General features: G+C 62.7%; 57 protein-coding genes, 1 pseudogene and 1 riboswitch (1 of these 59 only partly in view). Of the genes and pseudogenes, 40 read left to right on the forward strand and 18 right to left on the reverse strand.

Annotated features, from left to right (window positions below):
• Nucleotides 1–4: 4 nt before the first annotated feature.
• The 4 genes from NKI99_RS01340 (at nucleotide 5) to NKI99_RS01355 (ending at nucleotide 3,846) form a co-directional block, all read left to right on the forward strand.
• The gene (locus tag NKI99_RS01340; RefSeq protein ID WP_127272279.1) at nucleotides 5–673 is read left to right on the forward strand and encodes a GntR family transcriptional regulator; all 669 of its coding nucleotides are present in this window, start codon (nucleotides 5–7) and stop codon (nucleotides 671–673) included.
• 107 nt (nucleotides 674–780) lie between these two features.
• The gene (locus NKI99_RS01345; protein WP_352609411.1) at nucleotides 781–1,374 is read left to right on the forward strand and encodes a biotin transporter BioY; all 594 of its coding nucleotides are present in this window, start codon (nucleotides 781–783) and stop codon (nucleotides 1,372–1,374) included.
• The gene (locus tag NKI99_RS01350; protein ID WP_352609413.1) at nucleotides 1,371–1,814 is read left to right on the forward strand and encodes a DUF1284 domain-containing protein; all 444 of its coding nucleotides are present in this window, start codon (nucleotides 1,371–1,373) and stop codon (nucleotides 1,812–1,814) included. The genes NKI99_RS01345 and NKI99_RS01350 overlap by 4 nt, the downstream gene beginning before the upstream one ends.
• Before the next feature lie 256 nt (nucleotides 1,815–2,070).
• Nucleotides 2,071–3,846: a tetratricopeptide repeat protein gene (locus tag NKI99_RS01355; protein WP_352609415.1), complete on the forward strand. Its 1,776-nt coding sequence runs from the start codon at nucleotides 2,071–2,073 to the stop codon at nucleotides 3,844–3,846.
• Between the two features lie 78 nt (nucleotides 3,847–3,924).
• Here NKI99_RS01355 and NKI99_RS01360 read toward each other — a convergent pair whose 3' ends face one another.
• Nucleotides 3,925–4,386, reverse strand: a complete 462-nt coding sequence (locus NKI99_RS01360) for a GNAT family N-acetyltransferase (RefSeq protein WP_023808656.1) — start codon at nucleotides 4,384–4,386, stop codon at nucleotides 3,925–3,927.
• A gap of 218 nt (nucleotides 4,387–4,604) precedes the next feature.
• Here NKI99_RS01360 and NKI99_RS01365 point away from each other — a divergent pair, with 218 nt between their 5' ends.
• Nucleotides 4,605–5,525: a glycine--tRNA ligase subunit alpha gene (locus NKI99_RS01365; RefSeq protein ID WP_056581147.1), complete on the forward strand. Its 921-nt coding sequence runs from the start codon at nucleotides 4,605–4,607 to the stop codon at nucleotides 5,523–5,525.
• A 3-nt stretch (nucleotides 5,526–5,528) separates the two neighbouring features.
• Here NKI99_RS01365 and NKI99_RS01370 read toward each other — a convergent pair whose 3' ends face one another.
• Complete coding sequence (locus tag NKI99_RS01370) at nucleotides 5,529–5,705, reverse strand: hypothetical protein (RefSeq protein ID WP_164755492.1); 177 nt, start codon at nucleotides 5,703–5,705, stop codon at nucleotides 5,529–5,531.
• A gap of 195 nt (nucleotides 5,706–5,900) precedes the next feature.
• On the opposite strand from NKI99_RS01370, the gene glyS reads away from it, so the two are divergent.
• The gene (glyS, locus tag NKI99_RS01375) at nucleotides 5,901–8,276 is read left to right on the forward strand and encodes a glycine--tRNA ligase subunit beta (RefSeq protein WP_128302475.1); all 2,376 of its coding nucleotides are present in this window, start codon (nucleotides 5,901–5,903) and stop codon (nucleotides 8,274–8,276) included.
• A 109-nt stretch (nucleotides 8,277–8,385) separates the two neighbouring features.
• Nucleotides 8,386–8,613 (forward strand): hypothetical protein, encoded by a 228-nt coding sequence (locus NKI99_RS01380; RefSeq protein ID WP_502895878.1) that lies wholly within the window; start codon nucleotides 8,386–8,388, stop codon nucleotides 8,611–8,613.
• A gap of 160 nt (nucleotides 8,614–8,773) precedes the next feature.
• On the opposite strand, the gene NKI99_RS01385 is transcribed toward NKI99_RS01380, so the two are convergent.
• Nucleotides 8,774–9,163, reverse strand: coding sequence for a hypothetical protein (locus tag NKI99_RS01385; protein ID WP_023808652.1), 390 nt, complete (start codon nucleotides 9,161–9,163; stop codon nucleotides 8,774–8,776).
• Nucleotides 9,164–9,342: 179 nt separating this feature from the next.
• Entirely contained in the window at nucleotides 9,343–9,825 is a 483-nt protein-coding gene (locus NKI99_RS01390) for a hypothetical protein (protein ID WP_352609417.1), read from the reverse strand.
• 191 nt (nucleotides 9,826–10,016) lie between these two features.
• Between NKI99_RS01390 and NKI99_RS01395 the strand changes: the two genes are divergently transcribed.
• The 3 genes from NKI99_RS01395 (at nucleotide 10,017) to NKI99_RS01405 (ending at nucleotide 13,183) form a co-directional block, all read left to right on the forward strand.
• Entirely contained in the window at nucleotides 10,017–11,003 is a 987-nt protein-coding gene (locus NKI99_RS01395) for an L-threonylcarbamoyladenylate synthase (protein WP_352609419.1), read from the forward strand.
• A complete protein-coding gene (locus NKI99_RS01400; RefSeq protein ID WP_352609422.1) occupies nucleotides 11,000–12,430 on the forward strand; it encodes an FAD-binding oxidoreductase in 1,431 nt (476 codons plus the stop codon). Before NKI99_RS01395 ends, NKI99_RS01400 begins: the two co-directional genes overlap by 4 nt.
• Nucleotides 12,431–12,616: 186 nt before the next feature.
• A complete protein-coding gene (locus NKI99_RS01405; RefSeq protein ID WP_023808648.1) occupies nucleotides 12,617–13,183 on the forward strand; it encodes a DUF6101 family protein in 567 nt (188 codons plus the stop codon).
• A 36-nt stretch (nucleotides 13,184–13,219) separates the two neighbouring features.
• Here the strand turns inward: NKI99_RS01405 and ubiA are convergent, their stop codons facing one another.
• Both ubiA and NKI99_RS01415 read right to left on the reverse strand, forming a co-directional pair.
• Complete coding sequence (ubiA, locus tag NKI99_RS01410) at nucleotides 13,220–14,203, reverse strand: 4-hydroxybenzoate octaprenyltransferase (RefSeq protein WP_023808647.1); 984 nt, start codon at nucleotides 14,201–14,203, stop codon at nucleotides 13,220–13,222.
• Between the two features lie 68 nt (nucleotides 14,204–14,271).
• Nucleotides 14,272–15,183, reverse strand: coding sequence for a LysR family transcriptional regulator (locus tag NKI99_RS01415; protein ID WP_352609424.1), 912 nt, complete (start codon nucleotides 15,181–15,183; stop codon nucleotides 14,272–14,274).
• Between the two features lie 89 nt (nucleotides 15,184–15,272).
• Between NKI99_RS01415 and NKI99_RS01420 the strand changes: the two genes are divergently transcribed.
• Together NKI99_RS01420 and purD are read left to right on the forward strand one after the other, a co-directional pair.
• Complete coding sequence (locus tag NKI99_RS01420) at nucleotides 15,273–16,088, forward strand: phytanoyl-CoA dioxygenase family protein (protein WP_352609426.1); 816 nt, start codon at nucleotides 15,273–15,275, stop codon at nucleotides 16,086–16,088.
• 281 nt (nucleotides 16,089–16,369) lie between these two features.
• The gene (gene purD / locus NKI99_RS01425) at nucleotides 16,370–17,647 is read left to right on the forward strand and encodes a phosphoribosylamine--glycine ligase (protein WP_023808644.1); all 1,278 of its coding nucleotides are present in this window, start codon (nucleotides 16,370–16,372) and stop codon (nucleotides 17,645–17,647) included.
• Between the two features lie 14 nt (nucleotides 17,648–17,661).
• Here the strand turns inward: purD and NKI99_RS01430 are convergent, their stop codons facing one another.
• From NKI99_RS01430 to NKI99_RS01445, 4 genes are all read right to left on the reverse strand, one after another.
• On the reverse strand, nucleotides 17,662–18,771 hold the full coding sequence (locus tag NKI99_RS01430) for a glycoside hydrolase family 25 protein (RefSeq protein WP_352609468.1): 1,110 nt from the start codon (nucleotides 18,769–18,771) through the stop codon (nucleotides 17,662–17,664).
• Between the two features lie 131 nt (nucleotides 18,772–18,902).
• Nucleotides 18,903–19,148 (reverse strand): hypothetical protein, encoded by a 246-nt coding sequence (locus NKI99_RS01435; RefSeq protein ID WP_352609429.1) that lies wholly within the window; start codon nucleotides 19,146–19,148, stop codon nucleotides 18,903–18,905.
• Nucleotides 19,149–19,549: 401 nt separating this feature from the next.
• Entirely contained in the window at nucleotides 19,550–20,668 is a 1,119-nt protein-coding gene (locus NKI99_RS01440) for a glycosyltransferase family 9 protein (protein ID WP_352609431.1), read from the reverse strand.
• Nucleotides 20,669–21,002: 334 nt separating this feature from the next.
• Nucleotides 21,003–21,170 (reverse strand): hypothetical protein, encoded by a 168-nt coding sequence (locus NKI99_RS01445; RefSeq protein WP_023808640.1) that lies wholly within the window; start codon nucleotides 21,168–21,170, stop codon nucleotides 21,003–21,005.
• Nucleotides 21,171–21,505: 335 nt separating this feature from the next.
• Here NKI99_RS01445 and NKI99_RS01450 point away from each other — a divergent pair, with 335 nt between their 5' ends.
• A complete protein-coding gene (locus tag NKI99_RS01450; protein WP_352609433.1) occupies nucleotides 21,506–23,275 on the forward strand; it encodes an acyl-CoA dehydrogenase family protein in 1,770 nt (589 codons plus the stop codon).
• Between the two features lie 20 nt (nucleotides 23,276–23,295).
• Nucleotides 23,296–24,048 (forward strand): crotonase/enoyl-CoA hydratase family protein, encoded by a 753-nt coding sequence (locus NKI99_RS01455; protein ID WP_023808638.1) that lies wholly within the window; start codon nucleotides 23,296–23,298, stop codon nucleotides 24,046–24,048.
• A gap of 3 nt (nucleotides 24,049–24,051) precedes the next feature.
• Here NKI99_RS01455 and pdxH read toward each other — a convergent pair whose 3' ends face one another.
• Entirely contained in the window at nucleotides 24,052–24,669 is a 618-nt protein-coding gene (gene pdxH, locus NKI99_RS01460) for a pyridoxamine 5'-phosphate oxidase (RefSeq protein WP_023808637.1), read from the reverse strand.
• A gap of 77 nt (nucleotides 24,670–24,746) precedes the next feature.
• On the opposite strand from pdxH, the gene NKI99_RS01465 reads away from it, so the two are divergent.
• From NKI99_RS01465 to NKI99_RS01480, 4 genes are all read left to right on the forward strand, one after another.
• Nucleotides 24,747–25,208, forward strand: coding sequence for an RT0821/Lpp0805 family surface protein (locus NKI99_RS01465; RefSeq protein WP_023808636.1), 462 nt, complete (start codon nucleotides 24,747–24,749; stop codon nucleotides 25,206–25,208).
• Between the two features lie 132 nt (nucleotides 25,209–25,340).
• Nucleotides 25,341–26,270 carry a DnaJ C-terminal domain-containing protein gene (locus NKI99_RS01470; RefSeq protein WP_127290894.1) on the forward strand — a complete coding sequence of 310 codons (930 nt, stop codon included), beginning with the start codon at nucleotides 25,341–25,343 and terminating at the stop codon, nucleotides 26,268–26,270.
• A 106-nt stretch (nucleotides 26,271–26,376) separates the two neighbouring features.
• Nucleotides 26,377–27,195, forward strand: a complete 819-nt coding sequence (gene fabI, locus NKI99_RS01475; RefSeq protein WP_023808634.1) for an enoyl-ACP reductase FabI — start codon at nucleotides 26,377–26,379, stop codon at nucleotides 27,193–27,195.
• A 46-nt stretch (nucleotides 27,196–27,241) separates the two neighbouring features.
• Nucleotides 27,242–27,829: a histidine phosphatase family protein gene (locus NKI99_RS01480; RefSeq protein WP_352439986.1), complete on the forward strand. Its 588-nt coding sequence runs from the start codon at nucleotides 27,242–27,244 to the stop codon at nucleotides 27,827–27,829.
• Between the two features lie 66 nt (nucleotides 27,830–27,895).
• On the opposite strand, the gene NKI99_RS01485 is transcribed toward NKI99_RS01480, so the two are convergent.
• The gene (locus tag NKI99_RS01485; protein WP_027035965.1) at nucleotides 27,896–28,156 is read right to left on the reverse strand and encodes a DUF1344 domain-containing protein; all 261 of its coding nucleotides are present in this window, start codon (nucleotides 28,154–28,156) and stop codon (nucleotides 27,896–27,898) included.
• 280 nt (nucleotides 28,157–28,436) lie between these two features.
• Here NKI99_RS01485 and aroC point away from each other — a divergent pair, with 280 nt between their 5' ends.
• Nucleotides 28,437–29,546 carry a chorismate synthase gene (gene aroC, locus NKI99_RS01490; protein ID WP_352439985.1) on the forward strand — a complete coding sequence of 370 codons (1,110 nt, stop codon included), beginning with the start codon at nucleotides 28,437–28,439 and terminating at the stop codon, nucleotides 29,544–29,546.
• 111 nt (nucleotides 29,547–29,657) lie between these two features.
• On the forward strand, nucleotides 29,658–30,758 hold the full coding sequence (gene ribB / locus NKI99_RS01495) for a 3,4-dihydroxy-2-butanone-4-phosphate synthase (RefSeq protein ID WP_127268178.1): 1,101 nt from the start codon (nucleotides 29,658–29,660) through the stop codon (nucleotides 30,756–30,758).
• Between the two features lie 37 nt (nucleotides 30,759–30,795).
• Here ribB and NKI99_RS01500 read toward each other — a convergent pair whose 3' ends face one another.
• A complete protein-coding gene (locus tag NKI99_RS01500; RefSeq protein WP_352609436.1) occupies nucleotides 30,796–32,019 on the reverse strand; it encodes an MFS transporter in 1,224 nt (407 codons plus the stop codon).
• Between the two features lie 121 nt (nucleotides 32,020–32,140).
• Between NKI99_RS01500 and NKI99_RS01505 the strand changes: the two genes are divergently transcribed.
• A complete protein-coding gene (locus tag NKI99_RS01505; protein ID WP_027035960.1) occupies nucleotides 32,141–32,749 on the forward strand; it encodes a TetR/AcrR family transcriptional regulator in 609 nt (202 codons plus the stop codon).
• A gap of 290 nt (nucleotides 32,750–33,039) precedes the next feature.
• Nucleotides 33,040–34,023, forward strand: a complete 984-nt coding sequence (locus NKI99_RS01510; RefSeq protein WP_245486021.1) for a hypothetical protein — start codon at nucleotides 33,040–33,042, stop codon at nucleotides 34,021–34,023.
• A 122-nt stretch (nucleotides 34,024–34,145) separates the two neighbouring features.
• Here the strand turns inward: NKI99_RS01510 and bluB are convergent.
• Nucleotides 34,146–34,859, reverse strand: a pseudogene (gene bluB, locus NKI99_RS01515) (5,6-dimethylbenzimidazole synthase); the annotation flags it as partial.
• A gap of 15 nt (nucleotides 34,860–34,874) precedes the next feature.
• Nucleotides 34,875–35,054: riboswitch (cobalamin riboswitch) on the reverse strand.
• Between the two features lie 121 nt (nucleotides 35,055–35,175).
• Here bluB and NKI99_RS01520 point away from each other — a divergent pair.
• From NKI99_RS01520 to NKI99_RS01545, 6 genes are all read left to right on the forward strand, one after another.
• Complete coding sequence (locus NKI99_RS01520) at nucleotides 35,176–36,102, forward strand: histone deacetylase family protein (protein WP_127290880.1); 927 nt, start codon at nucleotides 35,176–35,178, stop codon at nucleotides 36,100–36,102.
• A gap of 3 nt (nucleotides 36,103–36,105) precedes the next feature.
• Complete coding sequence (locus NKI99_RS01525) at nucleotides 36,106–36,357, forward strand: exodeoxyribonuclease VII small subunit (protein ID WP_352609470.1); 252 nt, start codon at nucleotides 36,106–36,108, stop codon at nucleotides 36,355–36,357.
• Nucleotides 36,358–36,468: 111 nt separating this feature from the next.
• A complete protein-coding gene (locus NKI99_RS01530; RefSeq protein ID WP_027035955.1) occupies nucleotides 36,469–36,735 on the forward strand; it encodes a DUF2277 domain-containing protein in 267 nt (88 codons plus the stop codon).
• Nucleotides 36,736–36,774: 39 nt separating this feature from the next.
• Entirely contained in the window at nucleotides 36,775–37,695 is a 921-nt protein-coding gene (locus NKI99_RS01535; RefSeq protein ID WP_023808622.1) for a pirin family protein, read from the forward strand.
• A gap of 130 nt (nucleotides 37,696–37,825) precedes the next feature.
• Nucleotides 37,826–39,739, forward strand: coding sequence for a 1-deoxy-D-xylulose-5-phosphate synthase (dxs, locus tag NKI99_RS01540; protein WP_352609438.1), 1,914 nt, complete (start codon nucleotides 37,826–37,828; stop codon nucleotides 39,737–39,739).
• 136 nt (nucleotides 39,740–39,875) lie between these two features.
• The gene (locus NKI99_RS01545; RefSeq protein ID WP_352609440.1) at nucleotides 39,876–40,169 is read left to right on the forward strand and encodes a hypothetical protein; all 294 of its coding nucleotides are present in this window, start codon (nucleotides 39,876–39,878) and stop codon (nucleotides 40,167–40,169) included.
• A gap of 89 nt (nucleotides 40,170–40,258) precedes the next feature.
• Here NKI99_RS01545 and NKI99_RS01550 read toward each other — a convergent pair whose 3' ends face one another.
• Together NKI99_RS01550 and NKI99_RS01555 are read right to left on the reverse strand one after the other, a co-directional pair.
• The gene (locus tag NKI99_RS01550) at nucleotides 40,259–41,410 is read right to left on the reverse strand and encodes a GNAT family N-acetyltransferase (RefSeq protein ID WP_352609442.1); all 1,152 of its coding nucleotides are present in this window, start codon (nucleotides 41,408–41,410) and stop codon (nucleotides 40,259–40,261) included.
• The gene (locus NKI99_RS01555) at nucleotides 41,407–42,402 is read right to left on the reverse strand and encodes a sterol desaturase family protein (protein ID WP_352609445.1); all 996 of its coding nucleotides are present in this window, start codon (nucleotides 42,400–42,402) and stop codon (nucleotides 41,407–41,409) included. The genes NKI99_RS01550 and NKI99_RS01555 overlap by 4 nt, the downstream gene beginning before the upstream one ends.
• Nucleotides 42,403–42,727: 325 nt before the next feature.
• Here NKI99_RS01555 and NKI99_RS01560 point away from each other — a divergent pair, with 325 nt between their 5' ends.
• Nucleotides 42,728–43,492, forward strand: a complete 765-nt coding sequence (locus tag NKI99_RS01560) for a TlyA family RNA methyltransferase (protein ID WP_352439982.1) — start codon at nucleotides 42,728–42,730, stop codon at nucleotides 43,490–43,492.
• Nucleotides 43,489–44,730 (forward strand): class I SAM-dependent RNA methyltransferase, encoded by a 1,242-nt coding sequence (locus NKI99_RS01565; RefSeq protein ID WP_352609448.1) that lies wholly within the window; start codon nucleotides 43,489–43,491, stop codon nucleotides 44,728–44,730. The genes NKI99_RS01560 and NKI99_RS01565 overlap by 4 nt, the downstream gene beginning before the upstream one ends.
• A 197-nt stretch (nucleotides 44,731–44,927) precedes the next feature.
• Here NKI99_RS01565 and tldD read toward each other — a convergent pair whose 3' ends face one another.
• Nucleotides 44,928–46,340, reverse strand: coding sequence for a metalloprotease TldD (tldD, locus tag NKI99_RS01570; RefSeq protein WP_127811002.1), 1,413 nt, complete (start codon nucleotides 46,338–46,340; stop codon nucleotides 44,928–44,930).
• Between the two features lie 157 nt (nucleotides 46,341–46,497).
• Complete coding sequence (locus NKI99_RS01575) at nucleotides 46,498–47,052, reverse strand: invasion associated locus B family protein (protein WP_023808613.1); 555 nt, start codon at nucleotides 47,050–47,052, stop codon at nucleotides 46,498–46,500.
• 376 nt (nucleotides 47,053–47,428) lie between these two features.
• On the opposite strand from NKI99_RS01575, the gene coxB reads away from it, so the two are divergent.
• From coxB to ispH, 10 genes are all read left to right on the forward strand, one after another.
• Nucleotides 47,429–48,328 (forward strand): cytochrome c oxidase subunit II, encoded by a 900-nt coding sequence (gene coxB / locus NKI99_RS01580; protein ID WP_127257085.1) that lies wholly within the window; start codon nucleotides 47,429–47,431, stop codon nucleotides 48,326–48,328.
• 38 nt (nucleotides 48,329–48,366) lie between these two features.
• A complete protein-coding gene (gene ctaD, locus NKI99_RS01585; RefSeq protein ID WP_023808611.1) occupies nucleotides 48,367–50,019 on the forward strand; it encodes a cytochrome c oxidase subunit I in 1,653 nt (550 codons plus the stop codon).
• 75 nt (nucleotides 50,020–50,094) lie between these two features.
• Nucleotides 50,095–51,039 carry a heme o synthase gene (locus NKI99_RS01590; protein WP_023808610.1) on the forward strand — a complete coding sequence of 315 codons (945 nt, stop codon included), beginning with the start codon at nucleotides 50,095–50,097 and terminating at the stop codon, nucleotides 51,037–51,039.
• The gene (locus tag NKI99_RS01595; protein WP_024503613.1) at nucleotides 51,036–51,200 is read left to right on the forward strand and encodes a cytochrome c oxidase system small membrane protein; all 165 of its coding nucleotides are present in this window, start codon (nucleotides 51,036–51,038) and stop codon (nucleotides 51,198–51,200) included. Before NKI99_RS01590 ends, NKI99_RS01595 begins: the two co-directional genes overlap by 4 nt.
• Entirely contained in the window at nucleotides 51,200–51,832 is a 633-nt protein-coding gene (locus tag NKI99_RS01600; RefSeq protein ID WP_023808609.1) for a cytochrome c oxidase assembly protein, read from the forward strand. Before NKI99_RS01595 ends, NKI99_RS01600 begins: the two co-directional genes overlap by 1 nt.
• 1 nt (nucleotide 51,833) lies before the next feature.
• Nucleotides 51,834–52,715: a cytochrome c oxidase subunit 3 gene (locus NKI99_RS01605; RefSeq protein WP_023808608.1), complete on the forward strand. Its 882-nt coding sequence runs from the start codon at nucleotides 51,834–51,836 to the stop codon at nucleotides 52,713–52,715.
• Nucleotides 52,716–52,807: 92 nt separating this feature from the next.
• Complete coding sequence (locus tag NKI99_RS01610) at nucleotides 52,808–53,299, forward strand: L,D-transpeptidase family protein (RefSeq protein ID WP_352609450.1); 492 nt, start codon at nucleotides 52,808–52,810, stop codon at nucleotides 53,297–53,299.
• 21 nt (nucleotides 53,300–53,320) lie between these two features.
• The gene (locus NKI99_RS01615; protein ID WP_352609452.1) at nucleotides 53,321–53,707 is read left to right on the forward strand and encodes a DUF983 domain-containing protein; all 387 of its coding nucleotides are present in this window, start codon (nucleotides 53,321–53,323) and stop codon (nucleotides 53,705–53,707) included.
• Complete coding sequence (locus tag NKI99_RS01620) at nucleotides 53,704–54,459, forward strand: SURF1 family protein (RefSeq protein WP_023808605.1); 756 nt, start codon at nucleotides 53,704–53,706, stop codon at nucleotides 54,457–54,459. Before NKI99_RS01615 ends, NKI99_RS01620 begins: the two co-directional genes overlap by 4 nt.
• 71 nt (nucleotides 54,460–54,530) lie before the next feature.
• Nucleotides 54,531–55,197 carry the 5' portion of a 4-hydroxy-3-methylbut-2-enyl diphosphate reductase gene (gene ispH, locus NKI99_RS01625; RefSeq protein WP_023808604.1) on the forward strand. 344 nt of this gene lie beyond the right edge of the window, so 667 of the gene's 1,011 nt are visible here — the first part of the coding sequence; it begins with the start codon at nucleotides 54,531–54,533; its stop codon lies beyond the right edge, outside the window.

The following is a 55,197-nucleotide window of genomic DNA, read 5'->3' on the forward strand; positions in this document are numbered from 1 at the left end:
AAACATGGCAAAGGGCACAGACGACACCATCGCGGTGCGCATCAGCAAGGTTCTGGCGGACCGCATCATCTCCGGTGCGATCGAGCCAGGGGCCAGGCTTCGGCAGGATCATATCGCCGAGGAATTCCAAACCAGCCATGTTCCGGTGCGCGAGGCCTTCCGCCGTCTAGAGGCGCAGGGACTGGCCATCGGCGAGCCGCGCCGCGGCGTGCGTGTCGCGTCTTTCGATCTGGGCGAGGTCAAGGAGGTCGCCGAAATGCGGGCGGCACTCGAAGTGCTGGCGCTGCGCCACGCCGCGCCGCACCTGACATCGGCCATTCTCGATCTCGCGGAAGAGGCGACCAAGGCCGGCGACAAGTCCCGCGATGTCAGGTCGTGGGAAGAGGCCAACCGCGCCTTCCACCGCTTGATCCTGTCGCCATGCGGCATGCCGCGCCTGCTCGCGACCATCGACGACCTGCATGCGGCAAGCGCACGTTTCCTGTTCGCGGCATGGCGCTCGGAGTGGGAGACGCGCACCGATCAGGACCATCGCGCGATCCTCTCCGCCTTGCGGCAGGGAAACACCGAATCCGCGGCCGTCACACTGGGGCGGCACGTCCAATGGATTGGCCGCAAGCCGGTCAGGACGGCCTCCGGGACGACGCGCGAAGCTTTTGCCATCGTGGGTTAGACGGCCTCCGCCAAAGCCAGGGCTTGCAATCCCCAGGGAAGTGTGGATTCGATAATAGATCGAAAACAGAAATTATCTATAATTTGCAATCGATCGAAGGAATCCCAATGACAGACGTCGCATTCTCACCCGGCAAGCCGTCGTTCAGTCCGCTCCGGCTCCAGGATCGTTCTCTTGCCTGGCAGGTTGGAGCCGTCGTGCTTGGCACGCTGTTCCTGGCGCTGGCGTCCTATATCGAGGTGCCGATGGTGCCGGTCCCGGTAAACATGCAGACCTTTGCGGTGACCCTGATCGGCGCCCTCTATGGCTGGCGGCTTGGCGCGCTGACCATCGTCGCCTGGCTGGTCGAGGGGGCCATCGGCTTGCCGGTTCTGTCCGGAGGGGTAGGGGGCGCGTCGTATTTCGTCGGGCCGACGGGTGGCTATCTCTTCGCCTTCCCGCTTGTCGGCGCGCTGGTCGGCTGGCTGGCCGAACGCGGCTGGAACGGCAAAAGGGTGATGCTTGCCTTCGTCGCCATGCTGCTTGGCAACCTTGCCTGCCTTGTGCTTGGCACAGCATGGCTTGCCATCATGATTGGAGCCGAACAGGCCGTTGCCTTCGGCTTCCTGCCGTTCATCGTCGGCGGCTTGCTCAAGTCAGCGCTGGGTGCCGCGACCCTCATGGCCCTTCCCGGCGGCAAGGCGAAGCCGGCCAATCCGTGACGATCAGGCTGCGCGCCCATCACCTTCTTTGCCTGCTCACCTATGTGGGCAAGGGATACAGCCCCGCCTTCATCGCCAATTATGATCGCGTCGCGGAGCGCCTGAGCCGGGGCGAGGACATCCTCCTCGTTTCCGGCCCCGACGATGTCTGCGCTCCACTGCTCGACGAGCCGGAACCTCACTGCTTCAACGAGAGCGTCGTCGAGCGGGACCGGCTCGCCGCGCTGGATGTAGAGGAATTGCTGGCGCGGCCAATCCGTGTCGGCACCCACCTCGATCTCGACACGGGGACCTTAGCCCGGATGCGGCAGGCGTTTTCGGCTGGCCTTGTACGCAAGGCCTGCGGCGGCTGCGAATGGAACGAACTGTGCAGCACGATAGCGGCCGGTGGATATAGCGACGCGCTGGTGCAGCGGTCCGCGTCGCCAGCCGAGGGCTGATATTGGCCCCGAGCCTTAGCGGTCGAAGCCGAGCTCAAGGGTCGAAGCTGTGATATATTCGGCGCTGCGCAGGGCCATGGCCGAAATTCAAATCGGAAAACTGCCCCCTGTCGCCATGGTTTGTTAATCGGGTGCCCGGATTGTGAATTCGAGGCGGATTGAAGCGCGACCCCAAAAAGGCCATGCTTTGCCTGGAAAGATCGAGTCTACGCCGATCCCGCTGACGCGGAGATGGCGCCTGGCTGAAAGGGATACGATGCGGCAAGGATGTGCGCGCTGGCTGACAAGGCTGGCAATTGTGACAGGCATGGCGATCTCGGCTTTGCCGGCCTATGCCAAGCAGACCAGCGAACCGGTCAAGATCACGTCGTTTTCGGGCGCCTATCTGGCAGCCCGGATCGCCGAAGGCGATAACGACCTCGACAGCGCCATCGCCTACTACAAGCAAGCATTGGCCTTTGACCCGAGCGACACCGGCCTGCAGCAGAGCCTGATGCTGTCGCTGATCGCGCAAGGGCGCTTCGACGAGTCCCTGGTCTATGCCGACAAGCTCAAGGAAGTGCCTGACGTCGAGCGTTTCTCGCGGTTGGCGCTCGCCGTCGATTCCTTCCACAAGAAGGATTTCACCAAGGCGCAGTACTGGCTCAAGCTGTCGCTGGAATCCGATCTCGACCGGCTGATCTCCGGGGTGATGTCCGGCTGGGCGCAGCAAGGCGCCGGCGAGCCTGCCGATGCGATGGCGTCCATCGACAAGCTGCAGGGGCCGGATTGGTTCGGCCTGTTCAAGTCGTTCCACCGTGCCCTGATCGCTGATGCATCCGGCATGCCCGAAAAGGCCGAGGCGATCTATGCCGCGACCATGCAGGACACCGCCGCCGGTGGTGCCGCTCCCGAAACCTGGATGCGCAACGCCCAGGCTTACGCCTCGTTCCTGGCTCGCAAGGGCGACAAGACCAAGGCCCTGTCGGTGCTCGACCAGGCCGAGGCGTTTTCGCCGGGCAAGCTGGAAATCGTCGCCTTGCGCGACCGAATTGCAAAAGGCGACAAGATTGCGCCGCTGGTTGCCGGTCCATCCGATGGCGCCTCCGAAATCCTGCTCGACCTCGCCACCGCGCTCAACCGTGGTGGCGGCGAGCCCTTCGTCCGCCTCTATCTGCAATATGCGCTTGCTTTGAAGCCAGATAGCGACGCTGCCCTTGTGCAACTCGCCGCCGTGTCCGAGCAATTGAAGGACGGCGAAGGTGCCATCGCGCTCTATCGCCGGATTCCCGCCGCTTCGCCGCTGAAGGAGCTTTCGGACCTGCAACTCGGCCTCAATCTTGCCGATCTCGACCGTCACGAAGAAGCGATCACCCATCTGAAAGCCTTGGTCGACGCCCATCCCAATGACATGCGCGCCTATCTGGCGCTCGGTGGCGTCTATTCCTCGAAGGACGATTTCCGTTCGGCCGCCACTCTCTACGATAAGGCCGTCGAGGTGCTGAAGGCGCCGACCGCGGCCAACTGGAACATCTTCTACCAGCGCGGCATCGCTTATGAGCGCCTGAAGGAATGGCCCAAGGCCGAGCCGAACTTCCGCAAGGCGCTGGAACTGTTCCCCGACCAGCCGCAAGTGCTGAACTATCTCGGCTATTCCTGGGTCGACATGAACATGAACCTCAAGGAAGGCCTGGCGATGATTCAAAAGGCCGTCGACCTCAGGCCGAGCGACGGTTACATCGTCGATTCGCTGGGTTGGGCCTATTTCCGCCTCGGCAGGTTCGATGACGCGGTGCGCGAAATGGAACGCGCCGTGTCGCTGAAGCCGGAAGATCCGGTTCTCAACGATCACCTCGGCGACGCCTACTGGCGCGTCGGCCGCAAGCTGGAAGCCACCTTCCAGTGGAACCAGGCTCGCGACCTGAAGCCGGATCCCGATGTGCTGGCCAACTTGCAGCAGAAGCTGATGAAGGGCCTGCCGCCGATCGAATCCAACACGGCGCAGGAGACCCCGAAGGTCAAGCCGGAGCCGGTGCCCGCCCCGAAGGGATGAAGTCAGCCATTTGAATTCAACGCAAGCGGGGCTCTTTCGGAGTCCCGTTTTCGTTTGAACCGTATTAGGCCGGCTGCCTCAGAAGAGCTTGCGATAGACGACGAAGCCGGAGTGTTCGGCGACCTTGTCGTAAAGCTTCATCGCCGTGTGATTGGTCTCATGCGTCAGCCAGTACACGCGGCCCGAGCCGGCCGCCTGGGCGCGCTCGTAGACGCCCTCGATCAGCGCCCGTCCGATGCCTTTGCCACGCGATGCCTGCGTGGTGAAAAGGTCCTGCAGATAGCAATTCGGTGCGATCGCCGTGGTGCTGCGATGGAAGAGATAGTGCACGAGGCCGAGAAGCTGTCCCTCGCCTTCGGCCACCAGCGCGTGGACCGGCTCATAGGCATCGAAGAAACGAGACCATGTCATCTGGGTAATCTCACCCGGCAGGGCCGTTTCGCCCGAGCGGCCATAAAATGCATTGTAGCCATCCCACAGCGGCAGCCATTGCTCGAAATCCTGTCGCGCGACAGGGCGGATGACGATCGGGCTGGGCATGGCTGAAACCTGTTGTCGTTGCTGCACAGGCAAACAGAGCGTAGGCCCGAGAGATGGGCAATGGGCCAGCCCCTGCAAAGCTTTCAACATTGTCCATAATGTCGGGGTGACGGCATCGGCGTGCTTTGCTTGACGCTTTGCTGCTGGGTCTCTAGGACGTGCCGGCAAGCTAGCCTGTGCTGTCGAGGCCACCCGTGACAATTGAAATCCCCGCCCATATGCATCCCAGCCGCTCGTTCCAGGGGCTGATCCTGACCTTGCACAACTATTGGGCGGCCTATGGCTGCGTCATCCTGCAGCCCTACGACATGGAAGTCGGCGCCGGCACGTTTCATCCGGCAACGACGCTGCGCGCGCTCGGCCCAAAACGCTGGAACGCTGCCTATGTCCAACCCTCGCGTCGTCCCAAGGATGGCCGCTATGGCGAGAACCCGAACCGGCTGCAGCATTATTACCAGTACCAGGTGATCCTGAAGCCGAACCCGCCCAATTTGCAGGAGCTCTATCTCGGCTCGCTGGCGGCGATCGGCGTCGATCCGCTGCTGCACGACATCCGCTTCGTCGAGGATGATTGGGAAAGCCCGACGCTGGGCGCCTGGGGTCTCGGCTGGGAATGCTGGTGCGACGGCATGGAAGTCTCGCAGTTCACCTATTTCCAGCAGGTCTGCGGCATCGAATGCGCGCCTGTGGCCGGCGAACTAACTTACGGGCTGGAGCGGCTGGCCATGTATGTGCAGGGCGTCGACAATGTCTACGACCTCAATTTCAACGGCCGCGAAGGCGCCGACAAGGTCACCTATGGCGATGTCTTCCTGCAGGCCGAGCAGGAATATTCGCGCCACAATTTCGAATACGCCAACACGGCGATGCTTCTGCGCCACTTCGAGGACGCCGAGGCCGAGTGCAAGGCGCTGCTCGACGCCGGCGCGCCGGCATCGAACGACAATCTGCCGATGCACCGCATGGTTTTCCCGGCCTACGACCAGTGCATCAAGGCCAGCCATGTCTTCAACCTGCTCGACGCACGCGGCGTGATTTCGGTCACCGAGCGGCAGAGCTATATCCTGCGGGTGCGCAATCTGGCCAAGGCTTGCGGTGAGGCATTTTTGAAGACGCAGGCGGGTGGCTTGGCGGCCTGAGTCTCAGGCCCGCTTCATCATCTCGAAGGAAGCTTTGATCGGCAGTATGTTCTGGCTGCTGGCACCGTCGATCGTGCGCAATGCCTGTCGAACGCCTGGCATCGAGAAGGCACCGTGAGCCTGCGCGGTGAAGCAGGCGCCGAGTGCGAGGATCTGCAGAAGTCTGGATGCCGTTTTCATGATCGTTGAGCCAAATGTTCCCTGCCTGAGCGTGGGTCGCTTCAGCGCTGCGTTCGGTTCATGGAAATCTTTGATCCAAGGACGGGTGGCGTGGTCTCGTCCCGACAGGGCGGTCAAAATTTGTGTAAAGGGTGACAGCAGCCAGCCGAGTTGCTATGCCCCGCCCGGACCACTCTCCCGCATGAGCTGACCCCGATGCCTGACCTGCTTCTAGAACTTCGCTCCGAGGAAATCCCTGCGCGCATGCAGCGCAAGGCGGCGGGTGATCTCAGGAAGATGCTGACCGACGGTTTGGTCGAGGCGGGACTGACCTATGAGGCGGCGCGCGAGTACTGGACGCCGCGGCGGCAGACCCTCGACATCAGGGGCCTGACCGCGCGCTCGAAGGATATAAGCGAAGAGATCAAGGGGCCTTCGACATCGGCGCCTGAACAGGCGGTCCAGGGTTTCCTGCGCAAGGCCGGACTTTCCTCGATCGCCGAGGCGCATGTCCATTCCGATCCGAAGAAAGGCGATTTTTATGTCGCCCACATTTCGAAGCCGGGCAGGGCGGCGGAGGAGATCATCGCCGAACTGGTGCCGGGCATCATCCGCAATTTTCCGTGGCCGAAATCGATGCGCTGGGGGCCGGCCTCGGCCAAGCCCGGTTCACTGCGCTGGGTACGGCCGCTGCAATCGATCCTGTGCACCTTCGGCCCGGAAACAGAGGAGCCTGTCGTGGTCGATTTCGAGATCGACGGCATTCGCTCCGGCAACATCACCTATGGCCACCGCTTCCATGCGCCGGATGCCATCACGGTGCGCCGCTTCGACGACTATGTCTCCAAGCTGGAAGCGGCCAAGGTCGTGCTCGATGCCGACCGGCGCAAGGAGATCATCCTTGCCGATGCCCGCAATCTCGCCTTCGCCAACGGGCTTGATCTGGTTGAGGACGAAGGGCTGCTGGAGGAAGTGTCCGGGCTGGTCGAATGGCCGGTCGTGCTGATGGGCGAGTTCGAGGAGGCATTCCTCGCCATTCCAGCCGAAGTGATCCGGCTGACCATTCGCGCCAACCAGAAGTGCTTTGTGACGCGGCCGCAGGGTTTCGACGACGCGCTTTCCAATCGCTTCATCCTCACCGCCAATATCGAAGCGAGGGATGGCGGCAAGGAGATCGCCCACGGCAATGGCAAGGTGGTGCGCGCCCGCCTGTCCGATGCGCTCTATTTCTGGACGACCGACCAGGGCGACTTGCCTGACCTGCGTGAGCTCGAGGCATCGGCGGAAAAATTCGGGCTTGATCTCAAGAAGCCGCTCGACCAGCGCATGGCCCGCCTCGACCATCTCGGCGTGACTTTCCACGCCAAGCTCGGCACGCAAGGCGAACGGGTGGAGCGGATTGCGCGGCTTGCCGAGGAACTGGCGCCGATCATCGGCGCCGATCCGGCACTGGCGCGGCGCGCTGCCGTCTTGGCCAAGGCCGATCTCACCACCGAAGTCGTTGGCGAGTTCCCAGAACTGCAAGGCGCTATGGGTCGCAAATATGCGCTGCTTCAGGGCGAGCATGCATCGGTCGCCGCTGCAGCGGAGGAACACTACAAGCCGCAGGGCCCGTCCGATCGCGTACCGAGCGATCCAGTGTCGGTCGCTGTCGCGCTCGCCGACAAGCTCGATACGCTGGTCGGCTTTTGGGCGATCGATGAAAAGCCGACCGGGTCGAAGGATCCCTACGCACTGCGCAGAGCTGCTCTTGGGGTGGTGAGGCTGGTGCTGGATAACGAGACGCCGGTAAGCCTTCTTTCGATCGTAGCTGAACATCGAAGAATCATTGAAGACCAGATCGACCGCCGGCACGCTGAAGAGCAGGTCAAGTTGGGTGGCGACTATGTGAGTGCACGGGCGCACGCCGGCGACGGAAAGTCTGGGGATCGCGACCTCCTGGCCTTCTTCCACGATCGCCTAAAGGTCTACCTCCGCGATCAAGGCGCTCGGCACGACCTGATCGATGCGGTGCTGGCGACAGGTTCGCGCCCGATCTCCCCCCTAGAGGGGGAGATGTCGGCGAAGCCGACAGAGGGGGGCGCTGTCCCGCCGTCCTCTCAGCGCCAAGTACCCCCCTCTGCCCTGCCGGGCATCTCCCCCACAAGGGGGGAGATTGGCCAATCGTCCAATGACGACCTGCTGCAGATCGTGCGCCGGGTCGAGGCGCTGGGCTCCTTCCTCGACACCGAGGATGGCAAGAACCTGCTCGCCGGCACCAAGCGTGCGGCCAACATTCTGGCCGCCGAGGAGAAGAAGAAAACGGTGGTCGCCGAAACCGTTGAGTCGGCACTCTTGCGCGAGGATGCCGAGAAATCGCTGTTTGCGGCGGTGAATCAGGCTGAGAAGCAAGCCGGCGAAGCGATTCAAAACGATGACTTTTCCGCCGCCTTGCTGGCGCTTAGCGTGTTGCGCGAACCGGTTGATTCATTCTTTGAGCATGTTCTTGTAAACGATGAGGATCAGGCGGTGCGTGCCAACCGCCTGGCGCTGCTCGCCCGCATCCGCGCGGCCACCGGCCAGGTCGCGGATTTCTCGAAGATCGCAGGTTAAGGCGAAGAAAATATTCTTTGCCGCCGGCCGTTCGAGCCGGCTTACAGGCATATGGCGATGATCTCTCCGTGGCAAAAGGGACATGTTCCCCAACCCCACGGAGGCTTCTATGAATTCCGATCACGACATCGAAGTGACAGAAGAAACCCCGGCTTCCGCCGAGGCGCTTGAATCCGCTTCCGAAACCATCCTCGATCATGCCGCCGCCGCAGCGGTCGAAGCCGCTGACCTGTCTGATGACGACGCGAAGAGTCCACCGAAACTGCCACGCTCTCGGATGACGACGAAGATGAAGACGACGAGGACGAAGACGAAGACGACGCCGAGGATAGCGTGAAGGCTGAAGGCGACGAGTCCGAAGAAGATGACGACAAGGAAGAAGCGGCCTGATTTTTTCAGCCGCCGGTTCCATCGATGGCAAGGCGGTGCTGAGGCGCCGCCTTTCCCTGTCAGTCGTCCCCGAAGCCGACTGTCAGCCGCCCCGGGCGACGGCCCGGTCAGTTCTCGAGAATGCTGACGCGCACGCTGTTTTCGTAGACATCGACCTGGATCAGCGGTTCGCCATTGACGATGGCGCGCTTGGTCGAGGAACTCATCGCGCCGCCGCGTTCCAGCATGCGTTGCAGGTCGGCGCGCTGGCCGTTGGTCCTGAACCAGCCATCACCCTCGTCGTCGCTGTCACGGCGGTGGAATTTGTGCCAGTTGGCGCGGTCCTGCCGCACCATCTGCGCGGCATTGTCCAGCGCATAGCCGTCACTCGCCTGATGGTCGCGATCGGAAATGCGCGCGACATAAGATCCCAGCATGTCGTCGGCGTGAGCTGCGACGACGCCAAGCAGTGACGCCAGCAGAAGGCCAGCCCCGGTTACGATTCCAGCTTTTCTCATGGTCCCCCCCTTTACCCCCTAGTGATGAAATCCCGTCTGCCAAAACCGCCTGGCGAAATACAGGCGATGGCGTCCTGCGGCTGACATAAACCGAAACGGGGTTTGCTTGGCAATGGTGCGCCGGGCGCCAGACCGCCGTCAAGTCACGCCATCGATGTCAGCCTGTCTTCAAGCCGGGGCTATTTGGTGTAGCCGTTGGGAGGCATGCGCTGACCTGCAGCCGGCGCCGGGGGACTCGGCGGGGTGGGTTGGTTCTCGGTCCCCGAGGGGGCTGCGGAGGCGGTGGCCGTTGCCGGCGCCGTGCCAGCGGCCGGCGCAGTACCTGTCGCTGGTGCAGCGGTTGGCGCCGGTGCCGGGAAGTCGGGACCGGTAACGCCGCCACGAATGACCATCGGGCCTGGCTGGAAGCCGTGCCCGGTCGCGGGCTTGTCCGGGATCGCCGCTACCTTTTCATCGGTGACGTCGGGCTGCGATTCCCCTATTGCCACCACCGACCGCGCATCGCTGGCGTTGACTGCATCGGCGGTTCCAGGCTGGTTGGGGGCGCCGATCCTGACGATCGATGGTGTGGAGGATGGCGTGCCTGGAAAAACCAGGGATGACGCCTGGGCTTCGCCGGCCGCAGCAGCAAGAATGATACCCAACAAGATACGCGCAGACACTGATATCGCTCCCCTTTGCCCAGAAGCTGTTCGATAGCAGGCCAGAATTGATGCCGGCTTTCGTGGAAACATAGCATTTTAGGGATTGATAAATCGCCAATGCTCCTGCTCGCCAACAATCGGTTACCCAACAGCGACTTGCCCAACGGCCGCCGTCGTACTACGCACCCCGCATCTGTGAGGTGACGAGAGTGGCTGAAATACTTGGCTCGGGCGAGGCGCTGGAGCGGGCGCTGGCGCTGCTCAGGGAGGGCGATGTCGTCGCCATCCCGACGGAAACCGTCTACGGGCTTGCCGGCGACGCCACCAACGGCATCGGTGTGGCGCGCATTTTCGAGGCCAAGGGCCGGCCGCGCTTCAACCCGCTGATCGCTCATGTCGCAGATATGGCGATGGCAGAGCGCCTCGCGCTGTTCGATCCGCTGTCCAGGAAACTGGCGCTGGCATTCTGGCCAGGTCCGCTGACGCTGGTGCTGCCGCAACGACCCGGCAACGGCATCCATCCGCTGGTCACCGCCGGGCTCGATACGATTGCCTTGCGCATGCCGAGGGGCTTTGGCGGCGAGCTGATCGCCAGGCTCGGCCGCCCGCTTGCAGCGCCCAGCGCCAATTCATCCGGCAGGATCAGCGCAACGACCGCGCAAGCGGTGGCCGCCGATCTCGGTGCGCGGATAAAGCTGGTGGTCGATGGCGGGGCGACGCCGGTCGGGCTGGAATCGACGATTCTCAAGGCCGAGGGGGACAGATTGCGGCTGCTGAGGCCCGGCGGCATCGCCGCCGCGGAGATCGAGGCGGCCATCGGCATGGAATTGTTGCGCGGCGGCATCGCCGGTATCGAGGCGCCGGGCATGCTTGCCTCGCACTATGCGCCAGGTGCTGCGATGCGGCTCCATGCCGGCACGGTCGGCGAGGGCGAGGCTTTGCTCGGCTTCGGCAGCCAGAGGGCGCAAGGCTGGCGCCGCGCCGAAGCCTTCCTCAATTTATCCGAAACCGGGGACCTGCGCGAAGCGGCGAGCAATCTGTTCGCCTATATGCAGGAGCTCGACCGCAGCGGCGCGCGGACCATCGCCGTCGAGCCTATTCCCTTCGACGGGCTCGGCGAAGCGATCAACGATCGGCTGTCGCGTGCCGCCGCGCCTCGTGACATCCACAACCCGCAACATAGTTTTCCCCCATGACCGAAATCACAGAGACACTCGATCCCGCTCTCATAGATCGCTTCACGGCGATCGTCGGCGACAAATATGCACTGCGCGACGAGCGCGATATCGCGCCCTACCTCATTGAGCGACGGGGGCTCTGGCACGGCGCGACATCGTTGGTGCTGCGGCCGGGCAGCGTCGACGAAGTCAGCCGGATCATGCGGCTGGCGACCGAGACAGGCACGCCAATCGTGCCGCAAAGCGGTAACACCGGGTTGGTCGGTGCCCAGGTGCCGGACAGGTCCGGGCGCGAAATCGTCCTGTCGCTGTCGCGGCTGAACCGCATCCGTGAAATCGATGTCTTGTCCAACACGGTGACGGTCGAGGCCGGTGTCATCCTGCAGACGCTGCAGGAGGCGGCCGACGCCGCCGACCGGCTGTTCCCACTGTCGCTGGCCGCGCAAGGCTCCTGCCAGATCGGCGGCAATCTTTCCTCCAATGCCGGCGGCACCGGCGTGCTTGCCTATGGCAATGCGCGCGAACTCTGTCTCGGTGTCGAGGTGGTGCTGCCGACCGGCGAGGTGTTCGACGACCTGCGCAAGCTGAAGAAGGACAACACCGGCTACGATCTGAAAAACCTGTTCGTCGGTGCCGAAGGCACGCTCGGCGTCATCACCGCCGCCGTGCTCAAACTGTTCCCGAAGCCGAAGGGGCGCGAAGTCGCCTTCGCCGGCCTGTCGTCGCCAGAGGCAGCACTTTCGCTGTTCAGCCTGGCCATGGATCGTGCCGGGGCAGCACTCACCGCTTTCGAACTGATCGGCAAGCGGCCCTATGATTTCACGCTGGCGCATGCCCAGGGCGTGGTGCGGCCGCTGATCGAGGACTGGCCGTGGTACGTGCTGATGCAGATTTCGTCCGGTCGTTCATCGGAGGATTCGAGAGCCTTGATCGAGGACGTGCTTTCGGCCGGCCTTGAACAGGAATTCGTCGGCGACGCCGTCATTGCCGCGAGTCTCACGCAGGGCGATGCCTTCTGGAATTTCCGCGAGCTGCTGCCCGAGGCGCAGAAGCCGGAGGGCGCCTCGATCAAGCACGACATTTCGGTGCCTATTGCATCGATTCCGCGTTTCATCGCGGAGGCTGCCGGCGCCGTGGCGTCGGTGAGCGCCGGTGCCCGCGTCGTCTGCTTCGGCCATATGGGCGACGGCAATCTCCACTACAACATTTCGCGGCCCGTCGACGGCGACGATGAGGCGTTCCTCGCTCTCTATCATCCCATGAACAAGGCGGTGCACGATGTGGTGCGCAGCCTGCACGGTTCGATCTCGGCCGAGCACGGCATCGGCCAGTTGAAACGCGACGAACTGATCGCCACCGCGCCGCCGATGGCGATCGATCTGATGCGAAGGGTTAAGGCCGCTTTCGACCCGGCCGGCATCATGAATCCGGGTAAGGTTATCTGATCCTTTCGACATCTTGTGGCTGGTGGGATTCCGATAACCATCCCTGAGATCAGCAAAATTTAACCGACTTTCTTAAGCGGGGCGGTAAGGAGCCCGCGCTACTGTCTCCATACAAACGAGGCTGGAAAAACCGGCCCGGAGAGAACCGGACACCGGCTCTCAGGAGACAGACAGGAAGGCCACTCTATGAACACCGGACTGAAGCCAGTCTGGGCGGGACGCAACATGCGTCTCGACCCATTCCGCCTGCCGCAAGTGGTGAGCTACGCGACTCGCGACGACTACGGCGATGTAACCTTCACCATCGACCAGCGCGGCGCCGTGATCCGCCGCCTGCTCGAGATGAGCGGCCTGCCCGCGATCATCGTTCTGCCCGCCAATGCGTTCCGCGGCGTTGCCGCCCGCGCCATGGAAGACCCGGACGGCAATGTCACGGTGACCCTGGAACTCCTGCACAACGACCCGATGCTGTCGGTGCCGCTGCTTGTGGCCGACGATCTCGACGATGTCGCAGCCGACTGGCGCGCCTGGGCCGACGCTTACCGTCTGCCGATGCTGCTGATCGAATCGGACGGCGTCGCCCGCACCCTGGAAGAATCGCTCGGCGCCGCCATCAAGACGCTGCCGCCGCAGGATAGGCGCAAGGGGCGGATTTCGAACACGCGCCGCCCGCGTTTCCTCGCTCGCCGCAGAGCAGGCGCCCTCGGTCTCAGGCTGGTCATCGACGGCCAGGAGATTATTTCGCGCGACTGAGCATGATCCCGCTGGGAATGCTGAAACGGGAAGCCGCTAAACCAGCGGCTTCAGCGCCACCCACACAGCGCCGCCGATCAGGCCGAGGAAGATCAGCCAGCCGACCTGGTTGTTCGACCTGAACAGTCGCAGGCATTGGTCCGGATTGTCGATATCCAGAACCGCGATCTGCCGCGCCATATGGGCGCCGGCGGCAATCAGCCCGGCCAGCGCCACCACCGGCGCCTGCGCCGACGCGAAGGCGATCGCAAAACAGATCAGCGCGCCACCATAAAGCCCTGCCAGCCACGACTTGGTGTTGTCGCCGAACAAGCGTGCCGTCGAGCGCACGCCGACGATGGCGTCATCTTCCTTGTCCTGATGCGCGTAGATCGTGTCGTAGCCGATCACCCACAGGATCGAGCCGATATAAAGCATGATGGCAGGCCCATCGAGATCGCCGAACTCGACCGCCCATCCCATCAGCGCGCCCCAGGAAAAGGCAAGGCCAAGCACCAGTTGCGGCCAGTTGGTTATCCGCTTCATGAATGGATAGATGGCGATGACCGCCAGTGAGCAGATGCCGAGCAGGACGGCGAAGCTGTTGAACTGGATGAGCACGACGAGGCCGACCAGAGCCTGCAGGACGAGAAACAGCCATGCCCGCCGGCGGGTCGCCTTGCCCGACGGCAGCGGTCGCGAGCGCGTGCGCTCCACCTGGCTGTCGATGTCCTCGTCGACGAGGTCGTTGTAGGTGCAGCCGGCGCCACGCATGGCGATGGCCCCGACCAGGAAAAGCACGAGATACACTGGTGCCGGCAGCAGTGAGAGCAGCGGGTCGCCGGGACGCGGATAGGCGCTTGCCGCCAAGGCCGCCGACCACCAGCACGGCCACAGCAGCAGCTGCCAGCCTATCGGCCTGTCCCATCGGGCAAGCTGCGCATAGGGCCATATCGAGCGCGGCAGCACGCGGTAGACCCAATGGCCGTTCGGAGCATCGGCGACACGGCCCTGGGCCGCTTTCGACTGGATGTTTTCCATGTCCATGGAGTGGCAGCAGCGGCAGAAACCGTCAAGCGTCAAGCGGGAGAGTGGTGCACGTCAGCCTTTCACGAGGCAAAGATGTCGCGGGTGGCGAACCAGTCCCTGGCCACCTCGACGAAGGCCAGCGCTGCATTCGATACACGCTGATGCGTGTCATAGGTGAGCAGGATCCGCTGCATGGGCAGCGGATCGGATAGCGGCTTGCAGATCAGCGGCAGCCCGTCATAGCTGCGGTCGCCGTGCGGGCGGGTATAGCTGACCGCGACGCCGAAGCCGTTGGCGACCATGCTGCGCTGCAGTTCGAACGAGCTCGTCGTCATGTCGGCCGCTGGCGAAAGGCCGCGGCTGCGGAACAGGTCGAGCATGTGCTGCCAGCTGTGCGGCTGGTCCGTCGTGATCAGCGGATAGGCGGCAAGATCCGCAAGGCTGACCGACGGGCGATCCGCCAGGGCATGGCCCGCCGGCAACAGCGCATGCGGCCGAAGTTCGCGCAGCAGGATGCGGGCGAAATGCGTCGGCAGGCTGAGATCATAAGTCAGGCCGAGATCGATGGCCGCATCACCCAGCCGTCGTCCCAGGGTCTCGAACGTCTCGTCGCGAACGACGATTTTGACGGCTGGATGGCGTTCGGAGAAGGCGCGGATCAAAGCCGGCGCGAAGAAAGGCGCCAGATCCTCGAAGCATCCCAGCACCAACTCACCGCTGACAGCCGATTTGCTTGAACCCAGGCCGACGAGTTCGTCCGTTTCGGTGAGAACCTGCCTTGCCTTGGCCACGACGGCGCGGCCGAACGATGTCGGCGACACGCCGCTTCCGCGCTGGCGGACGAACAGCTTCTGGCCGAAATTCTTTTCGACCGCGTCGATCGCCACCGAAATCGACGGCTGAGAGACGTTCAGCATCTTTGCCGCGCCGGTGACGCTACCGTGACGCGCCACGGCAACCAGGTAGCGCAGCTGCGTCAGGGTCACGCTCATAGAGGCACTCTATATGTCAGATCGAAAGTTATTATTTTACCGAATGAATAGGTGTTGCGATAATGGCTTCATTCCAAGAGGAAAACGCCATGGCTTCCCAGACTGCCACCATCGATGCCACCATGATCGGCGCGTCCACGATTGCCGACTATCAGCGTGACGGCGCTGTCTGCATCCGCGGCGCCTTCAAGGGCTGGGTCGACACGATTGCCGCCGGCATCGAACGCAACATGCAGAACCGCAGCGCCACCGCATCCGACATCGCCAACGGCCGCGGCAGTTTCTTCGATGACTACTGCAACTGGGAGCGCATCCCCGAATTCGTCAGCTTGGTGCGGGACTCACCCGCCGCCGAACTGGCGGCGGCGGTGATGCAGTCGCGCACCGCGCAGTTCTTCCACGATCATGTGCTGGTCAAGGAACCCGGCACGCAGAAGCCGACGCCCTGGCATCAGGACATCCCCTACTATTTCGTCGATGGCCGGCAGACGGTGAGCTTCTGGATTCCCATCGACCCGGTGAAGGAAGCGACGCTGCGCCTGATCGCCGGCTCGCACAAATGGGACAAGATGATCCTGCCCGTGCGCTGGCTCGACGACAGCAACTTTTATGCCGGCGAGGGCGACTATCTGCCGGTGCCCGATCCCGACCAGGATCCGTCGATGAAGGTGCTCGAATGGGAAATGGAGCCGGGCGACGCCATCCTGTTCGACTTCAGGACCGCGCACGGCGCCCGTGGCAATATGACCGCGGCGCGGCGCCGGGCGCTGTCGCTGCGCTGGGTCGGTGACGATGCGCGCTATGTCGAGCGGCCGGGCCGCACCTCGCCGCCCTATCATGGCCATGGCATGCAGCCGGGACAGAGATTGCGCGAGGATTGGTTTCCGGTGGTCTACCAGGGCTGAGGCGGCAGCCAGAATATGAGCGCCGGTATTCGAGGCCCATATTCTGGCTGGGGTAACGTTCCCGTGCGCAATTCCGATCAAAACACCCTGATGCCTTGACCCGTCGCCCGGAGAGCAATAGCGGGTGCTCCAAGAGACTGTTTCGAAATTCGCGCTGGCGAGTCATATGGTGGTGGTTTCGAGAACCGTAGCGGAGCGGACATTTGGTCCGTGAGCAACGGAAGCGCAGAAAACGCCATCAGATGGCCGCCAGAGCAGAATTTCGGCATCAAGAGGTGGCCATGAACGTTCTTCTTCTGGGCTCCGGCGGCCGCGAACATGCGCTCGCCTGGAAGATTGCCGCATCACCGCTGCTGACAAAGCTCTATGCGGCTCCCGGCAATCCGGGCATCGGCAGCGAGGCTGAGCTGGTGAAGCTGGATTTAGCCGACCACGCCGCCGTGGCCGCGTTCTGCCGGGAGAAAAAAATCGACCTCGTGGTGGTCGGTCCGGAGGGGCCGCTGGTCGCCGGCATTGCCGACGATCTGCGCGCCGAAAATATCCGCGTCTTCGGTCCCTCCAAGGCTGCCGCACAGCTGGAAGGTTCGAAGGGATTCACCAAGGACCTCTGTGCCCGCTACGACATCCCGACTGCCGCCTATGGCCGCTTCAGTGATCTGGCCTCGGCCAAGGCATATGTCGAAAAGACCGGAGCGCCGATCGTCATCAAGGCCGACGGGCTCGCTGCCGGCAAGGGCGTCACCGTCGCCATGACGCTCAGTGAAGCACAGGCAGCACTCGATGCCTGCTTCGATGGTTCCTTCGGCGCTGCCGGCGCGGAAGTTGTGGTCGAGGAATTCATGACCGGCGAGGAGGCGAGCTTCTTCTGCCTCTGCGACGATAACACCGCGCTGCCCTTCGGCACCGCGCAGGACCACAAGCGCGTCGGCGATGGCGACACTGGCCCCAACACAGGCGGTATGGGCGCCTATTCGCCGGCCCCGGTGATGACGCCGGAACTGGTCGAGCGCACCATGCGCGAGATCATCGAGCCGACCATGCGCGGCATGGCCGAACTTGGCGCGCCGTTCTCCGGCGTGCTGTTTGCCGGGCTGATGATCACCGACAAGGGACCGAGGCTGATCGAATACAACACCCGTTTCGGCGACCCGGAATGCCAGGTGCTGATGATGCGGCTGAAGGACGATCTGCTGGTCCTGCTCAACGCGGCGACCGACGGCCAGCTTGCGCATACTTCGGTGCGCTGGCGCGACGAGGCGGCCTTGACCGTGGTGATGGCGGCGAGAGGCTATCCCGGAACACCGGAAAAAGGCTCGGTCATCCGCGGCGTCGAAGACGCGGCGAGCGACGGCGTCCAGATATTCCACGCCGGTACCGCCATCAATGGCGGCGCGCTGGTTGCCAATGGCGGCCGCGTCCTCAACGTGACGGCATCAGGCGCCACGGTCGGCGAGGCACAGAAACGAGCCTATGCCGCGCTTGACCGCATCGATTGGCCGGACGGGTTCTGCCGCCGCGATATCGGCTGGCAGGCCGTGGCGCGCGAACAGGGAACCTGAAGTTCCGCGTTGGCTCACCGCTGGCCGCGATCGAGTTCGGTGGAAGCGGTGCTGAGCGGATCGGACAAGGCAAAGGCAGCGTCGAGTTGTGCGGGCGAACGCCGCTCGGTCCGCTTCCAGGCGACATATTGGACAATGCCGAAACTCGGTCTCCGGGGCACCGTCTTCACGACTGGCATGCGGAAGCCGTCGCGGAAACGGGACCAGCGTGTGCCCAACGCTGCAACCATGTCCTCGAAAGTCGGCGGCGCGGCCACAGACGCAAAGGTGATGGTGACATTGCCGGCGAGGCCGGCCTCGCGTGAGACCGGAAGCGGTATCGAGGCGAGATAGTCCGGCGGCACGTCGATAAGCCCACCGAACGGCCATTGCGCGCGCAGCGTGGCGGCGTCTGTCGGCGCGACATTGACGTCTATGTCGTTAGGCGTGCCGGCAACCCTGTAAGGGCAGCGGAAACGGCCGCAATTGGCTTGCGCCGAAAACTGCCAAAGTGCGTAGCCTTGCCAGTTGCCCATCGGGAAATGCACGTCGATGTCGTTGGTGTAGCGCGCATACCAGAGCGGCAGCCGCGACAGGAGCCGGTATCGGTAGCTGTTGTCGGCAATGTACTGGGCGGTCTTGCCGTTGGTGTACAGCACCGGGAAACGGCCGATGCGGCGATGCACCTGGCGTACGAACTCCTCGGCGTCGTCAAGCGACATCCATTGCGAGGGATCATTGCCCTCGATGTCGAGAGCCATGAGATCGTCCGGCGCAGGCTCGGCGAAATCGAGGAAATTGTTGGCCTGCTCGACCGGATTGCCGGGGCGGGCAAGGTGATAGGCGCCCCATTTCAGGCCGAGTGCCTTGGCCACCACCCTGCGCGTCTGGAACAGTTCGCGCGTCACCGCATGACGTTTCCACAGCGCCTTGCAAAGCTTCACCTCGATGTCGTTGCCCAAGCAGAAATAGGCCGGCGGCATGCCGTCGGAGGCTTTGTTGATGAAGCCGACGACCCGCTTGTCGGTGGCGAGCTGGGCCCAGTCGATGGAATTGTATTCGTAGGCATCGACGACCAGAGCGCGGTCGGCGTTCTTCCACGGCTCGGAAAAATCCGAGGCCGTTGCCGCCGTCGAAAGCGCCATCGTCGCCGCAAGAGCGAGGAGCGCTGTGCGGCGAAGAAGGCGCACCGTCCTTTTCAAAACAGGGAATCCCCGTTGATCAAAGGCAAATCCTGAACCGTCATGGTTAAGGATTTGCTTTCGGGAGGCCGGCTTCAGAAAAGCTGGCGTCGCATCAGCGGCTCGAATCCAAACGGATCGGGCGCGGGCTCTTGCCGCAGCGTGCCTTCGGCGGCGCGTTTGCGGTGATGGGCCAGAGAGCATTGCGGGGAGCACCATATGCCGCGATCCGACCAGTAGGCGGCACCGTGGTCCAGTCTGCCCCCATGGTAGCAGAACCCCTCCGCTCGATAGGGCAGGCCGCATTCGATGCAGCGATAGGCGTCGGGTCTGGCAAGCATGGGCGGTTCCGGTTGCTGGTTCTGATCTCACGCCGGTCGATCCGGCATGGCTTGAACTTAATACGCGCCGCCCCGATTGCAAAATCCGCGTGACAAATTTGAGGCTTACAAAAAATGTGCGCGCCATGACCATCCTCCGGGAGCAGCTTGCCTCCGTATCGGGATGCGGCGTACATCTTCCTAGCGGCTCGCGAGGCGCGAAGCCAAGCACTGTCAGGACCGGCATCCTGCATCTGACGCCCGGCGACGTGACCGTTCATGGGTTCAGGTCGAGCTTGCACGAGTATCTTGGCGACGAGACGGACGTGAGCTACGAGACGGCCGAAGAAACGATCTCGCATCGCGTGGGTGATCGAACGGCATCGAGGGGCACGTCAGTTCGATGACGTCGCGGATCAATGCTAGGTAATTACGCGCATCGTAGTTTGGGTCGGTCGAGAGCCGCTTGTCTCAATGAAATCGAGTGTCGCTTCTGCGACTTCAGCAACCTGAAGCCGCTGAACACAATAGACCCCACCGGGGTTGTATTCTTTACAAACACCTGGAGCGATACATGGACAAGGCATGGGCGGCCGGAGCGTTTTGTTGGGGATACCAAACGGGCCCCATAGATCAGGAGACTGCAGACCGAACAATCCCACCGCCGGAGTTTCAACAGAGGCTGCAACGTGCATCGGGCCGCTGTCATTGCCAAGGAAAATTGCCGCTTCTGTCAACAACGCGACAAGGACTTCAAGCGAGGCCTTTCCGACGACAGTGGCCACCGGCGATGTTGCCGCTTCAATTATGCTTTGCGCAACGGGCCTTTCGTCAGGCCCACCGATGATCAGAGACCGCAGCCCGGTTTTGGCGTAGATCTCATCAATGACGGCGGCAAAATGTTGCGGCGGCCAACGACGCCCCTCGGACCTCGCGCCCGCATGCACAGCCACGTATGATTTCTTCGCCAAGGCGTTTTCGAAAAGAAGCCTGGCACACTCCTCTTGGGCAATCTTGGTGGGCTGCAGCCGAGGGGTTGGGTTTTGAATCGCTAACCCGAGGGCGCCCAATGGAGACAGGTATCTGTAGAGATAATGGGAGCCACCATGGCCGAACGGCGGCGCGAGGACGTTTGCCATCTGAATTTCCCAGAACTTAAACGGACGCTCGGGAGGATCGAAGCCAACCCGAAGTGGGGCGCCGGTCAAACGGTGCATGATCCGTGAGGTTTTTGTATCGGTAAGATCGATGCTGAGATCGAATTTTTGACGCCGCAGAGCAGAAATAAGGGCATAATAGTCGGTCAATCGCTTAAGCGGAGTCCTTCCTCTGCCCCCGGTTTCAAAGCCAACCGCCACGTCGGCAATCTGTTGCGCGACAATGAATTGCTTAAGGCCAGGCGCGCATATCATTGTTATCGAAGCGTCGGGATAGGCGAGGCGTAGATTGCGGACCAAAGCAGATGTCAGCGTGACATCACCCAGGAATTTTGTTTGGACAATGCATATCGAGCGAATTTCATTGCCAGATTTTGGGCTCATGATCGCGTTGCAGTCCATTTTGACTTTGTCACGATCTCACCTATCCGCCGAGATAACGGCGCCATGGAATAAGAGCCGTACTCCCTTTCGAATCATAGGAACCGATACAAGCCCTTGCCGCATCGGTCTTTAAGGTTTTGCGGTGCGCGAAGCAACATTGATCGAAACCAGCAATTGCTATCGTAAATAGGGCTAGTCTTATAGGTTCTGGCGCTTTCAATGCATGTCGGTGCGAGCAGATCGAAGTTTTGTTGGATTGGATCACCCACAAGTAGTCCCCCCTGATCGCGAGCCATGTTCTCGCTGTGTTCATCGCATGGCTTGGACGTTCGGCTCATTGATAAAGGCAGTGATGCAGATCATGGCGCATCGCCTCCAAGTACGGCGCGGATGCTCCGCCATGGCCACCGATCTCGCGCCACGAAACGGCGGCACGGCCCGCCAACGGCGCCGTCGGATCGAGCCACACGCCCGACGTCAGGAAGCATTCGGGCATGGGCATCGCGAACGCCGAACAATAGCGCGATGGGCGCGTGTTTGTCCTTGGAGCGATCTCGTGTCGCGACTATCGACTCGATCCCATGTGCTGACGCTGTGTGACGTAGCGCGGGGAGATCAGGCAGGCGCCGATCATTCGCCCGGCTCGAGCTGACGCGCTGTGGGGAAAGTGTAGGGGCGAGCCATTAGCGAGGGCGGCGATGTTTTGGTAGTCCCGGCATCGCGGGCCTTAGTTGCCGTTTTTGAGGAAAGGTGGGAGACCGCTGATACGGCGGGTGGTTTTGCAGCGGCACCGGCTCTAGGGTTGGGCGGGCCGATGCATCAGGAGGAGTGAGCGGCATGTATAGGGCACCGGTCGAGGATATCGCCTTCACGCTCAAGCACGTGGCCGGCATGAAATCGGCGCTCGATGCCGGCACCTTCGGCGATCTCGGCGAGGATCTGGTCGATGCCGTTCTTGGCGAGGCCGGCCGCTTCGCCACTGAAGAGGTCGCACCGCTCTACACGATCGGCGATGGGCAAGGTGCGGTGCTGAAGGACGCTGCCGTCACCACACCGCCCGGCTGGAAGGAACTCTATCGCCGCTGGATCGATGGCGGCTGGAACGCGCTCTCCGGGCCTGAGGAATATGGCGGCCAAGCGCTGCCGACCATTCTCGGCGTGGCCGCGCTCGAAATGTGGAACTCCGCCGCCATGGCCTTCGGCATCGGCCCGACGCTGACCATGGGCGCGGTCGAGGCGCTCGACAAACACGCTTCCGAAGACCTCAAGGCCAAATATCTCGAAAAGCTCGTCTCCGGCGACTGGATGGGCACGATGAACCTGACCGAGCCGCAAGCCGGTTCGGACCTCGCCGCCTTGCGCGCCCGCGCCGAGCCGGCGGGTGACGGCAGCTACCGCATCTTCGGCCAAAAAATCTTCATCACCTATGGCGAGCACGATTTCACCGACAACATCATCCATCTGGTGCTGGCGCGGCTGCCCGACGCGCCGGCCGGCACGCGCGGCATATCGTTGTTCCTGGTGCCGAAATTCCTGGTCGGCGACGATGGCGCGCTTGGCGCGCGCAACGACGTCTTCTGTTCCGGACTTGAGCATAAACTCGGCATCCATGCCTCACCGACCTGCACCATGATCTATGGCGACGGCTTCGAAGGTGCCGAACCCGGCGCCGTCGGCTGGCTGATCGGCGAGGAGAACAAGGGGCTAGCCTGCATGTTCACCATGATGAACAATGCGCGGCTTTGTGTCGGCATGCAGGGGGTAGCGGTCGCGGAAGCCGCAACGCAGAAGGCGATCGCCTATGCCAATGAGCGCCGGCAGGGCAAGGCCGCGAGCTACACTGGCACGGGTATGGCGCCTATCGTCCATCACCCCGATGTCCAGCGTAACCTGCTGACCATGAAGGCGCTGACCCAAACCGCACGCGCCATCAGCTATTCCTGTGCCCACGCCATCGACATGGCCCGAGTCTCCGCCGGTGACGAGGCGGCACACTGGCGCGACCGTGCCAATCTGCTGACGCCGCTGGCAAAGGCGTTCTCGACCGATATCGGCGTCGAAGTTGCCTCACTCGGCCTCCAGGTTCATGGCGGCATGGGTTTCATCGAGGAGACGGGAGCGGCCGCCTTCTATCGTGACGCGCGCATCGCGCCGATCTACGAGGGCACCAACGGTATCCAGGCGATCGATCTGGTGATGCGCAAGCTGCCGCTCGGCGGTGGCGACCATGTGCATGGTTACATCGCCGAACTGGCTGGTATGGCCGCAGCGGTGCGGACCTCGAACATGCAGGGTTTCGGCCGCACCGCCGACGCTCTCGACGCGGCACTTGGCGATCTCAGCGAAGCGACCCGCTTCCTGCAAAAACTGACGGCCGATGGCCGGTCGGAAGAGGCGCTGGCAGGCGCCACGCCCTATCTCAGGCTGATCTCGCTTGCCGCCGGCGGCGCCTATCTGGCGCGCGGTGCTCTTGCCGATCACAACCGCATAGCGCTTTGCCGTTTCTTTGCCGAAAACCTGCTCGGCGAGGTCAGCGCCTTGAGGGCGCGCGTCATCGATGGCGCCGAAAGCCTCGCCGCTGCCGGCAAGACGCTCGTCTCCGCCTGACGTTTCACAAGGAAAACACCGTGACAGACCATATCCTCGTCGAGCGCCAGGGCGCCATCCAGATTATCCGCATGAACCGGCCGGACAAAAAGAATGCGCTGACGCGCGCCATGTATGCGAAAATGTCAAAAACCCTGGCCGAAGGCGACGCCGACCCGGCGATCCGCGCCCACGTCTTTCTCGGCGTGCCCGGCGCTTTCTCCTCCGGCAACGACCTTGCCGACTTCATGGTCGTCGCCACCGGCGGCGACGGCGGCACCGAAGTCTGGGATTTCCTGATGGCCCTGGCCAAGGTCGAAAAACCCATGGTCTCCGGCGTCGATGGCATCGCGGTCGGCATCGGCACCACGCTCAATTTGCATTGCGACCTGACCTTCGCCACGCCACGCACCGTGTTCAGGACGCCTTTCGTCGACCTTGGCCTGGTGCCTGAGGCGGGATCGAGCCTGCTGGCACCGCGCATCCTCGGGCAGCAGGGTGCCTTCGCGCTGCTCGGCCTCGGCGAAGGCTTTTCGGCTGAACGGGCGAAGGCCGCCGGCCTGATCTACGAGGTGGTCGAGGAAGCAGCGCTGGAGGCCTCGGTGCTGGCGGCGGCCGGGCAGATCGCGGCCAAGCCGCCGCAGGCGCTGAAGATCGCGCGCGACCTGATGCGTGGCTCGCGAGACGACCTCGTCGCCCGCATCGGCGAGGAAAGCGAGCATTTTCGCGAGCGGCTGAAGTCCGATGAGGCCCGCGCCGCGCTCACCGCGTTCATGACGAGAAAGAAGGCCTGAGCCTCAGGGATAAAGCCGTGTCTTGTCCCAGCCGTCCTTCGCACTGCGCGTAAAAACGAGCCGGTCGTGCAGCCGGAACGGCCTGTCGTGCCAGAACTCAATGGTGCTGGGCACGATTCGGAAGCCGGACCAGTGCTTTGGCCGCGGGATCTCGCCGACCGGGTAGCGTGCCGTGTATTCTGCCACCGCCTTTTCCAGCGCAAAGCGGCTTTCCAGCGGTCGCGACTGTTTCGAGGCCCAGGCGCCGATGCGGCTGCCGCGCGGCCGCGTCGCGTAATAGGCGTCGGCTTCGGCGTCGCTGACGATCTCCACCGGTCCGCGAATGCGCACCTGGCGACGCAGCGACTTCCAATGGAAACACATCGCCGCCTTCATGCTGCCAAGAATCTCCTGGCCCTTGGCGCTCTCGAAATTCGTGTAGAAGACAAACCCGCCTTCATCGAATCCCTTGAGCAACACCATACGCACATCCGGCATGCCGTCGGCATCGACGGTCGCCAGAGCCACGCCGTTGGGGTCGTTCGGCTCGCTTTTCGTTGCGTCGTCCAGCCATGCGGCAAAGAGGCGAAACGGCTCGGCAGCCTCGGTAAAGTCACCGCTTGTTAACTCAGTGTCACTCATAGTTTTTCTCAAATTGTCACGAAGCCAAGATTCTTACAAAACCAAGATTCTTAACGAAGCAAGGGGGAGGCTGCCGATTGTCGCGTATCGCGCAAGCTTTTGACAGCAGGCAATGGAGCGTTATCGCTTCGGCCAGCGCGAAAGCCGCGATCGTGGCGGTCGCCTTGCCGCTTGCCGCGTGTGGCGCCGGCGGCTTCAGCCTGGAAAAAGCCGAAGTCGACCGCTCGATTCTGACCAGCAGCACGTCGGCCTCGGCCGCGCCGGCCAATTTGGATCGCGACTCCGACCAGACGACGATCGGCAATGCAGTCTCCTCGGCCGACATTGAGCAGCTCGGCGGGCAGGCCGTCCCATGGGCCAATGCCGATACCGGCTCGCGCGGTTCCATCACCGATCTGGCGGAATTGAAGGACAACGGCCAGACCTGCCGCCGCTTCAAGGCCTCGCGCGAAAGCTTTGACGGCGTTGCCATGTTCGAAGGCGAACTGTGCCTGGCCAGCGCCGGCGGCTGGCGCATGCAGGATTTCAAGGCACTCTGAGCCTGATCCGCAAGTCGATCGGACCGGCTCTGATTTCCGCGTCTGATATGCGGCTCCAGCACTGGAATTTCTTCCTATGCGAGCGCATATAGGGGGCAGCTAGAGACTCAACTCTTCTCCAGGGCAGTAAGCATGCGCGACCCCTATGAGGTGCTGGGCGTTGCCAAGAACGCATCGGCCAAGGATATAAAATCGGCGTACCGGAAACTCGCGAAGAAGCATCATCCGGATCAGAACCCGAATGATCCCAAGGCGAAGGACCGTTTTGCCGCGGCCAACCAGGCCTATGAGATCGTCGGCGACGAAAAGAATCGCGCTGCTTTCGATCGCGGCGAGATCGACGCCGACGGCAAGCCGCGATTCCAGGGCTTTGAAGGCGCTGCCGGTGGCGGCGATCCCTTTGGCGGCTTTCGCCGGCAGCAAGGTCCGGGCGGTTCGCGGTTCGAATTCCGCTCCGGCCGACCGGGTGGCGATCCGTTCGACGGCAACAGCGACATCTTCAGCCAGATTTTTGGCGACACCTTTTCGGGTGCGCGCGGTCCCGGCATGGGCGATCGTCGCCAGCAGGCAACAGCAGCCGATCTGAACGTCACGCTCGACATCACCATCGAGGAAGCGGCGACCGCCGAAAAGGTGACGGCGATGTTCCCCGACGGCCGCAAGGTGGCGGTCAAGCTGCCGGCCTATGTCGAGGATGGCCAGACCATCCGCCTTAAAGGCCAAGGCGAGCAGGGGCCGGGCCAGCCAGGCGACGCGCTGGTCAAGATCCATCTGCGCCGCCATCCACGCTACCGCATCGAGGGCCGCGACCTGCACGCCGATCTGCCGGTGGCACTGGCGGATGCGGTGCTCGGCGCCAAGGTGCCGGTCGAGACGCCGACCGGCAGGCTTGCGGTCAACATTCCGGCCTGGTCGAGTTCCGACAAGGTCCTGCGGCTGAAGGGCAGGGGCCTGCCGGAAAAAGCCGGCGGCCATGGCGACCTCTACGCCCATGTGCGGATCATGCTGCCGGAAGGAGGCGACAGCGCGCTCGAAGCGCTGTTGCGCAGCCAAAAAGGCTGATCGGCGGCTTTTGTCCCCTGAACTGTCCGTTTTGAGCGCTTGAAGGGGCTCTGTGCCTGTGCGATAGGGCAACCCACAAAGCTGAAATCTTGCGGAGAGCGCTCACATGGCGGGTGGACAGGGCCTAATGGCCGGCAAGCGCGGCCTCATTCTTGGCGTCGCCAACAACAGGTCGATCGCCTATGGCATCGCCAAGTCGTGCGTCGACCATGGCGCCGAGATCGCGCTGACCTATCAGGGCGAGGCGTTCAAGAAGCGCGTCGAGCCGCTGGCGGCGGAACTGGGCGCCTTTGTCGCCGGCCATTGCGACGTCACCGATCCGGCGAGCCTGGACGAGGTTTTCGCCAATGTCGCCAAACATTGGGGCAAGCTTGATTTCCTCGTCCACGCCATTGCCTTCTCCGACAAGGATGAGCTGACCGGCCGTTATGTCGAGACGACGCGCGACAATTTCCTGCGCACCATGGACATTTCGGTCTATTCCTTCACCACCATTGCCAAGCGCGCCGAGGCGCTGATGACCAATGGCGGCTCGCTGTTGACGCTGACCTACTACGGCGCCGAAAAGGTGATGCCGCACTACAACGTCATGGGTGTCGCCAAGGCGGCGCTCGAGGCCAGCGTGCGCTATTTGGCGGTCGACCTCGGCGCCAAGAAGATCCGCGTCAACGCCATTTCGGCCGGTCCGATCAAGACGTTGGCCGCCTCCGGCATCGGCGATTTCCGCTACATCCTGAAGTGGAACGAGTACAATTCGCCGCTGAAGCAGACGGTCACGCAGGAGGAAGTCGGCGATTCCGGCGTCTATTTCCTGTCCGATCTGTCGCGCGGCGTCACCGGTGAAGTGCATCACGTCGATTCGGGCTACCACGTCGTCGGCATGAAGGCGGTCGACGCACCTGATATTTCGACGGTCAAGGACTAACGCCCGGCCAACCGTCGTCCGTCCCGATCCCGCACCGGAAGACCTGATGTACCCGCTGGTTTATATCGCGCGCCACGGCCAGACCGCGTGGAACGCCGAATTCCGGCTTCAGGGGCAGGCCGACACCGATCTCAACCCTCTTGGCCGCGAACAGGCGACCGGAAACGGGCTTCGGCTAGCCGCGTTGGTCCCAAACCCCTGGGAATTCGATTTCCTCGCCAGTCCGATGAAACGGACGCGCGAAACGATGCAGCGTATTCGCGCCGCGATGGAGCTCGATCCGGGTGCCTATCGAACCGATCCGCGCCTCGTCGAAGTCAATTTCGGCGACTGGCAGGGATTTACCTTTCCCGAGCTCGAGACACGGTATCCCGGAGCGAGCATGACGCGGGCTCTGGACAAGTGGAACTTTCAGCCGCCCGGCGAAGGCGCCGAGAGCTATCAGATGCTGCTCGAACGGGTGAGGCCATGCTTCGACGAGATCGAACGCCAGACGATATGCGTGACCCATGGCGGCGTCATGCGCACCTTGTTTCGCTTCGTTCTGGGGCTGGCCGAGGACGAGGCAGCGAACCTGGAAATACCGCAGGATCGCCTGCTCAAGCTCGAAGGCAAGAGTCTGGAGTGGCTTTAGGCCAGTTCGCACACGGCTCGGCGAAAGCTGAACCGCAAATACTGCATTCAATTGAGGTTGGAAGCTCTAGTTGGCAGAGCTGTCCGGCAGTTCCATGTCGGTGACGATGTTTTCGCCATTGGTCACATCGTAGGCGATGACGATGTCCATGCCCGGCTTCAGCGCGTCGAGATCAGTCTCTGCGTTCAGCTTGTAGGACTTGCCGTCATCCAGCGTCAGCGTCGCCGTGTCCTTGTCGATCTTTTTGATCAGGCCTTCGGTCTGGCCGGCGAAAGCGGCGGTGGAAAGCAGCAGCGTGGCGGCAATGGCGCCAATCAGGGTACGCATGATCGTTCCTCTTTATCATTGCGCCGGCATGGCGGCGGGCGTTCAACGGCGGATGGAGCAGAGCAGAAACCAACCGAATGTGTCAAAACTAAATCCGCCAGATCACAGTTTGACCCCTGTGAAAAACGCCAATAGAAGGCAACCTACAGCCCCGCGCGTCCTCTTGGACGCGAGAAGGACGCTGTAGCATTGTTGATTTTGCGCATAATCCTTTCCGAAAATCGCTCCGATTTTCGGGGTCATGCGCCAAGCCGGCTCCGCTGCCGGGCAGGGTCATTTCATGTCTCACAACACGTTCGGCCACCTTTTCCGCGTCACCACCTGGGGCGAAAGCCATGGCCCGTCGCTCGGCTGCGTCGTCGACGGCTGTCCGCCCGGCATCCGCTTTACTCTGCGAGACATCCAGGCCGAACTCGACAGGCGCCGGCCGGGGCAATCACGTTTCGTGACGCAGCGTCGCGAACCGGATGAAGTGAAGGTGCTGTCCGGCTTCATCCTCGACGAGGACGGCGAGACGATGATCACCACCGGCACGCCGGTGTCGATGCTGATCGAGAATGTCGACCAGCGTTCAAAGGATTATGGCGAGATCGCCCGCCAATACCGGCCGGGCCATGCCGATTACACCTATGACGTCAAATACGGCGTGCGCGATTATCGTGGTGGCGGCCGCTCCTCGGCCCGCGAGACGGCAGCCAGGGTGGCGGCCGGTGCGTTGGCGCGCAAGGTGGTGCCCGGCGTGGTGGTGCGCGGCGCGCTGGTGTCGATGGGCGAAAAATCCATCGACCGCGCCAACTGGAACTGGAATTTCATCGGCGATGCCGAAAATCCGTTCTTCACCCCCGATCCGGCGTCCGTTCCTGTCTTCACCAGATATCTCGACGGCATCCGCAAGGCGGGCTCCTCGGTCGGTGCGGTGATCGAAATCGTCGCCGACGGCGTTCCGCAAGGCCTCGGCGCGCCGATCTATGCCAAGCTCGATCAGGACATCGCCTCCGGCTTGATGTCGATCAACGCGGTCAAGGGCGTCGAGATCGGCAACGGCTTCGAGGCCGCCCGCATCACCGGTGAACAGAATGCCGACGAGATGCGCATCGGCAATGACGGCAAGCCGGTGTTCCTGTCCAACAATGCCGGCGGCATCCTTGGCGGCATCTCGACCGGCCAGGCGATCGTCGCCCGTTTCGCCGTCAAGCCGACCTCGTCGATCCTGACGCCGCGAAAGTCGATCGACAAGGACGGCAAGGACGTCGAGATCATGACCAAGGGCCGCCACGATCCATGCGTCGGCATCCGCGCCGTGCCGATCGGCGAAGCAATGGTTGCCTGTGCGATCGCCGACCACTATCTGCGGCATCGGGGACAGACGGGGAGGGGAATAGGGGAATAGGGGAATAGGGCAATATGTTGCGCTCTTAGTCCGGCCGGCCAAATCTTTTTGCTTTTCCCTACTCCCGTACTGCCCTACTCCCTTATTCCCCTGCGAGCGAAGCGAGTACCCATGCCTTACGACCAGAAAAAAATCGTCGAAGCCCTGCGTGCTTTCGAACGCGGCGAGATCGTCGTCGTCATGGATGATGACGGGCGCGAGAACGAGGGCGACCTGATCGTCGCCGCCGTCCACTGCACGCCCGAAAAAATGGCGTTCATCGTTCGCCACACGTCCGGCATCGTCTGCACGCCGATGCCGCGCGAAGAAGCCAAGCGGCTTAACCTTGCGCCGATGGTCGCCGACAACGATTCCGCCCACACCACGGCTTTCACCGTCAGCGTCGATTTCAAGCATGGCACCACCACGGGCATCTCGGCCGAAGATCGCACTTTGACCGTTCGCAATCTTGCCAACGGCAATGTCGGTGGCTCGGATTTCGTCCGGCCCGGCCACATCTTCCCTTTGATTGCGCGCGAAGGCGGCGTGCTGATGCGCTCCGGCCATACCGAAGCCGCGGTCGACCTGTGCAAGCTCGCCGGCCTGCCGCCGGTCGGCGTCATTTCCGAGCTGGTCAATGATGACGGCACCGTCAAGCGCGGCCCTCAGGTGCAGGCTTTCGCCGAGGAGCATGGGCTGAAGCAGGTTTCGGTCGCCGACCTCATCGCCTACCGGCAGCGCAAGGAAACTCTGGTCGAACGCGTCGCGTGCTCGGAAATCGACACGCTCGGCGGCAAGGCACAGGTCTTCACTTACACGCTGCCGTGGGACTCCATGCATCACGTCGCGATAGTCTTCGGCGACATCCGCGACGGCGAGGAGGTCCCGGTGCGTCTGCATTCCGAGGATGTGGTGACCGATGTCTTCGGCACCAGCCACCGGCTCGACGCCATCATGAAGGCGATGGGTGAGCGCAGGCGCGGCGTCATCGTCTATCTCAGAGAAGGCTCCGTCGGCGTTGCGCATCAGGAACGCAAACGGCCGGCCAGCGGCGACCGCGAGGATCACGAAGAGGCTCGCCGCCGCGAAAACGAGTGGCGCGAGATCGGGCTCGGCGCGCAGATCCTCAAGGATCTCGGCATCTCCTCGATCAACCTGATCGCCTCGCGCGAACGCCACTATGTCGGCCTCGAAGGTTTTGGCATCCACATCGCCAAGACCGAGATCCTCTAGGCAGCTAGCGCCCGGCTCGAAACCGGGCGCTATCTGATTATTCCGCGGCAATCGCGGCCGCTTCACATACGTCCATCTCGCACTCAGTCGTGGCAAGGCTGCGTTGGCCAAGCAGCACCGTGGCCAGCGCGATCGTGCCTGAAGCCACCGACACCCAGAACCCGTTCGGTGCACCGAACGCATCCACCACCGCGCCGGCCGCGAACGAGCCCAGCGCCATGCCGATGCCGATGCCGGTCATGACCCAGGTGATGCCTTCGGTCAGCATCGCTTCCGGCACATGCCGCTCGATCAGGCCGAAGGCCGTGATGAAGGTCGGCGAGATCGCCACACCGCTGATGAACACGGTCAGCGCCAGCAGCGGCACGGTGTCGGCGGCGAGCGGCAACAGCGTGCCGAGCGCGACGAGGGCGACTGCGATGGCGAGCTGGCGTTGCAGCGGCGCCTTCAGGCTGAGCGCGCCGACGATGATGCCGAGCACGAACGATCCCAGCGCATAAACGCCGATGACAAGGCTGGCGGCGCCGGGTTGGCCAAGCTCCTTGGTGATCGCCACGGTGGTCACTTCCGTCGTCGCGAAGGTTGCGCCGACGAAGATCAGGGCAAGCGTGATGATCTGAACCGGCCGCAGGCGGATCGCCGAGCCGCTTGAGTTATGGTCGACCGGCCGCACCTGGGGCTCGGTCGAGCGTTGCAGGATGAAGGCCGCTGATCCGAATGCGAGAAATAATGTGCTCACCAGAACGCCGGCTTCCGGGAATAGGGCGGCACTCAGGCCGACCGATAACGATGCCCCGGCGATATAGACCAGTTCATCGGCCACGGACTCGAAGGCGAATGCGGTGTTCATCTGCGGTCGTCCTCGGAAAATCTCTGTCCAGCGCGCCCGCACCATCGCAGGTATGCTTGGCATGGCGGCGGCCAGGAGTGCCGACACGAACAGCGTCCACACCGGCCAGTCCTGGTTGGCCGCCGCTATGAGGACGGCGAAAGCCAGCACCGCGATGATAGTGGTGGGCACGGCGATTCGTGTCTGGCCCAGGCGGTCCACCAGTCTCGATATTTGCGGCGCGACGAAGGCGTTGGCCAGCGCGTATGTCGCCGAGACGGCTCCAGCCAGCCAGTATTCGCCGCGCGCCTGCGACAGCATCGCCACGATGCCGATGGGCGCCATGGCGATCGGCAGGCGCGCGAGGAAGCCGGCGGCCGCAAAGCCCTTGGCGCCGGGGGCACGAAAGATTTCCGCATAGGGATTTTGCATCGGTTGGTTCCTCGACAAAGGACGATTGGACAATTACATACGGAGCGTATGATTATTAGATAGAGCATACGCCGCGTATGTCAATTAGCATACGAAGCGTATGTGAATAGGTCCAGGACACATGCACAAACCCCGCAAGGAGATGATCGCCGAGACGCGCGCAAAGCTTATTGCGGCGGCCCGTCATGCCTTCGGCACAACAGGCTATGCGGAAGCCTCGATGGATGATTTCACCGCTTCGGCCGGGCTGACGCGCGGTGCGCTCTATCATCATTTCGGCGACAAGAAGGGGCTGTTGCAGGCGGTCATAGCCCAGATTGACGGCGAGATGGCGGCGCGCATCAATGAGGTCGCGTCGAGAGCGCCGACCCGTTGGCAACATTTCGTCGACGAATGCTCGACCTATATCGAGATGGCGCTGGAGCCGGAAATCCAGCGCATCATGTTCCGGGATGGCCCGGCCGTGCTGGGGGATCCAGCGCAATGGCCGAATTGCAGTGCGTGCATCGCTTCAATGACCGACCATCTGACCGCGCTGCAGGAGGAGGGGGTCGTTGTCTCCAGCCTCGACCCCGAGACGGCCTCGCGATTGATCAACGGAGCGAGCAGCCAGGCAGCGCAACGGATCGCCAATTCGAGCGACCCCGAAGCGACGTCGAAGAAGGTGGTGACGGCGTTCAAGCAACTGCTCGAAGGCCTGCTCAAGAAGCCGGACCCGCAGTCGAATTGAAGTTCCCACCGGAGCTTTCGTGCCCGGCAGCTGTTCCCGATAGGAATTTTTTCTTGACTCGGTGACCTCAGCTAAGGTATATATTCGTCCATGGTGCTGATTTGCGCCAGTGACCCGCCGCACAGGCGGGTTTTTCGTTTGATGCTCCGTCAGCCGCGCGCCGGCGAAAGGCTCCGAAAGAAAACCGTCAGCCCGAATTCGTTGCCCTTCGGCGTCAAGGGCCGGCAATTGACAATCGCCGGGTTGAGCCCATCCTCTTCCACCATCTCTGAGGCGGAGATTCGGGGCACATGTGGGATTTCGAGATCGGCCGGTCGGTGTCCATCATGATGCGGACCTGGCCGTTCATCGTCTTTCGCATGATCGTCTATTTCGGCATCACACTGGCCTACATCATGGCGACCGGCACCGGTGCCTCGGTCGGCTATGGCGTCGGCCATATCTCCACCGATCCCGACGGGCCCATGTCCTTTGCCCTGTGGGGCGGCGTGGTCGGGTTTGGCATCGTCTCGATCGCGGTCTACTGGATCCGCGAATACATCCTCTACATCGTCAAGGCCGGCCACATCGCCGTCATGGTTCATCTGATCGACGGCCGCGACATTCCCGGCGGTCAGGACCAGATCGCCTACGCCAGGGATATCGTGACCCAGCGTTTTGCCGAGGCCAACACCCTTTTCGTCGTCGACCAACTCGTCAAGGGTGCCATCCGCGCCATCACCAGCCTGCTCGGCGGTATCGCCGCCTTCCTGCCGATACCGGGCCTGAGCGGCCTGGTCTCCTTCATCAACACCGTGATCCGCCTGTCGCTGACCTATGTGGACGAGATCATCCTCGGCTACAACATCCGCATCAATTCAGCCTCGCCGTTCGAGACGGCGCGCCAAGGCGTCGTGCTGTATGCCCAGAACGGCAAGGTCATGGTCAAGAACGCCGTCTGGCTGGCGGTCATCATGTGGGGCGTGTCATTCATCATCTTTCTGATGATGCTGGCGCCTGCTGGCGCAATTCTGTTCCTGATGCCTGGTCAGCTCGCCGGCTGGGCTTTTGTGCTCGCCATCGTCTTCGCCTGGGCATTCAAGGCGGCGTTCATTGAACCCTTCGCCATCGCCTGCTTGATGCAGGTCTATTTCAAGACCATTGCGGGCCAGGTGCCGGATCCCGCCTGGGACGCCCGGCTGGCCGAGGCGTCGTCGAAGTTCAGAGAGCTCAAGGACAAGGCGCTGGCCTCCTTCGGCGGTTCGCGCTGGGGTACGGCCGGCGCCACACCCTGATCCGCTGGGCGGGTGATGTCTGGTGAGGCAGAAACGGTGTTGAGGCGCGCCACGGTGGATTTGAGCTGTGTCTCGCCTTGCCCGGAAAAGGTCTCGCTCATGATCAGCTCCGGCAGCGGCAGCCGCCGTCCCCAGCCATGCGTTTCAAGGTCCGGTTTGGGAGCGAACTCGGAAACACGGCCGACGCAGAGATAGGCGATCGGCGTTACGTGGTCCGGAATGGCCAACAGCCGCTTCAGCGCCTCAGCCTCGATGATGCTCACCCAGCCGACGCCAACGCCCTCGGCACGCGCGGCCAGCCAGAAATTCTGCACCGCGCAGACGGTGCTGTAGAGATCCATCTCCGGATTGTGCCAGCGTCCCAGCGGCGAACCCTTCGAGCGCTGCCGGTCGCAGGTGATGCAGATGTTGAGCGCGCTCTCGCAGATGCCTTCCAGCTTGAGCTTGCGGTACAGCGCCTGTTTTTCCGCCTCGATCGCCGGCAGTTCCTGTTCTCGCGCGGCCAGGAACAGGTCGCGCACCTCCGCCCGTCGTTTGACATCGCGAATGACAATGAAATTCCATGGCTGCATGAAGCCGACCGATGGCGCGTGATGGGCGGCAAGCAGCAGCCGTGCCAGCACGTCGTCATCGATCGCGGTGGGCAGGAAATGGCTGCGCACGTCACGCCGCGTGAACATGGCGCGGTAGACCGCATCGCGCGCATTCTGGTCAAATCCATCGTCAATGGCAGCGGTCATGTGTTCCGGCATCGCTTGTCCCCTTGCGATTGCAGATTCAAAACTGACAGAGCGTACTTTGTGCGTCCAAGTAGACGCACGTCGCTCTGATGCCATCCGCCTGACCACGCGGATGACAATGCCTGCCAGGCCGGTCTTCTGGCTCGGGATCAACCCGCGTCCGGTGCCTTCCCGTCATCGACAGTGGCATTTACCGGCGCGGTCCCCCTCACAGCGTTGGGCACGCCACGGAATTCAACCGTGTTCCCGATTCTCCCGCTTGCGGCGGGCACCAGGCAGTACCAGGGACCTTACGCCGAAGCGCCCGCGGGGCCAATGCCTGCGGCGACGCGAATGGACGCAGTCGCGATTTTCCCCAGTCATCGGCCGCCCGTGCATGGCCTTTGTCGATCCGGGTCACTAGATTAGGACGATGACCACCCGTCTCTACACCCATCCGATCTTCCTCGAGCATCTCACGCCGCCCGGACATCCCGAGCGGCCCGACCGCTTACGCGCCATCGAGCGCGTGCTCGACGACGAAGCCTTTGCCGGGCTCGATCGTATTCAGGCGCCGGAAGGCGACGAGGCCACCATCCTCTACGCGCATCCCGCCGATTTCGTCGCCCGCGTGCGCGCCGCCATCCCCGACGAGGGGATTGCCCGCATCGATGCCGACACCACTGCCAGCCCGAAGAGCTGGCAAGCGGCGATCACCGCGATCGGCGCCGCCAACGCCGCCGTCGATGATGTCTTTTCGGGCCGCGCCGACAACGTCTTCGTCGCCGCCCGGCCGCCCGGCCATCATGCCGAAAAGACCACGGCGATGGGCTTTTGCCTGTTCAACACGGCGGCGATCGCGGCGCGTTATGCGCAGAAGAAACACGGTGTCGAGCGCGTTGCCGTCGTCGACTGGGACGTGCATCACGGCAATGGCACGCAGGATATTTTCTGGGACGATCCGTCGGTGCTCTATTGCTCGACACACCAGATGCCGCTTTATCCCGGCACCGGAGCGAAGACCGAAACGGGCGCCGGCAACATCGTCAACGCACCGCTGGCGCCGCAGACCGGCAGCGAAGTGTTTCGCGATGCCTTCCTGTCGCGCGTCCTGCCCGCGCTCGACAATTTCGCGCCCGACCTGATCATCATTTCGGCGGGGTTCGACGCGCACCACCGCGATCCGCTGGCCGAGATCAATCTGACCGAGGATGATTTCGACTGGGCGACCGGCCAGCTGATGCAGCGCGCGGCACGCCACAGCGGCAACCGGCTCGTCAGCCTGCTCGAGGGCGGCTACGATCTGCAGGGATTGGCATTTTCGGTCGCCGCCCATGTCGGGCGACTGATGAAAGGATGAATGATGGCCGATGAGACCAACGAAGACGTCAAGGCGATGAGCTTCGAGCAGGCACTCGATGCGCTGGAGAAGATCGTCGATGATCTGGAGCGTGGCGACGTGCCGCTCGACCAGTCGATCAAGATCTATGAGCGTGGTGAGGGGCTGAAGGCGCATTGCGACCGGCTGCTGAAGGCCGCCGAGGACAAGGTCGAGAAGATCAGGCTGTCGCGCGACGGCAAGCCGGTTGGAACGGAGCCACTCGACGCGGATTGAGGCTCGGTCCGAACGATGGCCTCGCCTCACCGGTTTTTGGACATGATCATGATCGAGGATATAACTCGTTCCGATTGAAACAGCTCAAGGACAAGAGGAGATACGGAAGCGATGTGCAGAAACATCAAGACCCTGTTCAATTTTGATCCGCCGGCAACCAATGACGAGGTGCGCGACGCGGCTCTTCAGTTCGTCCGCAAGCTGAGCGGAACCACGCGACCCTCGAAGCAGAACCAGCACGCCTTCGACCATGCCGTCGAAGCCATCGCCGCCTCGGCGCGCGAACTGCTCGATTCCCTGGAAACCCACCAGCATCCGCGTAATCGCGAAGAGGTGGCGGCCAAGCTGCGGGCAAAGGCGGCGATCCGCTTTGCCTGATGCGGCCAGGCGGCCTTCGACCACCGACAAGGAGAGTCCATGAGCTTCTTCCCCGGGAAAGACCCTGAGGCAGGCGATGCCTTCGCCAGCGATCAGATCGAATTGATGGTCATACCCAACGCCAAGGATATCGGCGGTTTTCAGGTGCGCCGTGCCCTGCCGACGGCAAAAAGGCGGCTGGTGGGGCCTTTCATCTTCTTCGACCGCATGGGGCCCGCGGTCCTGCGCGCCGGTCAGGCACTGGATGTCCGTCCGCATCCGCATATCGGCCTGTCGACGGTCACCTATCTGTTCGACGGCAAGATCCGGCACCGCGACTCACTCGGCACCGAAATGGTCATTCAGCCCGGCGACGTGAATTTGATGACCGCCGGCCGCGGCATCGTCCATTCGGAGCGTACACCGGAGGAACTGCGTGGCGCGCCGATGTCGGTATCCGGCCTGCAGACATGGCTGGCGCTGCCGGACGACAAGGAAGAGGTGGCACCGGTTTTCGAGAATACCGCAGCGCTTCGGCTTCCCGAGATCGAAGCCGAAGGCGTCAACGGGCGCCTCATCATCGGCGATTTCCAGGGACTGCGGTCCCCGGTCAGGGCCGACACGGAGACGCTCTACGCCGACCTGCGCCTGGCGCCCGGCGCCAGCGTGAAAATCCCTGCTGATGCGGAAGAACGCGCCATCTATACGCTGGAAGGCGAGGTCTCAATTTCGGGTGATGTATTCCCAGCCGAACGGCTGCTGGTGTTCCGTCCCGGTGACGAGATCGTCGTGTCGTCGCAGACCGGGGCGCATTTCATGCTGTTCGGCGGCGCCTCTCTTGGTTCGAAGCGTTACATCTGGTGGAATTTCGTCTCGTCGTCCAAGGAGCGCATCGAACAGGCGAAAGAGGAATGGAAGACGGGCCGCTTCGACATCGTTCCCGGAGACGAGGAAGAGTTTATTCCGCTGCCGGAAAGCTGATGCCCTGTCACCCAAAAGTGGCAGAACGAAATGCATAGACAAAAGACTAGGGCCTGATCCGCGTCACTGACACACATTTACTTTCGCCGGCCGGCGGCCTATTCGCCCATCAACCGAAAGCCCGAGCACCGTGAACGCAACGCCGCATACGCCGCTTCTCGACAAGGTCCGCATCCCGGCCGACCTGCGCACGCTTGCCGAAAGTGAACTGCCGCAATTGGCGTCCGAGCTTCGCGCCGAGCTGGTCGACGCCGTGTCCCGCACGGGTGGTCATCTGGGCGCAGGGCTTGGCGTGGTCGAGCTGACAGTGGCGCTGCACTATGTCTTCAACACCCCCGACGACCGGCTGATCTGGGATGTCGGCCACCAGGCCTATCCGCACAAGATCCTGACCGGCCGCCGCGACCGTATCCGCACGCTGCGCCAGGAAAGCGGTCTGTCCGGCTTCACCCGCCGCGCCGAGAGCGAGTACGATCCCTTTGGCGCCGCCCACTCCTCGACGTCGATATCGGCCGGCCTCGGCATGGCCGCCGCCCGCGATCTCTCCGGCGGCCGCAACAACGTCATTGCCGTCATCGGCGACGGCGCCATGTCTGCCGGCATGGCCTATGAGGCGATGAACAATGCCGGCGCGCTCGATGCACGGCTGATCGTCATTCTCAACGACAACGACATGTCGATCGCGCCGCCGACCGGCGCGATGAGCGCCTATCTGGCGCGGCTGGCCTCCGGCAAGGCCTATATCGGCCTGCGCGATTTCGGCAAGAAACTGACGTCCTATCTCGGCAAGCGCGCGGATCGTGCGATCACAAGGGCAGTCGAGCATGCACGCGGCTACGTCACCGGCGGCACGCTGTTCGAGGAACTCGGCTTCTATCACATCGGCCCGATCGACGGCCACAATCTGGAGCATCTGATCCCGGTCCTGAAAAACGTCCGCGACAATGGCGAAGGCCCGGTGCTCATCCATGTCGTCACCCAGAAGGGCAAGGGCTATGCGCCGGCCGAAGCCGCTGCCGACAAATATCACGGCGTCAACAAGTTCGACGTCATCACCGGCGCGCAGGCCAAGGCGCCAGCCAACGCACCGGCCTACACCAAGGTGTTCGCCGAAAGCCTGGTCCAGGAGGGCCGCGAGGACGACCGTATCGTCGCCGTCACCGCAGCCATGCCGAGCGGTACCGGCCTCGATTTGTTCGGTGAAGCGTTCCCGTCGCGCACCTTCGATGTCGGCATCGCCGAACAGCACGCGGTGACCTTCGCCGCCGGCCTTGCCACCGAAGGCTACAAGCCGTTCGCGGCCATCTATTCCACCTTCCTGCAGCGCGCCTACGACCAGGTCGTCCACGACGTCGCCATCCAGAAATTGCCGGTGCGCTTTCCCATTGACCGGGCCGGCTTCGTCGGCGCCGATGGCGCCACCCATTGCGGCGCCTTCGACACCACCTTCCTGGCGACACTGCCGGGTTTCGTCGTCATGGCGGCCGCCGACGAGGCGGAGCTGCGTCACATGGTGCGCACCGCGGCAAGCTATGATGACGGCCCGATCGCCTTCCGCTATCCGCGTGGCAACGGCGTCGGCGTCGACATGCCGGAGCGCGGCTCGGTTCTCGAAATCGGCAAGGGCCGCGTCGTCAAGGAGGGCACCAAGGTTGCATTGCTGTCCTTCGGCACGCGGCTGCAGGATTGCCTGATCGCCGCCGAGGAGCTAGGGGCTGCCGGGCTGTCCACCACTGTCGCCGACGCCCGTTTCGCCAAGCCGCTCGACCAGGATCTGATCCGACGGCTGGCCCGCTCGCATGAGGTGCTGGTGACGGTGGAGGAGGGCGCCGTCGGCGGCTTCGCCAGCCACGTGCTGCAGTTCCTTGCCCATGAGGGCCTGCTGGAAAGCGGCCTGAAGGTGCGTCCGCTGGTGCTGCCCGACGCGTTCACCGACCACGCCAAGCCGGAAAAGATGTATGCCGATGCCGGGCTCGATGCCGCCGGCATCGTGCGCACCGTGTTCGTGGCACTCGGGCACACAGTCCACGCCCAGCGCGCCTGAATCAAAGTCTCAATGACTTGAATCGGTTTGCCGGCCAACGATCTTACGCTGACGTTTGGCGCTTTGCTTACCGTGTCTGTTGGCCGTTTTTCAATGGCGCCCTGCTAGATCGTGATCAGGCAGGGAGACAACAACAATGAAAACGCTTCTGTGCGGTGCAGCGCTTTGCGCCGTCATCGTCGCGCCGGCCACAGCCGAAACGCGCTATGATCGCAGCCTCGAAAAGGCGGCGATGGGCATCGTCGCTGGCAAGATGGGCGACATCCGCGGCGGCTTTTCATTCAAGCAGGTGCCGCAATTGGTGGTTCTGCCGGCCCCTGTTCCCGCGCCTGCGGTTGCCATCGAGCCTGCACGCGAGCAAGCTTCAGGAGGGCGTGAGGATGGGTTGTCTCCAGCCGTCGAGCGTCCGGTTCCGCGAAGCGTATTCTGAGCTGGAGAGCAGCAAGCCTTGATCGGGATTGCCCGATCGTTTCATCGTGCTTGCCGCTGTGCGGGTGATCTAAGAAGGCGCTGGCAATGCTACTCCGCCGCCACCAACTCCGCTTGTTGCGCCGGTTTCTCGGGGCGCCAGGATTGCGCCGCGTGGCGGGCGCGGTCTGCCAGGGCGGCTAGGCGTCCGCGCAGGTTTCGTCCACCCACCACTGACGACAAGGTCACCGAATGCGTCGCAAAGCGGCGCTTGAAATCCTCGCCGCCGCAGAGAAAATCGATCGTGGCCAAGCCCCGGTCAAACGACCACTGGATGTAATCCATCATCAAGACCATGCCCGGCGAGGCCCGTTCGAAGGCCGGATCATAGGTGGTGACGAAAGCCATCATCGTTCCATGCTGCTCGAAATTGATCGAGATGGCGATGATCTCGTCTTCGCGTTCGAGCACGAAGATGCGCAGCAATCCAAGCTTGGCCAGAACGGATATGAGTGCCGCCAGCGCGGGGGAACCTTCGTCGAAGAGGTCCGAAACGCGGCCGTGTTTTGCAAGCCATACCCGCTTCAGTGCCGCGACGCGCTCCAGCACCGGCTCGCGGGCTTCGTGCGCATCCATCAGGCGGAAACGCAGCGCGCCGCCTTCCTCCATGAATTTGTAGCCACGGCGATAGTTTTGCCGGGTTTTCTTCGACTGGCTTTCAAACCATTGTGCGCCGCGTTGCCCGGCGCCGGAAACTCGATAGCTGACCTCGCTGCGGTGGCTTGGCTGCAAGATATTGTCTTGGCCTGGGGCGGCGGGACCGAGCAGGGTCCGGAATCGGGCATCGGGCAACAGACGATTGAGGTAGGCAAGATCGAAGCCGCCATCGTCGAGGATATGTTGCCAGAGTTGCGGCAGGATCTGTGGCTCGGCATCGGGAGCAAGCAGGACATCGCCATAGTCGCAGTGATCCTTCGCCGCCCACTCCAGCATACGGATGCCCGAGCGCCAGAAGGTCGCGAGCGCAATGACGGCCTCGAGGCGCTCGCCGCTCCAGACCATGCCGATCCTGAGACCGCGGCGGTCCTGATGCGGTGTGGTGTGCCACCAGGCCGAGATCCAGTCGGGATGCTGGAAAACGAGGCCGCCGGCGCGTTGCCAGAGCGCTGCCCAGGCGGGCGCGATTTCTGCCAGTCGCGCTGGCGAGGTCGCAATTTCGATCCGGTGCGTTCGCGGCATCCGGAACACGGCGGGTCCGTTCATGGCTTGCCCCCTTGCGGCGATTGCTGTGGCTCGGGCTTGTCGGTGCGGAAATGTCTGGCGATCTGCCGCCACATCCGCTTCAGCGGCAGAACATAGAGGCCTGCGAGCGACTGGTAGTCGCGCACGTTGCGTTCGATCAAACCGAACTTGAAGTCCTCGTCGGGTCTGGGAACGCATAGCGTTCCGAAGAGCCGATCCCAGAACGAGAAGAGCAGCCCGAAGTTCTTGTCGTAGTGGCGCGGGTCGGTGCTGTGGTGCAATTGATGCCAGTGCGGGCACAGGATCAGATTGTTCAACGGCCCGAACGAGATCTTGAAATGCGTGTGCCTGACGAAATCCATCATCAGGATGTTGCGTATGATGTAGACGTTGACGCCGAAGACCGTCAGCTCGACGAGGTTCAGCGACACCAGCGACCAGATGCCGAAGCAGATGCCGGGAATGACGCCGTCCCAGGCCCGGTTCATCAATTCATCGAGCGGGTGGACGCGATCCTTGGTGATGCCGACCATCACCTCGGCCGAATGGTGGACCTTGTGCAGTTCCCAGAGCACCGGGTAGCGGTGCTGGGCGACGTGATAGAGATAGTACGAAATGTCGTAGGCAAGCAGCATGGTGATGGTGAAGATCGTCACCGTCACCGGCCCTGCCGGTCCTTCGATCAGGGGCGGCTGGATTGCCAGCAGCGTGGAGAGCAACCAGTTCGTCGCACAGCCGACGGCGCTGACGAAGACGACGCCGGCGGGCAGCATGAGGAATGGCATCAGCGCCTTCCGCGTCACCCAGAACAAAAGGTCGGCTTTCGCCGAGGGATGCGTGATGACCTCATGCGGGACTGCGAACTCGAAGAACTCTTTCCAGCTCTTTTTCTCGACCGTGCGCCAGTAGGCGACCAGGGCGCTGACCAAAGCAGTCAGCAACAGAAGTCCGGTCGCCAGCAGGCCGGCGCCGGAAATCCGGTCAAGAACCTTGTAGACGATATCGCTGGCCATTTCCAAGGTTGCCGCCTCTCCATCCGGGTTTTCCGGTCGTCGCGGTCATAACATTGAAGTCCTCAAGCAAATGCGATGAAAATTGGTTAAGAAATCATGAGGCTTTCTAGGTGTTTGGTATTTATCCGCAGGCGGCGAGACCCCATGCTTCGGCGGTCATCCGTCTCAACGGGCGTAACGCATGGATATTCATAAGGATGGTCGGCGGGACGGAACGCCTCACCATCGTCACGGTGCAAGATGCTGGGTGTGACGATGGAACGGGAGACGAAATGCTTCCATCTGGCGCTCTTGCCATCGTCGTCGGCTTTCGCCATGAAGGCCGATGAATTCGCCTCTGCCAGCCAGCGCACGCCAGCGGCTCGACGACCTGCTCGTCCAGCGCGGGCTGTTTGCCAGCCGCTCACGTGCCCGCGACGCGGTCGAGCGCGGCACGGTGACCGTCGACGGCGTCATTGCGCGCAAGCCCGGCCAGAGCGTTTTGCCGCAATGCCTTGTTACCATCGATGATCCGGCGCAAGGCTATGTGTCGCGCGCGGCACTCAAGCTGATCGGTGGGCTCGATCATTTCGGCCTCGACCCTGCCGGCTGTGAAGCGCTCGACATCGGCGCCTCGACCGGCGGCTTCACCCAGGTGTTGCTCGAGCGCGGCGTGGCCCATGTCACCGCGGTCGATGTCGGTCATGGCCAGATGCATCCTGATATCGGCGGCGACCCGCGTGTGACGGTGATCGAAGGACTGAACGCCCGCGACCTCGCCCTCGCCGATCTCAGCGGGCGTATTCCGGATTTCATCGTGTCCGACGTCAGCTTCATCTCGCTGAAACTGGCGCTGCCGCCGGCGCTTGGTCTGGCGAAGGCTGGCGCCAAGGCCATGTTTCTGGTCAAGCCGCAATTCGAGGCGGGCCGTGATGCGATCGGCAAGGGTGGTCTGTTGAAAGACCCCTACGACGCCTCTCGTGTCGCCGGCCTGCTGCAGGATTGGCTGGACTCCGTTCCCGGTTGGCGCTCGCTGGGGCTGCATTTGTCGCCGATCGAGGGCGGCGACGGCAATCGCGAATTCCTGCTCGGTGGGATCAAGGACCGATGAGCGCGCGCTTCAGCATCAGGAAACTTGGCGCTCAGGGCGACGGTGTCGCCGAGACCGAGACAGGGGATCTGTTCATTCCTTTCACACTGCCCGGTGAAACGGTCACCGCCGCGCGCGAAAGGGATCGCGCCATGCTGATGGCGGTGCTGGAATCATCGCCGCTGCGCATCGATCCCGCCTGCCGCCATTTCACCGAATGCGGCGGTTGCGCGCTCCAGCATTTCGAAGCCGAAGCCTATCGCCAGTGGAAACGCGAAAAGGTGGCGCACATCCTGAAGGGCAAAGGCATCGATTGCGAGATCGGTGACCTGGTCGCCTGCGCGCCGCAGACGCGCCGCCGTGTCGTGCTTGCCGCCCGCCGCACCGATACAGGCATGCTGCTCGGCTTCCATCGCCATCTGTCGCCAGAGATCATCGCCATATCGGAATGCCCGATCTCGCTGCCGGAGATCGTCGCTTCGCTCGATCGGTTGAAGGCGCTCGCCGAATTGGTCTGCGCAACCACCAAATCGTTCCGGCTGGCGGTCACCGTGACCGGTTCGGGGCTCGATGTCGCGGTCTATGAGTCAGGCAAACTGGGCGAAAACCAGCGTCGGGTCGCCTCCAACTTCGCCATGGCCCAGGGATTTGCCCGGCTTTCGATCGACGACGAGATCATCATCGAACCCAAAAAGCCGGTAGTCATGTTCGGCGGCGTAGCCGTTGCCATTCCGCCAGGCGCCTTCCTGCAGGCAACCGAGGCCGCGGAACAGGCGATGGCCGATATCGTCGGCGGACATCTGAAGCGCGCCAAGAAGGTGGCGGATCTTTTCGCGGGTTGCGGCAGCTTTGCCTTGCGGCTGGCAATGAAATCGGAAGTCCATGCGGTGGAGGGGGATGCGGCGGCTCTTTCTGCGCTCGACCGGGGATCGCGCTTCGCGACCGGGCTGAAGCGGGTGACGGGCGAACGCCGCGACCTGTTCCGCAGGCCGCTCACCTTCAAGGAATTGAATGCCTTCGACGGCGTGGTGTTCGACCCGCCGCGGGCAGGCGCCGAGGATCAGTCGAAGCAGATCGCCCGCTCGGATGTTCCGTTCGTTGCTGCCGTGTCTTGCAATCCAGTGACGCTGGCGCGCGACCTGCGCATCCTCATCGACGGCGGTTACACCTTGAAAAGCGTGACGCCGATCGACCAGTTCCTGTGGTCGCCGCATGTCGAGGCGGTCGCGCTGCTGGAGAAGCCGAAGAAGAGGCGGTAGATCATTCGCTGGTTTGGCGACGCCGTGCTTCCGCGAGCACGCCCGTTTCTATTTCTCTCAATGTTTTCGACTTGCCTCTGTTGGGCAGCGACCCGAACACATCCTCGGGTCGCGTTGGGGGAAAGACCGGAGCAGGCCGTGTGAGCTGATCGGCGGTTGAACTGGAGGCAACGGATTTTTCTCCAGTGGCCATCGCATCAGACCCGCGTGCCGCCGACCGTCATCTGATTCATGCGCAGATGCGGCTGGCCGACGCCGACGGGCACGCCCTGTCCGGCCTTGCCGCACATGCCGATGCCGGTGTCGAGCTTCATGTCGTTGCCGATCATCGACACGCGGTGCATGGCGTCCGGGCCGTTGCCTATCAGCATCGCGCCCTTGATCGGCTGCGTCACCTTGCCGTTCTCGATCATGTAGGCCTCGGTGCAGCCGAACACGAATTTGCCAGAGGTGATGTCGACCTGGCCGCCACCGAAGGAGACAGCATAGATGCCGTTCTTGACCGAGGCGATGATTTCGTCCGGCTCCATGTCGCCTGATGTCATGTAGGTGTTGGTCATGCGCGGCATCGGCTGGTGGGCGTAGCCTTCGCGACGGCCGTTGCCGGTTGCCTTCATGCCCATCAGCCGGGCGTTCTGGCGATCCTGCATGTAGCCGACCAGCTTGCCGTCTTCGATCAGCACATTGCGGGCCGAAGGCGTGCCTTCGTCGTCGACGGTCAGCGAGCCGCGCCGCTCGGGCATCGTGCCGTCGTCGACCACCGTGACCCCCTTGGCGGCGACCTGCTGGCCCAGCAGGCCGGCGAAGGCCGAGGTCTTCTTGCGGTTGAAATCGCCTTCCAGCCCATGGCCTACGGCCTCGTGCAGCATGACGCCCGGCCAGCCGCTGGACAAGACGATGTCGAAAGTGCCGGCCGGGGCCGGTATGGCCTCGAGATTGACCAGAGCTTGCCTGAGCGCCTCCTTGGCGGCGTGCTTCCAGCTGTCCTCGACCAGGAATTCGCCAAACGCCTTGCGGCCGCCCATGCCGTAGGAGCCGCTCTCCTGGCGGTCGCCATCGCCGACCACGACGGAGACGTTGATGCGGACCAGCGGGCGGATGTCGCGCACCATTTGGCCATCAGCGCGCACGATCTCGACATGCTGCCAGGATGCGGCGAGCGATGCCGAAACCTGCCGCACGCGCGGATCCTCGGCGCGCAGCCAGGCGTCGATTTCCTGCAAGAGCTTTGCCTTGGCCTCGAAGGAAGGCGAGGGGATCGGGTTCTCTTCGCCATAGAGATGGCGGTTGGTGCGGGCGGGTGCCGCGGCAAGCGTGCCGGAATAACCGCCCTTGACGGTTGAAACGGCATCGGCCGCGCGCAGCAGCGAAGCTTCGGAGAGGTCGCTGGAATGCGCATAGCCGCTGGCTTCGCCGGCAACCGCACGCAGGCCAAAACCCTGGTCGGTGTTGAAGTTGGCGGTCTTCAGCCGGCCGTTGTCGAACATCAGCGCTTCGCTCTCGCTGTATTCGAGGAACAGCTCGCCGTCATCGGCGCCGTTGATGGTCTCAGCGACGATCTGCTTGATGCGATCGTCTGAAATGTCGAATTGGCCGATCAGGCTGTTCATGGCGCGTCCGTTCACAGGAGGAATGGGTCTTTGCCACGATGTAGGCGCGAAGGTGCGCCGAGACAATCGTTCTGCCGCATTGTGAAGACAAAAGCGGTTTGCCAGCAGCCGGCCGATGTCACTTCTGGTTGATGAAGTCGGTGATGTCGCCGGGCTGTCAGGGGAGCGCGGCGAAGCCGTCGGCAAAACCCTTGAGGTCGACCGGGATGCCGATGCCTTCTTCCGGGGTCTGGAAGACGATGAAGGTGGCCGACGTGCCGGTCTTCAGCGTGTCGAGAAGCGGCTTTTCGAGAATGACCTCGGCATAGCAGCCGTCCTGGAAGCAGCGCACGAAATAGGCGCGGCCGATATCCTTGCCGTCGACATTGAGGCCGAGCCCGTTGGGCAAAAGCACGCCGAGCGGCGCCAGCACGCGCAGGATCTCCGCCTTGTTGTCAGCGGTGCGCAGCACCACGACCGACAGTCCCATCTCGGGACGGTCCTCGGCGACGACGTTCTGCATCATCACGCATTGTTCCGAGGTGGCGCCGGCCGGTGTGTCGCAGATGATCGACCATGCGCCATGCGTCGAGCGCACGGTGCCGCTCGGCTGCGCGGCGTTGGCCGTGCCGGACACGATCGCGGACAAGCCGATGCCAGACAGGGCGGCGAGAAAGATGACCTTCGCCCAGTTTCTCGAAAACCGAGAGTTTCTCGAAAGCCAGTAATTCATGACGGCTCCATTGCGAATCACGGCACTTTAAGCCGCGCCAAAGCCAAGTAAAGGACGAGACCGCACCAGGTCTGCCCCGAAAAAGCCAATAGGGCGCTTTTCCCTGCCAATTTCGCCCGAATTGCGACGTTCGGCACCTGCGGCCCGCGGGAATGCTGCTGCGGGCTCACTGTAGGCGATTCGGTGCTGCCGCGGCTGCCTCCAAAGGCACATCCGGGCTTGCGCGCAAAAATGCCGCACGGTTTCGTCCGCTCCTTTCTTGCGGAGGGAAAAAGAGTATGGTTTGAACCAGCTTGAAACTGTCGGGATTCCCGTCCCGGCATTGTTCGTTATTCTCGTGGGTACCGCAGCGAGGAACTGGGAGACGATGAGGGCGATGAGAAATTTCCTGGCAAACGCCAAGGTTCCAGCAAGTGCCAAGTTTCTAAGTGCTTGTGCCGCTATCACGTTTTTCGCCGGCGCATCCGCCCATGCCGACCAGCCCAAGAACTGGGAGACAACCTTCCAGGCGCCGGCGACCGACATGATGCGGCAGATCGAGTGGTTCGGGAACTACACAATGTGGTTCATCGTCCCGATCACCATCCTGGTGCTGCTTCTTCTAGCCTATTGCATCGTCAGATTCCGTGCGAGCGCGAACCCGGTTCCGTCCAAGACCAGCCACAACACGCTGATCGAGGTGATCTGGACTGTCGGTCCGGTCGTCATCCTGCTTTGCCTGGCAATTCCCTCGTTCCAGCTGCTGACCGCGCAATATACGCCGCCGGAAGAAGCAAAGCTGACCGTCAAGGCGACCGGCAACCAGTGGAACTGGGACTACGAGTACCAGACCGAAAACACGCTCTCCTTCAACTCCGCGATCCTCCAGGACGGTGATCGGGCCGGCGCCGGCAAGGAGGACCGCAAGGTCTATCCGCGCCTGCTGGCCGTCGACAACGAACTGGTGGTGCCGGTCAACACCATGACCCGCGTGCTCGTCACCGCGACCGACGTGATCCACTCCTTTGCCATGCCGTCGTTCGGCATCAAGATCGATGCCATTCCGGGCCGCACCAACGAGACCTGGTTCAAGGCGGAGAAGGAAGGTATTTTTTACGGCCAGTGCTCGCAGCTCTGCGGCAAGGATCATGCCTTCATGCCGATCGCCATCCGCGTCGTCTCCGACGCGCAGTTCAAGACCTGGCTGGCGGCAGCCAAGACCGATCTGCCCGGCGCCAACAAGACGCTGATGGCCGAGGTCGACGGCCAGAACAAGGTAGCGGCCGCCGGCAACTGATGCCGCGGGTTAGCAAGATTTAGGGAACGGAGCGGAACATGGCAGACGCTGCAGCTCACGACGGGCACGACCACAAGCCTTATCACGGCTGGGTCCGCTGGGTTTATTCGACCAATCACAAGGACATCGGCACGCTCTACCTGATCTTCGCGATCATGGCCGGCATCATCGGCGGTGCCTTGTCGGTCGCCATCCGCATGGAGCTGCAGGAGCCTGGCATCCAGATCTTCAGCGGCCTGGCGCAGATGGTCTATGGCATGAACGGTGACGCCGCGATCGACGGCGGCAAGAGCATGTACAATGCCTTCGCCACCGCGCACGCCCTGATCATGATCTTCTTCATGGTCATGCCGGCGCTGATCGGCGGTTTCGCCAACTGGATGGTCCCGATCATGATCGGCGCGCCCGACATGGCGTTCCCGCGCATGAACAACATCTCCTTCTGGCTGTTGCCGCCGGCCTTCATCCTGCTGCTCACCTCGATGTTCGTGCCGAGCGCGCCGGGCGCCTTTGGCGTCGGTGGCGGCTGGACGCTCTATCCGCCGCTTTCGACCTCGGGCCAGCCCGGGCCGGCCATGGATCTGGCGATCCTGTCGATCCACATTGCCGGTGCGTCGTCGATCCTCGGCGCCATCAACTTCATCACCACCATCTTCAACATGCGCGCGCCTGGCATGACGCTGCACAAGATGCCGCTGTTTGCCTGGTCGGTGCTGATCACCGCCTTCCTGCTCCTGCTGTCGTTGCCGGTTCTGGCCGGCGGCATCACCATGTTGCTCACCGATCGCAATTTCGGCACCACCTTCTTTGCGCCCGACGGCGGCGGCGACCCGATCCTCTTCCAGCACCTGTTCTGGTTCTTCGGTCACCCTGAAGTGTACATCCTGATCCTGCCGGGCTTCGGCATCATCAGTCACGTCATCTCGACCTTCTCGAGGAAGCCGGTGTTCGGCTATCTCGGCATGGCCTATGCCATGGTGGCGATCGGCGCCGTCGGCTTCATCGTGTGGGCGCACCACATGTACACGACCGGCCTGTCGCTCGACACGCAGCGCTATTTCGTCTTCGCCACCATGGTCATCGCGGTGCCGACAGGCGTGAAGATCTTCTCCTGGATCGCGACGATGTGGGGCGGGTCGATTTCGTTCAAGACGCCGATGCTGTGGGCGCTGGGCTTCATCTTCCTGTTCACCATCGGCGGCGTCACCGGCGTCCAACTGGCCAATGCCGGCCTCGACCGCTCGCTGCATGACACCTATTTCGTCATTGCCCACTTCCACTACGTGCTGTCGCTGGGCGCGGTGTTCGCCATCTTCGCCGGCTGGTACTACTGGTTCCCGAAGATGACCGGCTACATGTATTCGCCCGTCATCGCCAACACCCACTTCTGGGTCACCTTCGTCGGCGTGAACCTGATCTTCTTCCCGCAGCACTTCCTCGGTCTCGCCGGCATGCCGCGCCGCACCATCGACTACCCCGATGCGTTTGCCGGCTGGAATTATGTGTCGTCCATCGGCTCGTATATCTCGGCCATCGGCGTCCTGATCTTCCTCTATGGCGTGTTCGAGGCCTTCCAGAAGAAGCGGATCGCCGGCGCCAACCCATGGGGCGAGGGCGCAACGACGCTCGAATGGCAGCTGCCTTCGCCGCCGCCCTTCCACCAGTGGGAACAGCTGCCGAAAATCAAGTAAGGCGGCTGCCCGCTCGAATACGAAACCGCCGGTCCGCCGGCGGTTTTGGCCAACGGATGATGGACTTAAGTACGCATGGCCCTTGTCGACGACCCATTGATTGACGAAGCGGGCTTTCGCATGTCGGAAGCGACGGCGGGCGATTTCTTCGCGCTGCTGAAGCCGCGCGTCATGTCGCTGGTGGTGTTCACCGCCTTTGTCGGCCTTGTCGCCGCACCCGTGACCATCAACCCTCTGCTGGCGGTGATCGCCATCCTGGCTATTGCAATAGGTGCTGGTGCCTCCGGCGCGCTCAACATGTGGTACGATGCCGACATCGATGCCGTGATGACCAGGACCGCCACCCGCCCGGTCCCGGCCGGTCGCATCCAGCCGCACGAAGCGCTGACCTTCGGGCTGGTGCTGTCGGTGCTGTCGGTGATGACGCTCGGCGTACTGGTCAACTGGCTGGCGGCGACGCTGCTTGCCTTCACCATCTTTTTCTACGCCGTCGTCTACACGATGTGGCTGAAGCGCTGGACGCCGCAGAACATCGTCATCGGCGGCGCCGCCGGCGCCATTCCGCCTGTGATCGGCTGGGCCGCGGTGACCGGGACAGTCAGCCTCGAAAGCATTGTCCTGTTCCTGATCATCTTCCTGTGGACGCCGCCGCATTTCTGGGCGCTGGCGCTGTTCAAGTCCGAGGACTATGCCAAGGCCGGCATTCCGATGATGCCCAACGTCGCCGGCCACGCTTCGACCCGCCGCCAGATCTTCGCCTATGCGCTGGTGCTGGCCCCGGTCGGCGTGCTGCCGTGGCTGCTTGGCTACACCACGCCGTTCTATGGCGTGGCCGCCCTGCTTCTGGGAGTCGGTTTTGTCTGGTACGCGTGGAAAGTGCTTGGCATGGCCGACGATGACGGCGTCATGAAACCGGCCAAGGCCCTGTTCGCCTATTCGCTGCTTTACCTCTTCGCCATCTTCGCTGCCTATCTGGCCGACAGCGTTGTCGAACGCGCGCTTGCCATGGGTGGAGCATGACCATGATCGAGGAAAAGCTCGAGACCGTCACGTTGACCGAGCGTCAGAAGAAGGCGCAGCGCAGCCGTTCTATCGCCATCGGTGTGGCGCTGGCGCTGCTGGTGGTCATTTTCTACATCGCGACGATCGTGAAGTTCGGCCACAATCTGGGCACGATGTGATGAGCGTCGAGACCTCAAAAAAAACGGCTGGCAAGAACGGCAACGTCATCGTCGCGGCTGTCTGCCTCGCCTTTTTCACCGGCATGATCGGCATGGCCTATGCCGCGGTGCCGCTTTACAAAATGTTTTGCCAGGCCACCGGCTATGGCGGCACGACGCAACGTGCCGAGAAGCAGTATGCCGGCCGCGTGCTCGACCGCGAGATCACTGTCCGCTTCGATGCCAACATCGCTGGCGTGCCGTGGGAGTTCCAGCCGGTCCAGCGCTCGATGACGATGAAGATCGGCGAGACCGTGCAGGCGCACTATCAGGCGACCAACAAGTTCGATCGTCCCGTGACCGGCCGCGCTACCTTCAACGTGCAGCCTGAACTGGCAGGTCCCTATTTCAACAAGGTCGAGTGCTTCTGCTTCACCGACACGACGCTGAAGCCCGGGGAGACGCTGGACATGCCGGTGCTGTTCTACGTGGACCCCGACATCGTCAATGTGCCGGAGCTCAAGGACGTGAAGACGATCACTCTGTCCTACACGATGTTCCCGGTCGAGAAGACCAAGCCGGTCGCCTCCTCGGAGCCGGCCGAGGGCAACAGCAAGACAATTTCGAATACCGAAGCAAATCTCGGGGGTTGATATGGCAGACGCGCACGCAAAACCACAGCATGACTATCATCTCGTCGACCCGAGCCCGTGGCCTTTCCTGGGATCGGTAGGCGCACTTGTCACCGCCTTTGGCGGCGTCTGCCTGATGGAGTACCTGAAGGGCGGCTCGTTCCCGATCTTTGGCTTCAACATCGCCAATCCATGGCTGTTCTTCATCGGCCTCGTGATCATCCTCTACACCATGTTCGCCTGGTGGTCGGACACCATTAAGGAAGCGCATGAGGGCCATCACACGCGTGTCGTGTCGCTGCATCTGCGCTACGGCATGATCATGTTCATCGCCTCTGAGGTGATGTTCTTCGTTGCCTGGTTCTGGGCCTATTTCGATGCCAGCCTGTTTCCGAGCGAAGCCCAGCAATATGCCCGCACCGCGTTTACCGGCGGTGTCTGGCCGCCGAAGGGCATGGAAGTTCTCGATCCTTTCCATTTGCCGCTCTACAACACCGTCATCCTGCTGCTGTCCGGCACCACGGTGACCTGGGCGCACCATTCGCTCATCCATGGCGATCGCAAAGGCCTGATCAACGGCCTGGTGCTGACTGTTGGCCTCGGCATGCTGTTCACCATGGTGCAGGCCTACGAGTACATGCATGCTCCGTTCGCCTTCAAGGATTCCATCTATGGCGCCACCTTCTTCATGGCGACCGGCTTCCACGGTTTCCACGTCATCATCGGCACCATCTTCCTGTTGGTCTGCCTGATCCGGGCGATGAAGGGTGATTTCACCCCCAAGCAGCATTTCGGCTTCGAGGCGGCCGCCTGGTACTGGCACTTCGTCGACGTGGTCTGGCTTTTCCTGTTCGCCTCGATCTACGTCTGGGGATCGGTTGGCGCGGTGATCGAGGGCCACTGATCCTGGCCTGAGGAATTTCCGTTTCGAGAAGGCGGCCGCGGCAACGTGGCCGCCTTCTTCTTTTTGGCGCAATGATCGCTGATCGATAGCCAATGCGGCTGACAATTTTCCGGGCCATTTGCGCATTGATGATCGCGGCACTCCCGGCCTTTGCCGGCGAGAAGGTGGATTTGGTGCGTGTCCACAAAGCCGAACGCCGGCTGGAACTGATCGGCGACGGCAAGATCCTGCGCAGCTACGGCATCGCACTCGGCGGCGATCCTGTCGGGCATAAGCACCAGGAGGGCGATCAACGCACGCCCGAGGGGAACTATGTCCTCGACTGGCGCAACCCGAACAGCATCGCGCACAGATCGATCCATATTTCGTACCCCAACACCGACGATCTGGCGGCCGCCAAGGCGCGCAATGTCGACGCGGGCGGCATGATCATGATCCACGGCCAGCCAAACGGTTATGGCTGGTGGGGCTGGCTGCTTCAATTGGTCGACTGGACCGACGGCTGCATTGCGGTTACGGACTCCGATATGGACGAAATCTGGGCGATGGTGGCCGATGGCACACCGATCGAGATCGAGCGGTAGGCAATGAGCGACGACGCTCCCATGAGTGAAGACAGGGCGATCTGGCCGCCGATCGATCCGATCTCGGCCGGCCTGCATGGCCGCTGCCCGCGTTGCGGCGAGGGGCGGTTGTTCTCCGGCTTCCTCACCGTCGGCAAGCGATGCGTCAATTGCGGCCTCGATTATTCCTACGCTGATGCCGGCGACGGGCCGGCGGTGTTCGTGATCCTGATCATCGGCTTTATCATCGTCGGCCTGGCGCTCTGGGTAGAAGTCACGCTCAGCCCGCCGCTCTGGCTGCATCTGCTGGTCTGGATTCCGTTGGCTATCGTGCTGTGCTTGACGACGCTGCGGCTGATCAAGGGCGTGCTGCTGACGCTGCAATACCGCAACAAAGCGGCCGAGGGCCGGCTGGATCGCGGCGAATGAGCGAGGCTTCCGTTAAAACTGACGGTCGTTCGCGACCGCGATCGGCATTGCTGCTCGGCCTTGGCCTTATGCTGTTCCTGATCCTGCTGGTGCTCGGCACCTGGCAAGTGCAGCGCCTGTATTGGAAGGAAGGCCTTCTGCAGACCATCGACCAGCGTACCCATTCGGCGCCCTTGCCGTTGGTTGCGGTCGAGAAAGAGTTCGCCGCCACCGGGGATGTCGACTATACGCCGGTTACCGTCACCGGCACGTTCCTGCATCAAGGCGAACGCCATTTCTACGCAACCTGGGAAGGTGACGCCGGCTTCAATGTCTACACGCCGCTGGCGCTCGACGACGGCCGCTTCGTCCTGATCAATCGCGGCTTCGTGCCTTACGATCTGAAGGACGCCGCCAAGCGCGCCAAGGGACAGGTGACTGGCAGAGTGACCGTGACCGGGCTGGCCCGCAACCCGCTGCCGGCGAAGCCGTCGATGATGCTGCCCGACAACGACGTGGCGAAGAACATCTTCTACTGGAAGGACCGCGACGTGATGGCTGCGAGCGCCGGTCTGCCGGCGGGCGCCGCGCTGGTGCCGATCTTCATCGACGCAGACAAGACGCCAAACCCGGGCGGCTTGCCGGTTGGCGGCGTCACCATCATCGACCTCCCGAACAGCCATCTGCAATATGCGATGACTTGGTACGGGCTTGCCGCGGCGCTCGCAGCCGTGCTCATCCTGCGGCTTCGCCGTCCCGCGAAAGACGAATGAACGCGGCTGATGCCCTTGACAGGGCAGGGGTGCGCACCTCATTTCGGCTTTGATCAACCGGCCCGGATTTAATGCTTCAGACAACCACCAAACCACCTCTGACGATCCGGCTCTGCCAGCCGCGCGGTTTCTGCGCCGGTGTCGACCGTGCCATCCAGATCGTCGTGCTGGCGCTGAAGAAATATGGCGCGCCGGTCTATGTCCGCCATGAGATCGTGCACAACCGCTACGTCGTCGAGGGGCTGCAAAGCCTTGGCGCCGTCTTCATCGAGGAACTCTCCGAGATACCGGCCGAACATCGGCAGTCGCCCGTCGTGTTCTCGGCGCATGGCGTGCCGAAATCGGTGCCGGCGGATGCGAAGGCGCGCAATCTCTTCTATCTCGATGCCACCTGCCCGCTGGTGTCGAAGGTCCACAAGCAAGCGATGCGCCATCAGCGGCTCGGCCGTCATGTGCTGTTGATTGGTCACGCCGGCCATCCCGAGGTGATCGGCACCATGGGCCAGCTGCCGGACGGAGCGGTGACGCTGATCGAAACCGAAGCCGATGCCGCAAAGCTCTCGCCCGCCGATCCGCAGGCGCTCGGCTTCGTTACCCAGACCACATTGTCGGTCGAGGACACCGCCGGCATCATCCGCGCCTTGCAGGATCGCTTTCCGGCGCTGCAGGCACCGGCGGCGGAATCGATCTGCTATGCCACCACCAACCGCCAGGAAGCCGTCAAGGACACCGCGCCGG

This window comes from Mesorhizobium sp. M0239 (assembly GCF_040321815.1).
GTDB lineage: Bacteria > Pseudomonadota > Alphaproteobacteria > Rhizobiales > Rhizobiaceae > Mesorhizobium.

Coding starts and splice junctions, on each gene's coding strand:
- NKI99_RS01340 (WP_127272279.1), top strand. CDS start 5: ATGGCAAAGGGCACAGACGACACCATCGCGGTGCGCATCAGCAAGGTT.
- NKI99_RS01345 (WP_352609411.1), top strand. CDS start 781: ATGACAGACGTCGCATTCTCACCCGGCAAGCCGTCGTTCAGTCCGCTC.
- NKI99_RS01355 (WP_352609415.1), top strand. CDS start 2,071: ATGCGGCAAGGATGTGCGCGCTGGCTGACAAGGCTGGCAATTGTGACA.
- NKI99_RS01360 (WP_023808656.1), bottom strand. CDS start 4,386: ATGCCCAGCCCGATCGTCATCCGCCCTGTCGCGCGACAGGATTTCGAG.
- NKI99_RS01365 (WP_056581147.1), top strand. CDS start 4,605: ATGCATCCCAGCCGCTCGTTCCAGGGGCTGATCCTGACCTTGCACAAC.
- NKI99_RS01370 (WP_164755492.1), bottom strand. CDS start 5,705: ATGAAAACGGCATCCAGACTTCTGCAGATCCTCGCACTCGGCGCCTGC.
- glyS (WP_128302475.1), top strand. CDS start 5,901: ATGCCTGACCTGCTTCTAGAACTTCGCTCCGAGGAAATCCCTGCGCGC.
- NKI99_RS01380 (WP_502895878.1), top strand. CDS start 8,386: ATGAATTCCGATCACGACATCGAAGTGACAGAAGAAACCCCGGCTTCC.
- NKI99_RS01385 (WP_023808652.1), bottom strand. CDS start 9,163: ATGAGAAAAGCTGGAATCGTAACCGGGGCTGGCCTTCTGCTGGCGTCA.
- NKI99_RS01400 (WP_352609422.1), top strand. CDS start 11,000: ATGACCGAAATCACAGAGACACTCGATCCCGCTCTCATAGATCGCTTC.
- NKI99_RS01405 (WP_023808648.1), top strand. CDS start 12,617: ATGAACACCGGACTGAAGCCAGTCTGGGCGGGACGCAACATGCGTCTC.
- ubiA (WP_023808647.1), bottom strand. CDS start 14,203: ATGGAAAACATCCAGTCGAAAGCGGCCCAGGGCCGTGTCGCCGATGCT.
- NKI99_RS01415 (WP_352609424.1), bottom strand. CDS start 15,183: ATGAGCGTGACCCTGACGCAGCTGCGCTACCTGGTTGCCGTGGCGCGT.
- NKI99_RS01420 (WP_352609426.1), top strand. CDS start 15,273: ATGGCTTCCCAGACTGCCACCATCGATGCCACCATGATCGGCGCGTCC.
- purD (WP_023808644.1), top strand. CDS start 16,370: ATGAACGTTCTTCTTCTGGGCTCCGGCGGCCGCGAACATGCGCTCGCC.
- NKI99_RS01430 (WP_352609468.1), bottom strand. CDS start 18,771: ATGGCGCTTTCGACGGCGGCAACGGCCTCGGATTTTTCCGAGCCGTGG.
- NKI99_RS01435 (WP_352609429.1), bottom strand. CDS start 19,148: ATGCTTGCCAGACCCGACGCCTATCGCTGCATCGAATGCGGCCTGCCC.
- NKI99_RS01440 (WP_352609431.1), bottom strand. CDS start 20,668: ATGAGCCCAAAATCTGGCAATGAAATTCGCTCGATATGCATTGTCCAA.
- NKI99_RS01445 (WP_023808640.1), bottom strand. CDS start 21,170: ATGCCCATGCCCGAATGCTTCCTGACGTCGGGCGTGTGGCTCGATCCG.
- NKI99_RS01450 (WP_352609433.1), top strand. CDS start 21,506: ATGTATAGGGCACCGGTCGAGGATATCGCCTTCACGCTCAAGCACGTG.
- pdxH (WP_023808637.1), bottom strand. CDS start 24,669: ATGAGTGACACTGAGTTAACAAGCGGTGACTTTACCGAGGCTGCCGAG.
- NKI99_RS01470 (WP_127290894.1), top strand. CDS start 25,341: ATGCGCGACCCCTATGAGGTGCTGGGCGTTGCCAAGAACGCATCGGCC.
- fabI (WP_023808634.1), top strand. CDS start 26,377: ATGGCGGGTGGACAGGGCCTAATGGCCGGCAAGCGCGGCCTCATTCTT.
- NKI99_RS01480 (WP_352439986.1), top strand. CDS start 27,242: ATGTACCCGCTGGTTTATATCGCGCGCCACGGCCAGACCGCGTGGAAC.
- NKI99_RS01485 (WP_027035965.1), bottom strand. CDS start 28,156: ATGCGTACCCTGATTGGCGCCATTGCCGCCACGCTGCTGCTTTCCACC.
- aroC (WP_352439985.1), top strand. CDS start 28,437: ATGTCTCACAACACGTTCGGCCACCTTTTCCGCGTCACCACCTGGGGC.
- ribB (WP_127268178.1), top strand. CDS start 29,658: ATGCCTTACGACCAGAAAAAAATCGTCGAAGCCCTGCGTGCTTTCGAA.
- NKI99_RS01500 (WP_352609436.1), bottom strand. CDS start 32,019: ATGCAAAATCCCTATGCGGAAATCTTTCGTGCCCCCGGCGCCAAGGGC.
- NKI99_RS01505 (WP_027035960.1), top strand. CDS start 32,141: ATGCACAAACCCCGCAAGGAGATGATCGCCGAGACGCGCGCAAAGCTT.
- NKI99_RS01510 (WP_245486021.1), top strand. CDS start 33,040: ATGTGGGATTTCGAGATCGGCCGGTCGGTGTCCATCATGATGCGGACC.
- NKI99_RS01520 (WP_127290880.1), top strand. CDS start 35,176: ATGACCACCCGTCTCTACACCCATCCGATCTTCCTCGAGCATCTCACG.
- NKI99_RS01525 (WP_352609470.1), top strand. CDS start 36,106: ATGGCCGATGAGACCAACGAAGACGTCAAGGCGATGAGCTTCGAGCAG.
- NKI99_RS01530 (WP_027035955.1), top strand. CDS start 36,469: ATGTGCAGAAACATCAAGACCCTGTTCAATTTTGATCCGCCGGCAACC.
- NKI99_RS01535 (WP_023808622.1), top strand. CDS start 36,775: ATGAGCTTCTTCCCCGGGAAAGACCCTGAGGCAGGCGATGCCTTCGCC.
- NKI99_RS01545 (WP_352609440.1), top strand. CDS start 39,876: ATGAAAACGCTTCTGTGCGGTGCAGCGCTTTGCGCCGTCATCGTCGCG.
- NKI99_RS01550 (WP_352609442.1), bottom strand. CDS start 41,410: ATGAACGGACCCGCCGTGTTCCGGATGCCGCGAACGCACCGGATCGAA.
- NKI99_RS01555 (WP_352609445.1), bottom strand. CDS start 42,402: ATGGCCAGCGATATCGTCTACAAGGTTCTTGACCGGATTTCCGGCGCC.
- NKI99_RS01560 (WP_352439982.1), top strand. CDS start 42,728: ATGAATTCGCCTCTGCCAGCCAGCGCACGCCAGCGGCTCGACGACCTG.
- NKI99_RS01565 (WP_352609448.1), top strand. CDS start 43,489: ATGAGCGCGCGCTTCAGCATCAGGAAACTTGGCGCTCAGGGCGACGGT.
- tldD (WP_127811002.1), bottom strand. CDS start 46,340: ATGAACAGCCTGATCGGCCAATTCGACATTTCAGACGATCGCATCAAG.
- NKI99_RS01575 (WP_023808613.1), bottom strand. CDS start 47,052: ATGAATTACTGGCTTTCGAGAAACTCTCGGTTTTCGAGAAACTGGGCG.
- coxB (WP_127257085.1), top strand. CDS start 47,429: ATGAGAAATTTCCTGGCAAACGCCAAGGTTCCAGCAAGTGCCAAGTTT.
- ctaD (WP_023808611.1), top strand. CDS start 48,367: ATGGCAGACGCTGCAGCTCACGACGGGCACGACCACAAGCCTTATCAC.
- NKI99_RS01590 (WP_023808610.1), top strand. CDS start 50,095: ATGGCCCTTGTCGACGACCCATTGATTGACGAAGCGGGCTTTCGCATG.
- NKI99_RS01595 (WP_024503613.1), top strand. CDS start 51,036: ATGACCATGATCGAGGAAAAGCTCGAGACCGTCACGTTGACCGAGCGT.
- NKI99_RS01600 (WP_023808609.1), top strand. CDS start 51,200: ATGAGCGTCGAGACCTCAAAAAAAACGGCTGGCAAGAACGGCAACGTC.
- NKI99_RS01605 (WP_023808608.1), top strand. CDS start 51,834: ATGGCAGACGCGCACGCAAAACCACAGCATGACTATCATCTCGTCGAC.
- NKI99_RS01610 (WP_352609450.1), top strand. CDS start 52,808: ATGCGGCTGACAATTTTCCGGGCCATTTGCGCATTGATGATCGCGGCA.
- NKI99_RS01615 (WP_352609452.1), top strand. CDS start 53,321: ATGAGTGAAGACAGGGCGATCTGGCCGCCGATCGATCCGATCTCGGCC.
- NKI99_RS01620 (WP_023808605.1), top strand. CDS start 53,704: ATGAGCGAGGCTTCCGTTAAAACTGACGGTCGTTCGCGACCGCGATCG.